Below are 56,664 nucleotides of genomic sequence, written 5' to 3'. Positions count from 1 at the left end.
CCAGACGGGACACACACACCACCACCGGCCGGGACCCGAGCCCGTGGCGTTCGCGGATCCCGTGGCCGCCCGCGCCGGGGCGGAACCTGTCGGTGTCCACACCCGGAGGCAGGTGGCGCATGCGGTGCACGGCCCGGGGCGACAGGGCGCGCGCGAGCCGTTCGCGGGTGTGGTCGCCCAGGTAGGTGACGGTGTCGACCGTTTCACCGATCCGGCGCAGGCTCTCCCGTGCCGCGGGGACCGAGGCCCACCACGCCTCGTGCCCGTGCGTGAGGGCCACCTGCCGCCGGACCGGCATGCCCGGGGCCAACAGTCCCAGGGGCGCGGCGGCCCCGTAGAGGACGGAGTCGCAGTCCTCCATGCGGGCGATGGCCCGCGCCCGTGCGGCCACACGCGGCGTGGGCAGCAGGGTCCGGGCGGCGTCGCGCACGATCGGGAACGGCTGGCGCAGGTCGAAATGCGGGTCGCGTGCCGCGTCCCGCGGGTCCGGAGCGGAGGTGTAGACCACCACCGATCCCGGGGGCCGGCGCAGCGCCAGTTCGTGGACGAAGGCCTCGATGCCCCCGGTTCGGGGCGGGAAGTCGTTGGTGATGATCAGCGTTCGCGACACCTGAGCGAGTCTAGGGGCCGGAGCCCGTGTGTTGTGGGCCCCGCCCCCACCCGCGGGTGCGTGGCTCAGGGACGGACGGCGCCGACGAACTCCTGCCGGTAGTAGTCGTTGAGGGTCACGGTCCCGATCGGGGTGCCGGAGGTGGAGGCGTGCACCATCTCGCCGTTGCCCGCGTACATACCCACGTGGCTGGGCTGGGCTCCGTAGAAGAAGAGCAGGTCACCGGCCTGCTTGTTCTCCCAGGAGACCCGGGTCCCGGCGTTGATCTGGTCGTAGGTGGTGCGGGGCAGGGAGACCCCGGCGGCGCTCCAGGCGGCCTGGGTCAGGCCGGAGCAGTCGTAGCCGTTCGGGCCGGTGCCGCCCCAGACGTAGGGTTTGCCGATCTGTGCGTAGGCGAAGTCCAGGGCGGTGCGCGCGTTGCCGGAGGCGGGCCCGTTGTAGTCGCCCCCGCCGCCGCCACCGCTGCCGCCGTCCCCGACGGTCTCGGTGGCCTCGGCCCGTTCCTCCTCGGTGAGTTCCTCCAGGAGCGCTTCCTGCTCGGCGATGGACTCCTCGGCCGATTCGGTGGCCTCCTCCGCGTCCTCGAGAGCCGAGGCGGCTTCCTCCTCGGTGTCGGAGGCCTCGGACTCCAGGGCTTCCAGGTGCTCGAGCTCCTCGGTGTAGTGCTCCAGGGTCTCGTCGTTCTGGGAGGCCAGATAGGCCAGGTCCGCCTGGTGGTTCATGGCGGTCTCGGGCCCGTCGGAGCCGATGAGCTGGGTGGGGGAGGTGTAGTCCACCCCGGAGTAGGACAGGTTCGCCAGCCGGCGCACTCCCGATGCGAGGTCCTCGACCTGCTCCTCGGCGGACTCGATGTCGCTCCGGACCTCCTCCAGGCGCTCCTCGGCGGCCTCGTGGGTCTCCTGTGCGTCGTTGTACTCCGCGTTGAGTGAGGAGAACTCCTCCTGGAGCCCTTCGATCTCCTCGCGCACGTCTTCGGCGGTCGGCTCGGCGTGGGCGACGCCGTGGGGGAGCAGGAAGGCTCCGGCGGTGAGGGATGCGATCACCGCGGTGCGGCGGTTTCGGCCGCTGTGGGAAGCAGACACGTCGGGATACCTTTCTCTCCCCGCGCAGCAGGGAAAGCAGGCGCGGGGGACTGCACCGGGCGAGTCGGGGGAACCGCACCGGGCCGACACGGTGGGGCGTGTCCGGAGGCACGGGTGCTGGGGGGTGTGGGCTCCGCCCGGGCGGGGCCGTCGCCGCCGGGCCGGCGGCGAAGAGGAACGACCACGCTCGGCGTCGAAGACTAGTGCATCCTTCAGCCGCCACTCAACCGTTTCGTGACGTCCTTGTGGACGGGCATGAGTGTCCGAAATCTAGTGACAAGCCCGGAAAGCGTAGGCAGCATGCCACGACGGGAGCGCGGGGCCGGGTCCGGCCACTCCGTGGCGGCCATAAAAACCCGCAACCACGGGCAGCGGTGGCCGGGACCCTACAAGTGGCGGGCGCTCTTCCTCTTCGTCGAGGGCACGGTGCACTTCACCCTGGGCTTCGCCTTCGACGTGCTCATCGGGTACGCGCCCGTCGAGCTGCCGGTGGCCTGGCTCCTGGGCCGCTCCGAACGTCTGCGGGCATGGTTCCTGTGGGGCGCGTTGGGCCTGCACCTGACCCTGATGTCCGCATTCACCGTGTTCCCGGTCCTGCTGCCCGCGTCCGAGGGGCCGGACGAGGTGCCGGAGCTGTACACGAACGGTTCCTACACGGACCAGGTCCTCTTCCACCTGGAGAACTTCCTGCTCCTGACCGCCGGCTCCGTTCTCCGGCTGCGCCGTTTCCGCCAGGGACCGCTGGAGGCCCTCCAGGAACGGGTACTGTCCCGCGCCCGCTGAGACCGGACGCGGGACAGCCGTCCCGCGGTACTTACAGGCGCACCGCGAACTCGAACTGCCCGCCCCAGTAGGCGGCCAGCCCTACGACCTCGATGTTGCGGCCCGTGCGGGGGGCGTGCACCATCTGGTTGTCACCGGCGTAGAGGCCGTTGTGGCCCATGCCGGAGAAGAACATGATGTCGCCGGGCTGCAGCGCGCCCATGTCGGTGATGCGCTGTCCGACCTCGGCCTGTGCGTAGGTGGTGCGGGGCAGGTCCACGCCGGCCGAACGCCAGGAGGCCTGCACCAAGCCGGAGCAGTCGTAGCCGTTGGGTCCCGTGCCGCCGTACACGTAGGGCAGGCCGACCTGCGCGTAGGCGAAGTCCAGGGCCGATCCCGCGTTGCCGCCGGCACCCCCCGTGTACGACCCGCCGGAGTCGTCGGCGCCCTCGGAGGAGGGGTCGGAGCCGGGGAACTCGGCGAGCAGCTCCTGCTGCTCCTCGATCTTGCTCTCGACCTCCTCCTTGGCCTCCTCGGCCTCCTCGAGCTGGTCCTCGGCGTCCTGGAGGGCCTGCTCGGACTCGTCCTTGAGCGAGAACAGCCGCTCGGCCGAGTCACTGAAGTCGTCGAGCTCCTGGATCTGGTTCTCGGACAGGTAGTTGAGGTCCGCGTTCTGCTCGAGCAGGGCCTCGGGGCCCTCGGAGGTCAGCACGTTGGTCGCGGAGTCCAGGTCCCCCGACTGGTAGGTCGCGTTGGCGAACTGCTGGACCTGCTCCTGCAGCTCGTCGTAGCGCTCCTGTTCGTCGCCGACCTGGCTCTCGATCTCCTCGTACTGGGCCTCGGCGGCCTCGTGGTCCTCCTGGGCCTGGTTGTACTCCTCGACGAGGGTGGAGGCCTCCTGGTTGAGCTCTTCGATACGGTCCTCGACCTCGTCCTGGGTGGGGTCCGCGTACGCGGACCCGGGGACGAGGATGGCGCCGGCGGCCACCATTCCGATGCCTGTCGATGCGATTCGGCGCGACTGACGCCGACCACCGGGGTTCTTCATGGCGGTCCACGCTCCTTGGGGTTGATGAGTCCGCATGCTTGTACGGGGGGCGAGACGGAAGGGGTCCCTCACCGGCCGTCCTGGCGGGGACACGCGAGCGCAGCGGGGACCCCACCGGTTTCGGGGCGGACACAGCTGTGGTCCACTACCCGGTGGAGCACTCACGTTCGGGAAGAACCTAGCGGACCGTCCGTCGGGGCTCAACCACACGAGCCGGTCCGATCGGCGGACCCGCCGGCCATCAGCGGGCCCGTCCGGGCGGTCCTTCCAGGCCAGGACCCCCTCCGCCCGCTCCCGTGCCCGCGGCGGTGGTGCGTGTTACACCGAGGATTCCCGGAAGCGAAGGTTCAACTGGTGGCGTCCAGCCCGCGCAGGAACACCGCCGAGGGAACCGCACGCGCCCCGGCCCGCCGTACCGCCGACACGATCTCCCGGTCGGAGGTGACCACCACGATCGGACGCCCCGGGGGTTCGGCGCTCACCAGCCGCACGATGAGCTCGTCGGCGGTCTCACCCGCTTCACTGAACAGGAGCCGCACACGCCGCGGTCCCGCGGTCGCCGGAGGGGTGTCCACGTCCGCGCCGTCGAACACACACGTGATCTCGGCCTTGGTCCGGCTCGCCAGACCCTCCAGGGAGGACAACAGCCGTGTGCGCTGGTCGACCAGCGGCAGCGTCCCGTACCCGGTCTTGGTCACGTTGTAGCCGTCCAGCAGCAGATGCACGCGCGGCACCGTCAACAGGTGCCCCAACAACCCGGGATCGTCGTCGGGCAACCCCGCCAGTGACGCGCGCCGGTCCTGACCCTCGACCACCATGTCGGCGGGGCTGTCCAGGGACGCGGGCAGAGCCAGCTCCCGCCGCAGCCCGTGCGAGGCCTCGACGAGCACGTCCAGCAGCACCCGCAGGCGGGCCTCGTCGGCGTTGCGGCCCGTACGTGCCGCACGCCGGGCGTTCCCCACCTGTGTCTCCGCCGAGGCCACACGTGCACGCAGACGCCGGTTCTCCGCCTCCAGAGCACTGATCCGGGTGGCCGACTCGTGCTCGCGGCCCGCGGTCTCCTCCAACGCACGATCGGCCTGCTCGGCGGCCTCCTTGGCGCGCCCGCGCTCGTGGTGGACCCGGCGCCGCAGATCAGCGATCTCCGAACGCTGCTCCTTCAACTGCGAACGCAACCGTTCGTTCTCGGCCCGGTTCTCACGTTTGACCTGTTCCAGCTGGGTGCGCGCGGCCTCGGCGTCCTCGGCGGCGGCGTCGGCCTCCTGAGCACCGACCTGCCGCTCCAACTCCCCGTGGATGTCCTCGACGATCCCGGCCCACCCCTCGGGGCGCACCAGATAGGCGCAGGCCGCGACCGCGACCGGGTCGGCTGCCGGCGGCACCACACCGGACCGGAGCCCCTCGACGAGCTCCGGCCAGACCTGTTCCACCCGGGAGGCGACCCGGGAGCGGAAACCGGGATCGGTCTCCAACTGGGCAGCGATCTGCGGGCCGGCCAGACGCGCGCGGCGCCGCGGCTCGAACCGGGCGATCCGGCGCAGCACCGGCGGCACCTCGGAGGCGCGCATCCCGCCCAGGACATCGGAACCGTATTCCACGACCCGGGAGCGCACCTGTTCGGGGAGGGGACGCGCCGACCACCCGTCGGCACCGTCGGACCCGGCTGCCTCCTCCGGATCCGTGCTCATGCTTGTCCCGGGACGCTCTCGGCGACCCGGCCCGAGCGCGCGGCACCGGGCCGGGACACGGCCCGGACCGCGTCCGCTGGGCAGCACCGGCGGCAGCGCACCCCCGCCACCGTCTCCGACAGGACCCTGTGCTCCGCCACGACGCCGGCACCGGACAGCTCCCGGTGCACGAAGTCCTCGGAACGCACCGTCCGGGTCACGCCGAACCACGTGGGGTCTGCACACCCGACGCAGCGCCGACGTTCGTCACCGCCCGGCTTCACGATGGCCACGATCGTCTCCTTCTCCTGTGGGGTCGTTTCCACATCCTTCCATGTCGGTCAGGGGTGGATGCATACCGGAAGGTTCGGTCACAGGTGCCGACTACCCTGTCCGGGTGTCACAGCCCCAGGCCGATGAAGGCATCCAGACCAGCATCGACGAGCTCGGTCTCCCTCTGTCCGAGACCACGTTCGTCGTACTGGACCTCGAGACGACGGGCACCAGCGCCACCGACGCGCGGATCACCGAGATCGGGGCCGTGCGGGTCCGCGGAGGCGAGACCGTCGACGAGTTCACCACCCTGGTGAACCCCGGCATCGCCATCCCCGCGACCGTCACCCTCCTGACCGGCATCACCCAGTCCATGGTGGCCACCGCCCCGCCCGTGGAAGAGGTCCTGCCCGACCTCCTGGAGTACCTGCGCCGCGACCCCGGCACCGCCCTGGTCGCCCACAACGCCTCCTTCGACACCGGGTTCCTCAAGGCCGCCTGCGAACGCCACGGGCACCCCTGGCCCGCCCCGCCCGTGGTCGACACCCTGCGCCTGGCCCGTGCGGTCCTGGGCCGGGGCGAGACCCGCAACCACAAGCTCGGCACCCTCGCCGCCTTCTTCGGCACACCGGTCACCCCCAACCACCGGGCCCTGGACGACGCCCGCGCCACCGTCGACGTCCTGCACGGACTCGTCGAACGCCTCGGCCCCATGGGCGTGCACAGCCTCGAGGAACTGCGGTCGGTCACCAAACCCCCGACCAAACAGCAGATCGCCAAACGCCACCTCGCCGAAGGGGTGCCCGAAGCCCCGGGTGTGTACGTGTTCACCGACGCCAACGGCGCCGACCTCTACGTGGGCAAGAGCAAGAACCTGCGCCACCGCGTGCGCACCTATTTCACGGCTGCGGAGAACCGGCAGCGCATCCGCGAGATGGCCCGCGTCGTCGAAGGGGTGACCCCCATCGTGTGCGCCACCGAGCTGGAGGCCTCGGTCCGTGAACTGCGCCTCATCGCCGAACGCAAACCGCCCTACAACCGCCGCTCGCGCCACCCCGAACGCGTCCACTGGGTCAAACTCACCACCGAGGCCTTCCCGCGCCTGTCCGTGGTGCGGTCCGTCAAGGACGACGGCGCCCCGTACCTGGGGCCCTACACCGGCCTGAAGGAGGCCGACCGCGCCCGTGAGGCGCTCCTGGCCGCCTTCCCGCTGCGCCAGTGCACGCACACCTTCGATCCGCCCCGGCGCACCGTCGAACCCTGTGTGCTCGCCCAGCTCGGCCGTTGCGGTGCCCCTTGCGACGGCACCGAGAGCCGTGCCGACTACACCGCCCACGCCGATGCCGCCCGTGAAGCCATGACCGGCGATCCCGCGGCGGTCGTGGACCTCCACACCGCCCGCATCAGGAAGATGTCCGCGCAACTGCGCTACGAGGAGGCCGCGGCTCTGCGCGACCGGCTCGCCGCCTTCCTGCGCGGGGCCGGGCGCTCCCAACGCCTGACTGCCCTGGCGGTCCTGCCCCAGGTGATCGCCACCCGGCCCGGAGCCCTGGGGTGGGAGACCGGTGTCGTGCGCCACGGTCGCCTGGCCGCCAGCGCCGTCCTGCGTCCGGGTACCGACCCCGCGGCCTTCCTCGCCTCCCTGGAAGCCACCGCAGAACACGTCGAACCCGGCCCGGGCCCCGTCCCCAGAGCCACCGCCGCCGAGGGCGAGCTCGTCCTGGACTGGCTCACCGACCCCGCCACCCGCCTGGTACGCATCGAGGGCGAGTGGACATGCCCGTTGCGGAGCGCGGAGGCCCACGCCGAAATGACACACTGGGCCCATGGCCGCGCTCCCGCTCAATGACGACTACCCGGTCCGTCGGGCCCCCGTGGTCGCCTATGCCCTGATCGCGGCCAACGTCCTCGTCTACCTGGCCTCACCCCAGGCCGCCACGGCCGTCTGGTACCCGCCGGAAGCCGTCGAGCGCTTCTGCGCGATCCAGGACTACTTCATGCGTTGGGGTGCGGTACCCGCCGAACTCACCGGAACCACCGGCCTGGCCGCCCCCATAGTCCCCGAGTGCGGTCGGATCGGGGGCAAAGCGGTCTGGTTCTCGCTGCTGAGCTCCATGTTCGTGCACGGGGGCGCCGCCCACCTGCTCGGCAACATGGTCTACCTGTTCGTTTTCGGGCCGGTGGTGGAGGACCGCATCGGCCGCCTGCGCTTCCTGGCGCTCTACCTGGCCACCGGTCTGGCGGCCGCCCTGGGCCAGACCCTGAGCGACCTGGACGGGGAAGTGCCCATGGTGGGGGCCTCAGGGGCGATCTCCGGGGTCCTCGGGGCCTACCTCGTCGTGCAGTTCCGCAGCCGGGTCACGACCCTGGTGTTCGTGGTCGTCCCCATGCGGTTGCCCGGATGGGCACTGGTGGGAAGCTACTTCGTCCTCCAGTATCTTCTCTACGTCACCGGTTCCGAAGCGCCCGGCGAGGGGTCCGGCGTGGCCTACGCCGCGCACGTGTACGGGTTCATCGCCGGGGTCGTCCTGGGACTGGTGGTCTACCGACTGCGCTGGCGTTCCGGCACACGCCTGTCCGACGTCTACTGAACTGTGCTCCTCGGCCCCGCTCCGCTCCGACGGGCCCACCCGCGTCCCGCCACGGAAACCCCCGCCGGGGATCACCCTCGGGGCCCCAGAACCCCGCCGGGGCGCACCGAACCAGGTCCCGGGGGCTGAGACAGTGTTGACGGACAGGTCCTGGACGCTGAGCGGCGGCCGGGACCCGGACCCGCCCACGCCCTAGCAACCCAGGAGACACAGTGATCACCGCGATCGTCATGATCAAGGCCGACGTCAACCGCATCCCCGAGGTCGCCGAGGCGATCGCGGAGATCGAGGGGGTCAGCGAGGTCTACTCCGTCACCGGCGGCGTCGACCTCATCGCCATGGTGCGCGTGCGCCGCCACGAGGACCTCGCCGACGTCATCCCCGGCCACGTCAACAAGGTCCCGGGGGTGCTCTCCTCGGACACCCACATCTCGTTCCAGGCCTACTCCAAGCACGACCTGGAATCGGCCTTCGCGTTGGGCTGGTGACGGCCTGCCGCGGGGCTCGCACACAGAACCTCCGCACGGCCCGCACGAAGCGGGGCGGATCCGCCGAACGGCGGATCCGCCCCCTGCCGTGCCCCGGGGCCGGCGGTGTTCTCAGACGTGCTTGGCGTGTGCCTGGCTGGTTTCCACCCACGTCTCCAGAGCGTGCCGGGCCGCCCCGCTGTCGATGGCCTGCGCGGCCCGCTCACAACCGGAGCGCACCGCCTCGGTCAGGGACCCCTCGACGCCGTCCACCGCCGCCAGCGCCGCACCCGCGTTGAGCAGGACTGCGTCGCGTACCGGTCCCTTGCGGCCCTCGACCGTCTCGCGCACGGCCCGGGCGTTGAACTCCACGTCCCCGCCGCGCAGAGCGTCCTGCGCGGAGCGGGGGATCCCCAGTTCCACGGGGTCGAGGACCTCGCGCCGGGCCCTGCCCCCACGCACCACCCAGACCGTGGACGTGGTGGAGATCGTCAGCTCGTCGATACCGTCGTCACCGCGGAAGACCAGGGCGTCCGAGCCACGCCGGGCGAAGACCCCGGCGATGGTCTCGCACATGGCCTCGTCGAAGACCCCGATCGCCGAGGTGGTGGGCCGGGCCGGATTGGTCAGCGGCCCCAGGAAGTTGAACACCGTCGGCACCGCCAGCTCACGGCGCGGCTTGGCGGCGAACTTCAACGACGGGTGGAACATCGGCGCGAACGCGAAGGTGATGCCGGCCTCCTCGGCCACCCGCGCCGTCATGTGAGGGGGCAGGTCCAGCACCACACCCAGGCGCTCGAGCACGTCGGCGGTCCCGCAGGAGGAGGAAGCCGCCCGGTTCCCGTGCTTGACCACACGCGCGCCCGCCGCGGCCGAGACGATCGCGGCCATGGTCGAGACGTTCACCGTGTGTGCGCGGTCGCCGCCGGTACCCACGATGTCCAGACTCGGCCCCGGGACCTGTAGGCCCACGGCGTTGCCGAGCATGCCCTCGGCCAGCCCGGTGACCTCCGAGACGCTCTCGCCCTTGGCACGCAGGGCGATCGCGAAACCTGCGACCTGGGCGTCGGTGGCCGAGCCCGACATGATCTCGTTCATCGCCCACTCGGTGTCGGCGGCGCTCAGGTCGGTCCCGCCGAGCAGCACGGTGATGAGGTTGGACCAGTTCCGCTCGGTCACGGCGGAGGGTTCGTCGGCAGGGCTTGCTGAGGTCGGGGCGTTCATGGTGTGACTCCACGGGCTGTGCACGGCAAAGGGGCTTTTCGGCGGTGCCGGACGGGCTGCATGGCAGGCCGGTCCGCGCTTGCAGGTTCTAAAGAGGCGCAGGGCCGCGCCATCGCCCGATGTCGGCACCGTGGTTGAGAGCCCCGCCCAGGACGAGACGGCGCAGCAGATGCTCCTGGCCGTCCTCCTGCGCGGTCGGACCGTGCGGGTGAGCCACGTGCCTCACCCGTCGACGAGCATCGTGCGTGAGCGCATGAGCTCGGCCAGGGACTCCGCCAGGGCGACGGGGTCGAGCGGATGGCTGACGACGGCCTCGGCGCGCGACCACGTACCGAGCCAGCCGTCGTCGCGCCGTCCCACCAGCAGCAGGACCGGCGGGCAGCGGAAGATCTCGTTCTTGACCTGGCGGCACAGGCCCATGCCACCCACGGGGGAAGCGGCCTCGCCGTCGAAGACCGCCACGTCGATGCGGTCGTCCGGGTCCTGGGAGTCCAGCTTGTTGATGACCGCGGGGGCGGTCGCGCACTCGAAGAACTCCACCTTGGGCACGTCCGCGGCGGGCCGGCGGCCCACGGCCAGGCGCACCTGCTCACGGGTCTCAGCGTTGTCGCTGTAGATCAGCACGCGCATCCTGGTGCCGGAGTCGGTACCACTGCCCACCATCGCGCAACCGTCCCATCACGTCGGTCCGCGGCCGTCGCCCGAGGCGCGGCCGCAGGGGGTTCCTTGGCTGTTCCCCTCCGACTGTATTCCCTCGCGCTCGTGGTGCACAGAGAAGGCCCGGGGACGTCCCGCACGTTGAGATGTTGGACACCAGCCCACCTGGGGTGCCCGGGTGGCCTGAATCACCACCCCCAGCGGTCATGTTATGCAACGGTGATGCTTTTGTTGCTCTCGCGATGATCGGGAGCGGTTCGCGGGCGCCTCCCAGGGGTACGGAAAAGCCCGGGACGCCCAGGATCAGGCCGGTGTGGCGCCTACAGCGTGTCGTAGAAGCGCCTCGGCCGAGCCGATCGTTACAGTAACGCCCGAGTCACGGGCAGGTGGGCCTCCGGGCGCTTGTGAGCGGTCGATGCCGGTGCTGATCCGTCGCCTTACGGGGGGTCGAGTACGGCGCTGCGCGAGATGCCGTAATAATGCTCCCGTGGCGACAGCAACCGCGAACCCAAAAACAGCACCGACACCAGCGCATGGTGCGGCAAAGCGTCCTGACCTGGTGAGCGTTGGCACCATCGTTTGGCTTGCCAACGAGCTCATGTTCTTCGCTGCGCTGTTCGCGATGTACTTCACCATCCGATCGGTGATCACCGGAGACCCCGACCTCGGGGCCTGGCCGGACGCCCACCTGAACGTTCCGTGGGCGTCGACCATCACCGTGGTCCTGGTGGCTTCCAGCTTCACTGCGCAGTTCGGCGTCTGGGCCGCGGAGCGCGGGGATGTCCGGAAGCTGCGTATGTGGTTCTTCATCACGTTCTTCATGGGCCTGTTCTTCATCTGTGGACAGGCTTATGAGTACTACGAGCTCATCGTTCACGAGGGACTGACTCTGCAGTCGAGTTCCTACGGATCGATGTTCTTCTTGACCACGGGCTTCCACGGACTCCACGTCATCGGTGGGTTGATCGCGTTCCTCATCATGTTGGGACGTACGTACGCCGCGAAGCGCTTCACTCACCAGCAGGCGACCAGTGCGATCGTCGTGTCCTACTACTGGCACTTCGTCGACGTCGTCTGGGTCGCTTTGTTCTTCACCATCTACTTCATCCAGTGACCCGAAACGGGGAAACCGTGAAATGGATTACCGCGCGGCGGCGGCATCCCCTGGCGGGGTATGTCGTCGTCATCCTCGCGCTAGCCCTGTTCGGCGTGGGGTACGCCGCGATGGCCCCCACCGCCGAGGAAGCCAGGGCACAGACCCTCTCCGCTGAGGCACCGGACCCGGACGACGTCGACATCGCCGAAGGCCGGGCCATCTTCGACCAGACGTGTGCGAGCTGCCACGGTCAGGACGGCTCCGGCGGCCCGAACGGGCCCGACCTGCGTGAGGCCGGTTCCGCTTCGGTCGACTTCCAGGTCAGCACCGGACGTATGCCGTCCATGGACCCGGACAGCCAGATGCCCCGCAGGGACATGGTCATGTCCGAGGAGGAACTCACCAACCTGATCGCGTACTACGACGCGGAGATCAGGGACGGCGAAGCCGGGCCCGACGTGCCTTACGAGGTGCCGGGCAAGGAGCCGCAGCGCGAGGACTTCGAGGACGAGGGCTCCTACGAGGAGGCCCTCGAGACCTACGAGGCCGAGTACGACTCCTACATCGAAGGTGCCAGCGACACCGACGAGGGCATGAAGCTCTACCTGACCAACTGTGCGCACTGCCACAGCTGGTCCGGCGGGGGCGGAGCCCTGACCGACGGCCGTTGGGCCCCCGAGATCCACGACGCGACCCCGCGCGAGATCTACGAGGCCATGGTCAGCGGTCCCGGCGCCATGCCGATGTTCAGTGACGGCGTCATCGTTCCGGAGGAGAAGCAGGAACTCATCTCCTATGTGAAGACCCTCCAGGCCGAACCCGATGCGGGCGGGATCTTCGCCCTGGACCGCGTCGGTCAGGTTGCCGAGGGCTTCATCGGGTGGACCGTGGGTCTCTCCCTGATCGTGGCCTGCGCGATCTGGATCACCGCGAAGCAGCGTGCCCATGACTGAGAACAACAACAACGACAAGAACGAGGCCGGGGACGACAAGCCCGAGCGCGTGGTCGGCACCCCGTCGTCCTCCGCCGAGGAGCGTGTGGTCTCCGAACAGCCGGCAGAGAACGAGAGCGCCCACGCCGGGCCCTTCGAGCCCTTCGAGACGCACCTTCGCTCCGAGGAGCAGATGCGGCGCGGGGACAAGATGGCGTCGGCGTGGTTCATCATCGCCACTCTGGCCGGTATCGCCTTCATCGCGTCCTACTTCGTCTTCCCGCCGAACTCGTCCGGCGAGCCGATGATCGCGGACCCGCAGATCGCGCAGTACTCGAACATGCTGCTGGGTGGCACGCTCACCCTGGCGATGTTCGGTATCGGCGCGGGTATGACCGTGTGGGCCCGCAACGTGATGCCCCACTACGAGGTGCACTCGCCCTACGACGAGCTGCCCTCCAACGAGGAGGAGAAGGGCTCCTTCAGCGAGTTCTTCATGAAGGGCGCCGACGAGAGCGGCTTCACCAAGCGTCCGCTCATGCGCCGTACTCTCCTCGCGTCGATGATCCCGCTGGGCATCGCGCCCGTCGTGCTGCTGCGCGACCTGGGTCCGCTGCCCCGGGAGAAGATGCACCACACCCCGTGGGAGAACGGGCGGCGCATGTACGTCGAGGGCACCCACCGTGCCCTGCGGGCCGAGGACCTGGAGAACGACCCCAACGGGATGATCTCCGCCCTGCCCGCCATCGACGACGAGCGGTACCCGCACGGCATCAGCATGAACGACCAGGCGAAATCCGTGATCCTTCTGATCAAGGTCCCGGAGGGCGACTGGAAGGAAGGCATGAACCAGCCGGTCTCGGAGGACTCCGACGAGACCCACATGAACTGGACGTACAACGGGATCGTCGCCTACTCGAAGATCTGCACGCACGTCGGCTGCCCGGCGGCGCTGTACGAGCGCACGACGCACCGCATCCTGTGTCCGTGCCACCAGTCGACGTTCGATGCCGCGGACGCGGCCAAGGTCGTCTTCGGTCCGGCCCACCGCGGTCTGCCGCAGCTCCCGATCGGTGTGGACGATGAGGGCTACCTCATCTCGACCGGCGACTTCAACGAGCCGCCCGGTCCGACGTTCTGGGAATACCAGGGGGGTAGCGGCAGCTGATGAGCAAGACGACTCAGGCACCCAAGGCACTGCGCGGCGTCGGTAACTACATCGACGACCGATTCCACCTGGCCAAGACCGGTGAGAAGAACCTCCGCAAGGTCTTCCCCAACCACTGGTCGTTCATGCTGGGCGAGATCGCGCTCTACTCGTTCATCATTCTGCTGGTCACCGGCGTCTTCCTGACGCTCTGGTTCAAGCCCAGCATGATGGAGATCGTCTACGACGGCTCCTACGAACGCCTGCAGGGCGTCCCGATGTCGGAGGCGTTCGCCTCCACGCTGTACATCGACTTCGATGTGCGCGGTGGTTTCCTGATGCGGCAGATCCACCACTGGGCGGCGCTGATCTTCGTCGCCGCCCTGGTGATCCACATGCTCCGTGTGTTCTTCACCGGTGCGTTCCGCAAGCCGCGCGAGATCAACTGGCTCATCGGTGTGGCGATCTTCGCTCTGGCGATGGTGGAGGGCCTCTTCGGCTACTCCTTGCCGGACGACCTGCCCTCGGGTATGGGCGTGCGGATCCTGCAAGGCGTGATGCTGGCGATCCCGCTCGTCGGTACCTACATCTCGATGTTCCTCTTCGGCGGGGAGTTCCCCGGCGAGGACATCATCACCAGGTTGTACGTGCTGCACGTTCTGCTGATCCCGGCGTTGTTGCTGGGATTGATCGTCGCGCACTTCATGATCCTGTGGCACCAGAAACACACCCAGTACCCAGGGGTGGGGAAAACCGACAGAACAGTGGTCGGGACACCCATGTTCCCGGCCTTCGCGGTCAAGGCGGGTGGGTTCTTCTTCTTCACCTTCGCCGTGATCGCGGGTCTGAGCGCGTTCGTCCAGATCAACCCCGTCCACCTGTTCGGGCCGTTCACGCCGACGTCCATCACCTCCGGTCTCCAGCCGGACTGGTACATGGGCTTCATGGAGGGTTCACTGCGAATCTTCCCGAACTGGCTCGACTTCACGATCCCGATCGGTCCCGGATACCCGATCATGGTCGCGGTCCTCGTGCCCGGTCTGGTCATCCCGGGCCTGATCTTCGGTGGTCTGGCCCTGTGGCCGTTCATCGAGCAGTGGATCACCGGTGACAAGCGCGCCCGCAACGTCGCCGACCGCCCCCGCAACGCTCCGGTCCGTACCGGTGTGGGTGTGGCAGGTGTCGTCTTCTACGGCGTGCTGTGGCTGGCGGGCTCCAACGACATCCTGTCGGAGACCTTCTCGATCGACCTGTACCTGACGACCTACATCTTCAGGGTCCTGGCGATCGCGGGTCCGATCCTCGGGTTCGTCATCGCCAAGCGCATCTGCCTCGGGCTGCAGCGCCGTGACCGGGAGACCCTGGAGCACGGTTACGAGAGCGGCACCATCCAGCAGCTGCCCAGCGGTGAGTTCATCGAGGTGCACAAGGAGAGCTCCAGCGAGACCGTGGAGGTCCTGAGCAGCAAGAAGGACCCCTCCTCCACCGTCCTGCAGGAAGAGGACGTGGACTCGAGCGGTGTGGAGAACCCCGATGCCCGCAAGGGCATGGGCAAGCTCCGCAGGGCGCTCGCGCACTGGTACACGAAGGACAACGTGACGGTGCGCGACGTGGAACCGCACAGCGGCCACCACCTGCACCACACCCACGACCACACCTCCCAGGAGGGCCCCGAGGAGGACGAGGACGGGCATTAACGAGTGACCCGCGGATCCGCTCCCCGAGGCGGATCGTCCTACCGACGACGGACCCGGCCGTGCCACGGCCGGGTCCGTCGTGTGTCCGGGGCCTGTTCGTCCTCAGGGGCTTCCTGTGGGCCGTGTGCTGCTCGGGGTAGGCAGGCAGGCCCGGCGCCCCGGACGTCTCTCCGGTGCGCTTCGTGTGCCATGGGAGCTCGCAGGCGGGGGTGCGTGCGCTACCCGTGCCCGTCGTCCGGAAGCGGATCCGGAGGAGAGGAGGCCACCGGTCGCGGACACGAAGGAGCCGCCCGCCCCGACGGGGCCGGCGGCTCCTTCGTGTCCGTCCCCACGGGACCCGGCCCGGGGTGTGCGTCGGAACGGCTTCAGCCGTTGTAGATCTCCTCGATCTCCTTGCTCCAGGCCTTGTTCACCACGTGGCGCTTGACCTTGAGCGAGGCGGTCATCTCACCGCTCTCCTCGGAGAAGTCGGTGGGCAGGATCCTGAACTTGCGGATGCTCTCGGCCTTGGACACGGCCTGGTTGGCGTTGTCCACGGCCTCCTGGATCGCGGCGTTCAGGTCGGGGTCGGCGGTCATCTCCGCGAGCTCGCCGGTCTTGCCCTTCTGCTGCTTCCACTGCTCGAAGGAGTCGGGGTCGATCGTGACGAGCGCGGCGATGAACTTGCGGTTGTCGCCGACCACCATGCACTGGGAGACCAGCGCGCTGGCGCGGATGCGGTCCTCCAGGACGGAGGGGGCGACGTTCTTGCCGCCGGCGGTCACGATGATCTCCTTCTTGCGGCCGGTGACCGAGAGGAAGCCGTCGTCGTCCAGGGCGCCGAGGTCACCGGTGTGGTAGTACCCATCCTTGGTGAAGGCCTCCTCGGTCGCCTTCTCGTTCTCCCAGTAACCGGGCATGATGTGGTCGCCCTTGAGGAGGATCTCCCCGTCCTCGGCGATCCTGATCGAGGTGCCCGGCAGGGGCCGGCCCACGGTCCCGATCTTGTTGAACTCGGGGCTGTTGACCGAGGTCGGGGCGGTGGTCTCGGTGAGGCCGTAACCCTCGATGATGGTGAAGCCGATGCCTCGGAAGAAGTGGCCCAGGCGCGCTCCGAGGGCGGAACCGCCGGAGACGGCGTACTCGGCCTCGCCGCCGAGGCGGGAAGTGATCTTGCCGTAGACCAGCTTGCTGAAGAGCTTGTGCTTCAGGCGCAGCGACAGCGGGACCTGGCCGGTGTCGAGCGCCTTGCTGTAAGCGATCGCCGTCTCGGCCGCGGTGCTGAAGATCTTGCCCTTGCCCTCGGAGACCGCCTTCTGCTCGGCCTTGGTGTAGACCTTCTCGAACACGCGGGGCACGGCCAGCAGGAAGGTCGGTTTGAAGACCGAGAACTGGTCGATGAGCTCGGGGCCGGTCGAGGGGAAGTGGCCCAGGGTCGCATTGGCCTCGATCACCATGACCTGCACGAAACGGGCGAAGACGTGCGCCAGCGGCAGGAACAGCAGGGTGGAGGGGTCCTGGTGGCCCTTGAGGACCTGCTTGGCGGGGCCCTCCAGGGCGCCGCGGGCGATGAAGAGGAAGTTGCGGTGGGTGAGGCGGCAACCCTTGGGCCTGCCGGTGGTACCGGAGGTGTAGATGAGGGTGGCCAGATCGTCGGCCTTGACGGCGGTACGGCGCTCCTCGAGGGTCTCGTCGGAGATCTCGGAGCCGCTCGAGCGCAGTTCGGCGAACTCCGCCTCGTCGATGCGCCAGAGTTGCTGGAGCCCGGGGGTGTTGGAACGGACCGACTCCACGCGCTGGGCGTGCTCCTCGTTCTCGACGAAGGCGGCCTTGGTGCCGGAGTTGGAGAGGATCCACTCGATCTGCTCGGGGGAGGAGGTCTCGTAGATCGGTACGGTGACGCCGCCGATCGACCAGATGGCGTAGTCGATGACCGTCCACTCGTAGCGGGTGCGGGACAGCAGGGCGACGCGGTCACCGTGGGCCACACCGGCATTGATCAGTGCTTTGGCGTAGGCGGTGACGTCGCCGTGCATCTCCTCGGTGCTGATGGCACGCCACTGGCTTTCGGACTCCTGCTTGCGGGCGGCCGTGGCCTTGGGCTCGGCGGCCGCATGGGCGTAGAGCGTGTCGGTCAGCCGTGCGTCGTCGGAGATCTCGACGACCGCTGGAGAGCTGTATTCGCGCACGTGGTGCTCCTGGACGTGAACGGATTCTGATGTGTGTGGGGACGTGATGACCGTAACAATGAATGCTACTCGTGAGTAGAACAGGTTGCCGTTCGGTATCCAACAGTGACCGGACACCCTGCGGTGACGTGCTGTCGAGGACGTCTCACCTGCATGTGACGATATCCCTTGGTGTGCCCCATGCGCACATTCGGTGTTCCTGTTGAGGAATAGGGCTTTCGAGGTGGTCGTGCCAGCGGTCTCCTCCAGTGGCCGAGCGCGCCCGCCACGATGCCCGGCGCTCTCAGGTGTGTCCCTGAAACCTCCCGGATGCGGGCCCGGAACCCTGTCCGCGGTCCGTGTCCCCGGTTAACGTGAAGCCGAGGACGTGTCACGACAGGAGAAGGACATGACGGACAACGACGCCCGCGAGACCGGGCAACGGGGCAATCAGGGCCAGGACCGTCCCCCGGGACCCGACCCCGTCGACAGCGTCCTGGGCCTCGTCGGCGACGTCCAGCGCAGGATCTTCGCCGCCGGGGTCAGGCGCGGGGTCGCTTCGGTGGGCTCCCGTCCCAAGGAGGAGGACGTGTGGGGCCGGGCGATCCGGTTGGAGGCGCCCGAGCCCAGGCCGGCCGCCGAGGAAGTCTTCGACATCGTGCGCAGGGCCGCCCCCGAGGTGGCCGGTCACCTCGGTCGGGCAGGCCTGAGCCTGGCCGACGCGGTGGGCCGCACCTGGGGTGTCCTCGAGCGTTCCTTGGAGCAGGCCCGTGAGGAGGGGCGTGCTGCCCGCGAGGCGGAGGAGGCCGGGGGCCGGGCCCAGGAGCCCGGGGCCGGGCGCGTGTGAGGGAGCGGGGGAGTCCGGTGCTCGGCCGATGGTGACGGGTGGGATGCCAGGGGCGGCTCGGCCTGGTTTAATCGAATGGTTTACACCATTTGCAAGGACTCTGATCTGAAGGCGCCTACTTGTGTCAGAGTTTGTGCGTAAGTGCGAAGGAGCTGCCCCCATGCTGACCATCGGCGTAGACATCGGCGGAACCAAGGTTGCCGCCGGTGTCGTCGACCCCCACGGGCAGATCCTCGACCGCGTCAAGCACCCCACCCCCGCCGAGGACCCCCGCGCTCTGGCCGACGTCGTGGCCCGCGCCGTCGATGAACTGCGCGGACGCCGTGACGGGGACGAGGTCGGGGCCGTCGGTGTGGGGGTGGCCGGTTTTGTCGACGAGGACCGTGCCACCGTCCAGGTCGCGGTCAACATCGGGCTTCGCGACCATCCCCTGCGCGACCGTGTCCAGGAACGTGCCGGCCTTCCCGTGGTCATCGAGAACGACGCCAACGCGGCCGCTTGGGCCGAGGCCCGCTTCGGTGCCGGCCGGGACAGCGGCCATATCGTGTGCGTCACCCTCGGTACCGGCATCGGGGGTGGTCTCGTCCTGGACGGCAAGCTCCACCGCGGCCGGTACGGGGTCGCGGCCGAGATCGGCCATTACCGGATGGTCCCGCACGGCCGCAGGTGTGCCTGCGGCAACCACGGCTGCTGGGAGCAGTACGCCAGTGGCAGTGCCCTGGTCGCCGAAGGGCGCGACCTCGCCCGCACCGACCCTGTCGCCGCCGAGCGCATGCTCAAGCTCGCCGACGGCAGCGTGGAGGGCATCGAGGGCCAGGCCATCACCCAGGCGGCCCTGGAGGGTGATCCCGCTGCCCTGGAGTGCTTCGAGGCCGTCGCCGACTGGACCGGGCGCGGCCTGGCCGACCTGGCCGCGATCCTGGATCCGGAGTGCTTCATCGTGGGCGGCGGGGTCTCCGACGCCGGGGAGATGCTCCTCGACCCCGTCCGGGTCTCCTTCGCCCGCAACGTCTCCGGCGGTCCGGGGCGCAGGCTCGCCGACATCCGTGTTGCCGAGCTCGGAGGAGAAGCAGGCATCGTCGGAGCAGGGGACCTGGCCCGTCTCTGACACCGCTCTCGACGCCGTACGGCCGCCGTCCTCCCCATGAGGGGAACGGCGGCCGTACGGGCGGGTGAGGACGCACTGCCGGGGACCGGGAAGCGGCACCCTGCCGGGGTCTAGGCCTTCTCCCCGGACCCGGAGGCCTTGAGCGCCTTGCGCTCCTTCCGACGGGCGCGGCGTTCGTCCTTGCGGGCACGGCGCTCGGCCTTGCGGCGCTCCTTGTCGTCGGCGTGCTGCTCCCGCTTGGCCTCCTTGGCCTCGGCCTCCTGCTCCTTCTTCACCGCCTGGGCGTAGCGGTCGACGTACTCCTGACCCGAAAGTTCCATGAGCGCATACATGATCTCGTCGGTGACCGCGCGAAGGACCCGCTGGTCCTCCTCCATGCCGTAGTACCGGGAGAAGTCGAGGGGCTCACCGAACTTCATGTGCGGGCGCACGCCCAGTTTGGGGACGGTACGGCCGGGAGGCATGATCTTCTCGAGGTTGATCATCGCCATCGGGACCACCGGGGAACGCGATTCCAGAGCCAGGCGTGCAACGCCGGTACGGCCGCGGTAGAGCTTGCCGTCGGGGGAGCGGGTGCCCTCGGGGTAGATGCCCAGCAGGTCGCCGCGTCTGAGGACCCGTAGCCCGGTGCGCAGCGCCGCCTCGCTGGCCTTGCCGCCCGAGCGGTCGATCGGGATCTGCCCCACGCCGCTGAAGAACGCCCGGCTGGCCAGACCCTTGACCCCGGTTCCGGTGAAGTACTCCGCCTTGGCCAGGAACGTGATCTTGCGCGGCAACGGCAACGGGCCGAAGAAGTGGTCGGAGAAGGAGAGATGGTTGCTGACCATGATGGCCGGACCGCGGCGGGGCACGTTCTCCACACCCTCGGCCCTGGGCTGCCACAACACGGCCAGCACCGGCCCCAGGATCGCTTTGACCACCCAGTAGAACATTCGGATCACCCCTGCGTTCGCGGGGAGCTCTGGGCAGGGTCCACCGCTGTCCAATTCCCGCTCGGTCAACTACGGCCAGGACACCCCCGCCCGGGGTGGCGGGTGCTCGTCGTCCGACGTGGGCCATCTTCCCATCGGGCCAGGCCCTCTGCCAAAGCGTGCCTGAAGGTACGGCCGTGTCCGGTTCCCCACGAGGATACTGGTCCACCGCACCCGACCGACCGCCACCCCTGAGGTCACGGGCGGCCGGGTGGACCGGCGGCCCCGTCCCGGGCCCGCACCCGGGACGGGGCGGGCCGGAAGAGGCCGCACGGCGTTAGTGTGCAGACATGGCGTGCGTCCGTCCGAACGGCTAGCCTCGCAAGCCGGACACGCCTCATGGCCACGGCCGGCGCCGCCCGGAAGCGCCGAACGATCCCCCGGGAGACACCTCCGTGACATCGACCATCCCGACCGCGCCGGACACCGCACTGCTCCCAGGGGCCGAGCCCTTCAGCCACCGGGGTTCGCGGGTCGGTGCGCTGCTGTGCCACGGATTCACCGGCTCACCGCACTCGATGCGCCCCTGGGCCGAGTATCTGGCCGAGGCCGGGCTCAGCGTGGAACTGCCCCTGCTGCCCGGCCACGGCACCGTCTGGCAGGACATGAACCTCACCACCAGCGACCACTGGTTCGCCGCGGTCGAGAGCGCCCTGTTCGACCTGGCCGAGCGCTGCGACGAGATCCACGTGATGGGACTGTCCATGGGCGGTGCGCTGAGCCTGCGCCTGGCCCGGGAACACCCCGACCTCGTCTCCTCCGTGGTCCTGGTCAACCCTTCCTTGACCCTGGAGGACGTCCGGCTCCCCTGCATCGCGCCCTTCCCCCGTCTGGCTGCGCGCCTGCTGCCCTCCACACCCGGCATCGGTAGCGACGTGTCCCGTCCCGGTACCGGGGAAGGGGGATATGACCGGGTGCCGACCGCGGCCGCGGCGACACTCCCGAAACTGTGGCGCACCGTCCAGAACGGGATGTCCGGTTTGCGAGCGCCGGTCCTGGCCTACCGGAGCACCCAGGACCACGTGGTGGGGCCACGGAGTCTGCGTATCCTCGCCAGGAGAGCGGTCAACACCAGGGTGACGATCCATCTGCTCCGGGACAGTTACCACGTGGCGACACTCGACCATGACGCGCCCACGATCTTCGCCGGAAGCCTCGCGTTCGTGCGAGAGCAGAAGAGGAGCGGGGAAGGAGTCGACCGATGACACACCGTCGGGAGAACGGCCTGCTCGCCGATGCCTACGTTCCGCTGATCCTGCTCTCCCCGTCGCTCGCCGACCACATGCTCGAGGTCCTGCGCCGCAGCGGTATCGCCGCCTACGCCCTACCGCTCGACGAGGACGTCCTCGAACCGGACGGCGGCGGGGAGGACCCGCCCACCGACCACCTCTACGTCGACGCCGAGGAACGCGCGGCCGCCGAGCAGGTCCTGGACGCCGAACTGCCCGGGCTGGAGGAGAACGGGCACCACGAGGACGCCTCCGACCTGCTGGCCCCGCGCACCGAACCCTTCCCCGACCCGGAGGAGGGCGCCGACGAGCGCGCCCCGGGCGGGGCCGACAACGCCGTCGGTGGAGACCTGCTGGACGGCCCGCTCCACGAGGCGGCCGGGAACGGTGCCGGGTCCGGCACCGACGACGAGATCTGGAAGGACCTGGTCGCCCGTTTCTACGACACCGCGGCCGGACCGGACCGGGGCAGCGCTTCCTGGCCCGACGCCGAGAACCTCGGGACCGAGAGCCGCGAGGACGACTCCGCCTCCGACCGGATCGGAGACCTGCTCGCCTCCCGTGCCCGCCGCCGCGACGACAGTGACGACGACGCACGCGAGGAGGACGAGGAGGCCGCCGCCCGCCGTGCTGAGGAGGAGTTGGAGGGCCACTACGAGCCGCCTCCCCCGCCGCCCCTGCTGCAGGGGGACAAGGTCGGGATCGCCGCGTGGTCCGGACTGCTGGCGGCGCCCGTGGTGCTCTTCGGGGCGGCCTTCCTGGGCATCTCGCTGCCGAACTGGCTCATGCTCGCCGCGGTCGTGGCGTTCCTGGGCGGCTTCGTCGTGCTGATCCTGCGCATGACCGACAGCCGTCCGCCCGGCGACAACGGGCCGGACGACGGGGCGGTGGTCTGAACCTGGGCTTCGACGTCCCCCTCTGGCGCACGTTCGCGCTCTACCGCGCCGTCGCACTGGTCCACGCCGTGGTCCTCGTCGTCCAGCACCACGAGCACCTGACACGCCCTTGGACGGCAGGGGGCGTGTTGGCGGTGATGGCCCTGTGGACCCTCGTGAGCGCCCGCCTCTATGCCCGTCCGCACCTGCGTGGCCGGCGTGTGCTCACCGCCGACCTCCTGGTGGCCTTCGGGTGCCTGTTCGCCACCGCCCTCGCCGCCGGGCCCCACTACCTGACTCAGGCCGCTCCCCTGAGCGCGTACTGGTTCGCCGGTGCGGTCCTGGCCACCGGAGCGGTCGCGGGCGTACGCGCAGCGGTCCTGGTCGCGTTCCTGTACGGTCTCGGCGACCTGGCGCTGCGCGAGTTCATGGGCGCAGCCGTCACCGGCGCCACTCTGCGCGGGGTGGTGCTGCTCCTGCTGGCCGGTACCGCTGTGGGGTACATGGCCGGAGTGGCCCACCGGGCCGAGACGCGTTTCGCCCGCGCCGTGGAGCTGGAGGCGCGCATGCGCGAGCGTGAGCAGATCGCCCGTTCGGTGCACGACTCGGTGCTCCAGGTACTCGCCCTCGTGCACCGCCGCGGGGAAGAAGCCGGGGGAGAGGCGGCCGAACTCGGGCGGATGGCCGGTGAGCAGGAGGCACTCCTGCGTGCTCTGGTCAGCGGGACGGTGGCCCCGGCCCAGGACGTCCCCGGGACCGCGGACCTGTGCGAACTCCTGCGCGGGCAGGGGTCTGCTCTGGTCTCGGTGTCCGGCCCGGCCGATCCCGTCGAGCTGCCCGAGCACATCGCTCGGGAGCTGGCCGCCGCCGTGCGCGCGGCGCTGGACAACGTGGCCGTGCACTGCCCGGAGGGCACCCGTTCCTGGGTCCTGCTGGAGCACGAGGAGACCGGGGTGACCGTCAGCGTGCGCGACGAGGGCCCCGGTATCGCCGAGGGGCGCCTGGAGGAGGCGCGCCGTGAGGGCCGTCTGGGTTTCACGCAGTCGCTCCTGGGCCGTGTGCACGACCTCGGCGGGACCGTCGAGGTCGTCTCCGGCCCCGGGGAGGGGACCGAGGTCGAGATCCGTCTGCCACGCCCCCGCTCCGCCGGGGTGCGGGCGTGACCGGAGCGGACGGCTCAGCGGGCGGGGCCGTCGCCGGGTTCCTCCTGGGCCGAGAAACGCTGCTCCAGCCAGGGATCGGCCCGGTTGTGGTACCCGCGTTCCTCCCAGAAACCCCGGCGGTCGGCGGTCATGTACTCCACCATCCGCAGCCACTTGACGCTCTTCCAGCCGTACAGGTGGGGCACCACCATCCGCAGCGGATGGCCGTGCTCGGGGGTGAGGGGACGACCGTCGCAATGGGTGGCCAGCAGCACCGACGGGGCCAGGAAGTCCGACATGCGCAGGTTGGCGCTGTAGCCGTACTCGCCCCACACCATCACGTGGGTGGCCTCGGGGGAGGGCGGCGCCAGCGCGACCAGGTCCAGCGCGCTCACCCCGGACCAGCGCACCTGGGGGACGCTGAAGCGCATCACGCAGTGGAAATCACTGACCGCCTCGGTGCGGGGCAGCTCCTGGAGCTCCTCGTGGGTCCAGTGGTAGGCGCCCAGGTCCTCGGTGGCCCCCACCACGCGTAGGTTCCAGCGCTCGGGCCGGAAGGTCGGTACCGGCCCGTAGTGCAGGGCCTTGTGCTGGTACCGGACCGCTTGTCCGGGTGGGAAGCCGGTCGACCGGTCCCCGCCCTGTCTGCCGGGCTCCGTTCCAGCGGACAATCGGTTCCCCCCCGTTCGCGTGTCGGTGCCAGGTCCCCTCCATTCTCCCAGTGGCCGAGGAGAGCTAGGTCACTCCCCCCGTTCTTGTGCGGGGAGGGAGAGTGTGGGTTATAGTCACTGCCATGCAGCGGAACTTTTGGCGCTTTTATGGCTACCGGCCCGTACCCCGGACGGTCGCCTGTAAAGCGCTGCGCTGACACAGACGACTTCTCCAGGAGCCCCGGGCCGGACAGGCCCGGGGCTCTCTGCGTTCCGGGCGACGGTCCCCGGCGGCTCGACCGCACTCGACACACAGGGACAACCCACATGGTCATCGTCATGGCACCGGACGCCACACCCGCCAACATCGACGCGCTCGTCGAACTGGTCTCCTCCGTCGGAGGTGAGGCCTACGTCACCCGCGGGGTCAGCCGCACCATCATCGGTCTGGTCGGTGAGGTCGACCGGTTCCAGGACCTGGGGCTGGCCGCCAGGCCCGGCGTGGCCGAGGTACTGCGTATCTCCGCCCCCTACAAGCTCGTGAGCAGGGAGAACCACGACAGCCGTTCCGTTGTCAGCGTGCGCGGCGTCCCGGTCGGCGGCGAGAACATGTCCGTCATCGCGGGCCCCTGCGCCGTGGAGACCCCCGAACAGACCCTGGAGGCCGCCCGTATGGCCCGGACCGCGGGGGCGTCCCTGCTCCGCGGCGGTGCCTACAAGCCCCGTACCTCCCCCTACGCCTTCCAGGGCCTGGGCGAGGAAGGTCTGAAGATCCTCTCCGACGTGCGCGAGGAGACCGGGCTGCCGATCGTCACCGAGGTCGTGGACGCCGCCGACGTCGACCTGGTCGCCTCCCACGCCGACATGCTCCAGATCGGCACCCGCAACATGCAGAACTTCGCCCTGCTCCAGGCGGTCGGGGACGCGGGCAAGCCGGTCCTGCTCAAGCGCGGCATGAACGCCACCATCGAGGAGTGGTTGATGGCCGCCGAGTACGTCGCCCAGCGCGGCAACCTCGACATCGTGCTGTGCGAGCGCGGCATCCGCACCTTCGAGAAGGCCACCCGCAACACCCTCGACATCAGTGCCGTGCCGGTCGCGCAGAAGCTCTCGCACCTGCCGGTCATCGTCGACCCCTCGCACTCGGGCGGCAAGCGCGACCTGGTCCTTCCGCTCTCCCGCGCGGCCGTGGCCATCGGTGCCGACGGGGTCATCGTGGACGTGCACCCGCACCCCGAGACCGCCCTGTGCGACGGCCCCCAGGCGCTGTTGGAGGAGGACCTGGCCGAGCTGCGCGACCTGGCGGGCACCCTCGCCGCGCTCACCGGCCGGACTCTGACCCCGGCCCCGGAGCGGCAGCCGGTCGGCCTGTAGGTCCGGCTGCGCCGGCCCCTCCCTGAGCGGGACCGGGGCCGGCGCCGGTGGGGCCGCCCGCGCCGGTTCACCGGCCGGGACGGTTCACCGCAGCCGCACGTCGAGGCGGGTGTGCGAGTTGACCAGCATCGTGGGGGAACGCGGCACGTCCCCGACCACGGTCAGCCCCGGCCACCGGCCGAAGACACGGGACAGCACGACACGGGCCTCCAACCGGGCCAACGGCGCCCCGATACAGAAGTGTGCGCCGTAACCGAAACTGGAGTTGGTCTCGGTACGGCGCACGTCGAACTCGCCGGCGGTCGGTCCGTAACGGTCCGGGTCACGGCCCATCGCGATGTAGGAGACCAGGACCGGGTCGCCCTCGGCGATGTGCACGCCGTCGGCATCGGGGTGGACGTCGGCACCGTCGACGTCCTCGGTCGCGAAACGGGTGAGGAAATTCGCGGTCGGGGAGTCCCACCGCATGGTCTCCTCCACGGCGCGCTCCCACGGCACCTGCCCGGAGCGGAGCAGCTCCACCTGTTCGGGCCGGGAGCTGAGGGCGCGGGTGGCGTTCAACAGCAGATGGGCGGTGGTCTCGTGGCCGGCAGCCAGCACCACGTAGAGGGTGACGACGAGGTCGTCGCGTTCCAGCCGTTCCCCGGGGGGCAGGGCCAACAGGGCGCTGGTCAGGTCGTTGCCCGGGTCGCGTTCGCGCTGGGCCACGAGTGAGTCGAGCCAGGCGTGCAAGCGCCCTTCGGCGTCGCGGCTGTCCTTGCGGGTGTCGTCGAACAGGTCACTGTAGAGCCGCCCGAGTTCGGGGTGGTCGGCCTCCTCCACCCCGAGCAGGGAGCCGATGACGCCCATCGGCAGTGGCCAGGCCACCAGGGAGCGGAAGTCGACGACCCCGTCCGGGGCCTTCTGCGCGGCTTGTTCCAGCTCACCGAGGAGCCGGTCGGCCAGGGCGCTGATGACGGGTTCCAGGGCCTGGACCCGGCGGGCGGTGAGTGCCTGGGCCAGGGGGCGGCGCAGGAGGCGGTGTTCGGGGCCGTCGACGATGTTGAGGGAACGGCCCGCGGGGGCGGCCAGGCTCAGGAGCGGCCAGTCCTGGGGGATCTCACCGCGGTTCAGGGCGGCCCAGTGGCGGGGGTTCTTCGTGAAGCGTTCGGCGTCCTTGAGGAGGTTGCGGCCGGGTTCGTCGCGGGTGACGGCCCACATGGCCACGCCGCCGGGGAGTTCGACGGGGACGATGGGGCCGTGCTCTCGCATGCGCGAGGCGTCCTCGTGCAGATCGGGGCTGAGGGGATCGAGTCGGTGCACCGGTCTGGAAAGGCTCAGAGCCACAGAGAATCTCCTAGGGGATCGGATGGTTGTGTGGGTGGGGTGAAATCGACCGGCAGTTCCTCCAGGGCACGGATGAGGACCTGGGGCTGCCAGCGCAACTGGTCCGCGGGGACGGCCAGATGCAGATCGGGGAGTCGGGTGAGCAGGGTCTCGATGGCGCTGACCGTGATGCTCTCGGCCAACGGACGGGCCATGTGGGGGCAGCCGTGCGGCCCGTGGGAGAAGGAGAGGTAGGCACGGCTGTGGTGCTGGTCCTTGGACCGGCCCGGGGGCCGGAACAGCGGGTCCTCGTGCGCGGCCGCCAGCCCGAGCAGGACCAGATCGCCCGCGGGGATGGCCGTACCCGCCAACTGGGTGGAGCGGGTGGTCCACCGCCCCGCGTAGATCTGGGTCGGGGTGTCGTCCTTGAGGACCTCACGCGCGGCCTCGGTGACCGAACGGCGGCCCCGCGTGAGCGAATCGGTGTGTGACTGGTCGGTGAGCATGAGCCTGATGGTGCTGCCGATCCAGTTGGCACAGGTCTGGTGACCGCCGATGATGGCGATGAAGATGTCCGCTGTGAGCTGGCGGTGCGTGAGACCCAGCCCGCTGTAGGCCAGGTACGAGGCGACATCGTTTCCGGGGGTGGCCATGACCCGTGTCGCGTGCTCGCCGCAGATACGTTCCACGTCGGCCATACCCTGGGCGGGGTCGCCCCCGGCACCCATCAACTGGAGGAAACCGGTGACCAGGGCGTCGTGGTCCTTCTCGGGCACACCCACGGCCCAACCGAGGGCCAGTACGGGCAGCAGTTGCGCGTAGGAGGAGATCAACTCCGTCTGCCCCTTCTGGGCGAAATCGTCGATCAGGCGCAGCGCGGACCTGTGGCAGTGCTCCTCGAACTCCCACTGGTCGATGCGTGCGAGGGCCTGATTGAGCACGGCCGACCGGCGCCGGTGCTCCTCGCCCTCGCTGTAGATCAGGGCGTCGGTGGCCAACCCGCCCCCGATCAGCGGCCACAGCGGCCAGTCCGGGGGCAGCAGGTCCAGTAGCCTCCACCGGTGGAAGGACCGTCCGAAGAGTTCCGGAGCACAGGTCACCTGGAGCAACTCCGAGTAGCCCAGGACCAGCCACGCGGGGACGTCCCAGGCCAGGAGCACCGGCGCCACCGCGCCGTGGCGCCGGCGCAGGTCCCGGAAGAGCCCGGCCGGATCACCCTGGTACATGTCTCCCCCCAACCGCAGCGCTCCCTCGTGGGAGGAGGGCAGGGAGAACGGCAGCTCCGGGTGGTCCATGGTGGTCTTCTTCCGATCGGTCGAGCTCTGCGGACGGCCGGCCGGACCGTCCTGGTGGCCTGTGTTCGCGGTGTCCTTCATCGCACGGTCGTTCCTTCCAACATGTGCTGGCGGTGCAGGACCAGTTCCGCCAGGGCCGTGCCCACCTGGGCGGGATCGCGGGCGTCGCAGCGCAACAGGGGGGTGCCCGGGTCGAGGTCGAGGCTGGTGCGGATCTCCTCCAGGCTCCACCGCCTGTCCTCGTCACCGAAGGGGTTGTGGGCGACCAGGTGCGGCAGACCGGCACGCTCCACACGGTCGAGAGCGGCGAAGGAACTCTCCACATCGCGGGTGTCCACCAGCACGACCGCGCCCACGGCCCCCTGGCAGAGGCGTTCCCAGAGGGCGTGGAAACGCTCCTGGCCGGGAGCCCCGAACAGGTAGAGCACGATCTCCTCGTCGATGCTGATCCGGCCGAAGTCGAAGGCGACCGTGGTGGTGGTCTTGTCCGGCCGCAGCTCGAGACCCTCGTCCACGCCGGCGCCGGCCTGGGTCATCTCGGCCTCGGTGGTCAGCGGGGTGATCTCGCTGATCGAACTCACCAGGGTCGTCTTGCCCACCCCGAAGCCACCGGTGACCAGGATCTTCAGGGAGACAGTGGTGGAGGGGGCCAGGGGTTCATACAGAGAGGTTGATGAGACCGACACGTAGTTTCTCCAAGAGTCGACGGTCGTCGGCCGGGGGCACGGATGTCTCCAGAGGTCCGAGTGCGCCCGCAGCGCGCAGGGTGATGTGTCCCCGGTCGAGGAGATCGGCCAGCAGGATGGTGACCGCGCCCAACGGGATGTTCAGACGGGCCCCCAGCTCGGCCGGGGAGATCGGTCGGCCGCAGATCCGCACGATGTCGGCCTCTTCCAGGGACAGTTCCGAGGTGTCGGCCCGCTCGGTGATCACGAGTGAGAAGGGATCCGGACGCAGGGTGGTGCCGCTCCGGCCGCCGACGACCATGTAGAGGCCGTCGGGGACGTCCGGGTCCATCATGCTGAGGCCGTCCCGCTGCCGTGGCGGCTGGGTGTGGCCAGCTGTTCCGGCAGGCGTTCGACCAGCCGGCCCATCTCCGTGGCGACCACACCGAGGTCGGCCGCCGGACGTGACAGGTCCGCGAGCACGGCCAGGGCGGATCCCGCACCGGCCCCCATCACCAGGAGATGGTGGGGGTCGAGATCCACGGCCACGGTCCTGACCGGGTCCCGGACACCGAACACGGTGTTGACCTGGCCCCCCGTGGCCAGGAGCCCGCATGCGGAGGCCGCCAGCCCGTCGGCCTCGTCGCGCCCCAAGGTGCTGTCGGCCGAACGCACCAGACCGTCGGTGGACAACAGGAGCACGTGGCGTACCCCGGGGACCTCACCAAGTTTGTCCATGAGCCAGGTCAGGTCGGTCAACATCAGGTGTCCTCACGTTTCTCTGCAGGAGGGGTCGGCCGGGTGTGCGCGTGCCATTGGGCGATGCGGTGACTGGTGGCGGCATGGTCACGAGGCACCTCGATGCCCCGGGGCGAGGCCGGGTCCGGGGAGATGGTGGCGCCCCGGCGGCGGCGCGGCAGGTGTGCGGGGCGTTCAGCCCCGGTGGGTTCGGCCGCGTCTTCCTTCGCGGTGGCGGGTGCCGGATCCGGGGCCGCTGCCTCCGGAACGGGGACCGGTGCCGGGGTCCCGGCGGCGCTCCCGGGAACGGAACGGCCGACAGCGGTGGAACTGTGGAACGTGCTCTCCCCGCCTGTGCTCCCGGAGCCGGCCGGGGTGGGCAGGGCGGCGCTCACGGCGGCCTCGTCGGTGCGCAGCAGGCCGTTGCGGGGGATCCAGATGGTGGCCCGGGTCCCTCCCCGAGGCGAGGGACCGATGTCTACGTGGGCCCCCAAGGGGTCGGCGGAACGCCGGACCACGAGCAGCCCCAGTTGGTTGGCGGAGAGTTCGGCGATGTCGGGCCGACGGGTCGGGTCCAGGCGGCGGCGCACCTCGGCGAGCTGTTCCTCGGTCATGGCCAGGCCGCTGTCGTCGATGTGCACACCCAGGCGCATCGCGGTGCTCTCGAAGTGCACGACGACGGCCTCCGAGGGGGCCGAGAAGGAGGTGGCGTTGTCGACGAGCTCAGCGGTCACCTGCATGATCGCGTTGACGGCGCGCCCGTCGACCACCACGGGGGAGGAGGGGGAGTGCATCCGGACCCGGGAGAAGTCGGGGACACTGCCGATCGCTGCGCGCACCACCCGTTCGATGCGTAGGGGCCGGGTCCAGTTGCGGCCGATCCGGTCGGCCTCGGCGACGGTGAGCAGGCGTTGGATGAGCATTTCCAGGCGGGACAGGCCGGCTTCCACGGCCATGAGGTCCTCACGGACCCGTTCACCGGTCTGGGTGGTCTCCAGGCTGCTCCAGTAGGGCAGGCTGCGTTCTTGCACCTCGGCCCGCAGGTGGGCGACGCCGGCCCGGGCACGCGCGGAGCAGCCCCTGACGATGCTGAGCAGCCTACGGCGCTGCTGGTGGCCGCGCCACAGTGAGCGGGTCATCGCCTCGATCAGCTGCTGTGTGGCCGGATCGGGCCTGCCCCGGCGGTCGAGTTCGGCGAGCACGGTCTCGGCGGAAGCACCTTCCCGCACCCGCTGGGTGACTCGGGGGAAGGTGTCCGTGGCGACCGAACGGGTGGCGCGTTCCCGGTCGTCGAGGGCGGCCCGCAGGCTGTCGGTCTCGGCCTGCAGACGGGCGTTCTCGGCGCGGGCTCCGTCGAGGAGCGTGGCGTCGTGCTCGGTCCGAGCGCGGGCCCGGCGCAGCTGGAGCGCCGTGTAGGCGGACACGGCCAGGAGGGCGACGACACTCACCACGAGTGCCCACACCCAGATCTGCCCGGCCGGTTGTTCTGGGGCCAAGGTGTCTGTCAACAGCATTCGTCGGTCGATTCACGTCGGAGGAGGGGTTCGGGAAAGGGCACCGAAGGGCGGGTCCGGATATCGGTCCGATTTTTTCTCACGGGCCGGTGGCTGGTTTCCGGTTCGGGTGTCGATGCCGGGCACGGAGGTCATCCGTTCGATGTCTCGGCCGGGTGTGTTGTTGTGCTCGATCGGGGGCCGACCACGGCGGTCCCCCATGGTGGTGGCGAGGCGGGAACGGCGCGAAGTACCGGGCAGGACGCAGGCCAGGCCGGTGAAGTGTACGGTCAGTCATTTTGCCATCACTTCAGGGGTGTTCAAAGCAGAATGGAAGCACCGGGGTGGCCCTGTCCGCCGTGGGTCCACGCTTCCGGTGGTGTCATCACTGTTCACGGGGGTGCTGTCTTTCCACGGTCCGGGTGGAATCGGTGGAAAAACCTGACCTGGTGTTGGTGCTATTCCTGGAAAGTCCGATTTGAGGGTATAAGGGTGTTTTCTGCGTCGAGTCCGAAAAGTGGAGGGGCCCCGTGGCCAGAACAAAGGGCCCCGGCGCCCGGAACGGTTTCGGTCCGTTCCGGGCACCGGGGCCCCTGATCCGTGGAGCGCGGGACGCCACCGCCCCGCACAGGGCTCACGCCTGCACTGTGGCCACCGGGGAGCGGTCGACCTGCGAGGGCGCCTCGTCACCGAGGAAACTCGGCTTGTGCCGCTGAGCACTGGAGACCAGGTGCTCGGCCAGCTCCTCGGCGTCCAGGCGGCGCTCGATCACACGCAGGTCCGGGATCTTGGCGGCCGTCTCCACCTGACGCGGGGTCAGCATGGTGCAGCAGTCCTCGTCCGGCAGCTCCGAGATCGCCAAGGTACCGATGCGGCGCGCCTCACTCATGATCTCGCTCTTGTCCATGCCGATGAGCGGACGCAGGATCGGCAGGTCCACCGCATCGTCCAGAGCCGTGATGTTGGACATCGTCTGGCTGGAGACCTGGCCGAGCGCGTCCCCGGTGATCAGGCACTCCGCCTTGAGGTCGTCGGCCATCGCCTCGGCGGTCTTGAGCATCAGACGCCGCTGGGCCACGATCTGCAGGCGCTCGTTCCCGGAACTCTTCAGCTGCTGCTGGGCCTTGCCGAAGGGGATCACGAACAGTCGCGACCCCACCTGGTACCGGTCGATCTCGCGCACCAGGCTGTAGGCCTTGTAGATGGACTCCGGACCGGTGAAAGGCATCCCGGAGAAGTGCAGGAAGTCGACCTTGAGGCCGCGCCGGATCATCCGGTGGGCGGCCACCGGCGAGTCGATGCCTCCCGACATCAGCACCAGGCCGCGGCCGCTCATCCCCGCGGGCAACCCGCCCTGTCCGGGGATGCCCTCGGTGAACACGAACGCTTCGTCCTTGTCCACCTCCACGTGCAGGGTGTTGTCCGGGCACTTGAGGTCCACCCGGTAGCCGTGGGCCTCGATGATCCTCGCGCCCAGGTGGCCGGCCAGTTCCGAGGAGGTCATTTCGAAACGCTTGTCGCGGCGGCGGGCACGCACCGCGAAGGTGCCCTCGCGGTCGGCCATGGAACGCACACCGATGTCTGTGATGGCGTCCAGGTCCTTGCGCACGCGGCGCACCAGGTGCACCCACACCACACCCGTGACGTTGGCCATGCGGTCGGCGATCTCGGCGACCTCGAGGTCCGAGGCCTCGGGCTTGCGCACGATGATCACACCCGCGCCCCGCTGCGACAGGCGGATGTGGCCGAAGTCGCGCACGGAGTTACGGATGTTGTTGTGCAGCCGACGTTCGAAGAGCTTGCGGTTCGAGCCCTTGAGAACGATCTCGCCGAGCTTCATGAGCACGCAGAGCTCGCCGAGCCCGCTGTCGGCTCCGACCTCGGTTGCGGGGAGCGGCGCGGCCTCCAGCGACGCTGACATGGTGCTACCTCCGGAAAAGACGACGCCTTCACGGCCCGGTTCGGGCGGAAGAGGGAAAACGGGAGCGGGGCCGGGCGACCCGCTGCCTTCCAGTATCGGGCAATTCCCGGAGCGCTCGGTACATTCCCGCCCGGTCCGTCGGGCGCCTGTGAGGACCGCGATGACACGCGGGCCCCTCCCGGGAGACGGGAAGGGCCCGCGGTCGGAGCAGAGGTCCTCGGCACGGCACGGTCAGCCGAAGAAGACCTCGGCCTCCTCGTAGCGCTCGGGCGGGACGGTCTTGAGGGTGTCGGTGGCCTCGGACAGGTCCACCCGGACGATCTCTGTCCCCTGCAGGGCCACCATGCGCCCGAAGGACTTCTCGTGCACGGCAGCGATGGCGTCGACGCCCAGGCGGGTGGCCAGGACACGGTCGAAGGCGCTGGGGGTACCGCCGCGCTGCACGTGGCCCAGGACCACCGAGCGGGCCTCCTTGCCGGTGCGCTGCTCGATCTCCTCGGCGAGGGACTGGCCGATACCGCCCAGGCGCACGTGGCCGAAGGAGTCCTTCTCGCCGGTGGCCAGCTCCATCTGCCCCTCCTGGGGGTGGGCGCCCTCGGCGACGACGATGATCGGTGCGTACTGGGTCTCGAACCGGCTCTCGACGTACTTGACGACCTGGTCGATGTCGAAGGGGCGCTCCGGGATGAGGATGACGTTGGCGCCGGCGGCCATCCCCGAGTGCAGGGCGATCCAGCCCGCGTGGCGGCCCATGACCTCCACCACGAGCGCGCGGTGGTGCGACTCGGCGGTGGTGTGCAGGCGGTCGATCGCCTCGGTGGCGATGTTGACCGCCGTGTCGAACCCGAACGTGTAGTCGGTGGCGTTGAGGTCGTTGTCGATCGTCTTGGGGACACCGATGACGTTGACGCCGTTGTCGTGGAGCTGGCGGGCCACTCCGAGAGTGTCCTCACCGCCGATCGCGATGAGTGCGTCCAGGCCCAGGCCGGCCATGTTGTCCTTGACGCGCTCGACCCCGCCCTCGATCTTCATCAGGTTGGTGCGCGAGGAACCCAGGATCGTTCCTCCACGCGGGAGGATGCCGCGCACGGCCGACATGTCCAGGGGTTTGGTCGCGCCCTCGAGGGGGCCGCGCCAACCGTCCCGGAAGCCGACGAACTCGTATCCGTAGTCCTTGATCCCCTTGCGGACCACTGCACGAATGACCGCGTTCAGACCAGGGCAGTCCCCGCCACCGGTCAGCACCCCGACTCGCATGCGACTCTCCTCCACGTTGTGGGTTTCCCGGCGCAGGACGCCGTATGGTCTAGACCATACGGCGATCGGGGAGTGCAGACCAAACCCGTACGGGAGAGCCGAAGCAGTGGGGCCGCACCGTTCGGAGCGGACTCGTCCGGGCTCTCACCCTTCGTCGCCGTCGATGCCCTGGTCGATGGCGTAGCGCACCAGTTGCGCCCGATTGTGCAGCTGCAGTTTGGTCAGGGTGTTCTGGACATGGTTCTGGACGGTCCGGTGCGAGATGGACAGGCGCCCCGCGATCTGTTTGTAGGCCAGCCCCTTGGCGACCAGACGCAGCACCTCGGTCTCCCTCGGGGTCAGGCTCGGCGCCCTACCGGCCTCCTCCTCCCGTGGTCCGGAGCGTGCGGACAGGCGCCGGTACTCGCCCAGGACCAGCCCGGCCAGACCGGGCGTGTAGACCGCCTCGCCCGCGTCCACGCGCCGCACGGCGTCCAAGAGCTGCTCGCGGTCGGCGGACTTGACCAGGTACCCGGTCGCGCCCGCCTTGACGGCTGCGAGCACGTCCTCGCCGGCACCACTGGCCGAGAGCACCAGGATGTTCGGTGGGTCGGACAGCTCGGCCAGACCGGAGATGAGCTCCACCCCGCCCATGTCGGGCAGGTGGAGGTCGACCACGGCCAGGGTCGGGCGGGCGGCGGGGGCGATGCGCAGGGCCTTGGCGCCGTCCCCGGCGGTGCCCACCACGGTCGTGCCGGCCTCGTCGAGGTCACGGGCGACGGCCTCGCACCACATCGGATGGTCGTCGACGACCAGGACCCTGATCCGCTCGAGCGCGCTGTCCATGGTCGGAACCCTATCGGCTCCCCGCGCCCGTCCTCCTGCCCCGGGCCGCCCCTGAACCGGCAGCGGGGCCGAACACCCGCCGAGCGTGTGCCCGGCCCCGCTGGACCACACTGCCTAGTCGTCCTCGTCGAGGTCGCCGAGGTCGAGCCCGCCCGGGGTCGCGAGCAGCTCGATCGTGGTGCCCTCGGGGGCGCTGTCGTTCACCGACTGACGGGCGATGGTGTCACCGCGCAGGATGCGCTCCACCTCGGCCTCGAAACCGGCGTCCTCCAGTTCCTCCACGGCCTCGTCGATGTCCATGCCGACCACATCGGGCACGTCGACCTCCGGCGGTCCGGTCGAGACGGTGAGCGTCACCGTGCCGCCCGGGCCCAGGCTGGTGCCCGTGTCGGGGGACTGGCTGATCACGGTGTCCTCGGGGACGTCCTCGCTCTCCTCCTCCTCGAGCTCGACCTCCAGGTCGAGGTCCTCGAGGGCGGAGACGGCCTCGTCGACACCGCGCCCGGCCACCGCGGGCACGTCGATACCGCGGCTGATGGTGAGTGTGACGGTCTCCTCGCGGTCGGCCGTGCCACCCGCCTCCGGGTCGGTGGAGATCACCTCGCCGGGCGGGGCGTCGTCGGCGTCGACCTCCTCCTGGGTGATGGCGTCGGAGGCGAACCCGCGGTCCTCCAGCTCCTTGGTGGCGTCGGCGACGTCCGTGCCGGTCAGGTCCGGCATGTCGAAGGTCTGCGGCCCCTTGGACAGGAACACCGTGACCTGATCGCCCCCGGACAAGCGGTCCCCGATCTCCGGTTCGGTCCGGGCGACGGTGCCCGGGTCGGCGTCCTGGCTGTAGACCTCCTCCTCGGACAGGTCGAACTCGAGCCCGGAGGCCTGGATCTCGGAGCGGGCGGTGTCGGTGTCGGACCCGACCACGTCCGGGACCGGTTCGAAGCGCCCGATCAGGAACCACCAGCCGGCCACGAGGACCACCAGCGCCATCACGGCCCCGCTGAACGCGAGCACGCGGTTGCGGCGCAACCACGAAGCCTCCTCGTTGCCGTCCTCGTTCCCGGGGCCGTCGTCGAACCCGGCCGAGTCCATGTCCACGACCATCGTCGCGTTCTCGGTACCCGGGCCCGAACCGCCCGAGATGAGCTGCGGCGCGGTCACTGTCGGGACCGACCCCGGCTGCTGGGCCACCGGCGGCAACGGGCCCGCCTGGTGCGGGTCCTCGGGCAGCCGCTTGAGCGCCTCCAGCACCTTGGCCAGGTACTGTCCGGCATTGCTGGGCCGGTACCGGGGCTCGCGCTCGGTGGCCTTGGTCACCAGGGCATCGACCTCGGGCGGCATGTTCGGGATGAAGTGCGAGGGCCGCGGTACGTCCTCGTTCACGTGTTGGTAGGCGATCGCGATGGGCGTCTCGCCGGTGTGCGGCTGGCTTCCGGTGAGCAGCTCGTACAGCATGATCCCGGCTGCGTACACGTCGCTGCGCGCGTCGGCCAGCCCCTTCTCGATCTGCTCCGGGGCCAGGTATGCGGCCGTGCCCATGAGGGTGCCCGTGCGTGTCAGGCCCTGGTTGGACTGCTCCACCGCGCGGGCCAGGCCGAAGTCTGCGACCTTGACCCGGCCGTCCTCGGTGATGAGTACGTTCTCGGGCTTGACGTCGCGGTGCACCATGCCGGCCTGGTGGGCGGCTCCCAGCGCGGCCAGCACCGACGCCATGATGTTGAGCGCGGCCCGCGGGGCCAGGCGTCCCTTGGCCTTGAGCAGGTCGCGCAGGGTCCGGCCCGGTACGTACTCCATCGCCAGGAACACGTGTCCGGTGTCCTCGCCCTGGTCGAAGACCTGCACCACGTTCGGGTGCGAGAGCTTGGCGACCGAGTGCGCCTCGTTGATGAAGCGCTGGACGAAGGCGGGGTCCTGCGCGAGGGAGGGGTGCATCACCTTCAACGCCTGCCGCCGGTCCAGACGGAGGTCGTGGGCGACGTAGACGGTCGCCATCCCACCCCCGGCGATACGGGACTCGATGAAGTAGCGCCGGTCGAGTGTCGCGCCTACGAGTGGGTCGGAAGTCGTCATGTCCACGGCGGAGTCATGTCCTTGCTGCGGGGAGCGCGGGCAGTCACGGTCGGCGTGGGCGATGCGGCCCGGCCAGGCCGGGACGACCCGGAGGTGCGCTCTGGGCGACGGCGCTCACCCGACACCGTGTGTCGAACCGACACGATAGCGGAATCTGGCGCACACGCCCGCCCCGCGGTCGGCGGTCCTCCCCTCCCGTGCAGGGGGCACGGGGGTGGAGGCTCGTTCTGTTGTACGTCGGAGCGCACCCCACCACGGTAGGCGACGCAGGGGAACACGTGGTGTTAGAGCGCTCACGCAACACACCGGGCCGCCCGCCCCCGTGGCCGCAGGGAGGTCGGGCGGCCCCGTGCTGTAGCTCGTACGGCGCTTCTAAGGCGTGGGGGAGGAGGCCTGCGCGTACCGGCGGACCGGGATGCGTCCGGCCAGGCGTGCGGCGCGGCCGGCCCGCACCGCGTCACGCATGGCCCCGGCCATGAGCCCCGGTTCCTGGGCACGTGTGACGGCGGTGGCCAACAGGACCGCGTCACAACCCAGCTCCATCGCCAGGGCCGCGTCACTGGCGGTACCGATTCCGGCGTCCACGATGACCGGGACCTGTGCCTGCTCGACGATGAGCTCCAGGTTGTGCGGGTTGCGGATGCCCAGCCCCGACCCGATCGGTGCGGCCAGAGGCATCACGGCCGCACAGCCGATCTGCTCCAGGCGCCGGGCCAGGACCGGGTCGTCGTTGGTGTAGGGAAGGACGGTGAAACCCTCGTCGACGAGGGCCTCGGCCGCCTCCAGCAACTCCACCGGGTCGGGGAGCAGGGTGCGTTCGTCGGCGATCACCTCCAGCTTCACCCAGTCGGTCTCCACCGCCTCGCGCCCCAACCTGGCGGTACGCACCGCGTCGGCCGCGGTGAAGCACCCGGCAGTGTTGGGCAGCGCCCGGATCTTGTTGCGCCGCAGCACCTCCCACACGGAACCTTCCTGTGCGGGGGAGACGTGGCGCAGGGCGACAGTGGTCAGTTCCGTGCCGGAGACGGTCAGGGCCTCCTCCAGCACGTCCATGGAGGGCGCCCCTCCCGTTCCGGTGATGAGGCGGGAGGAGAAAGCGGTGCCGGCGATGGTGAACGGGTCGTCCACGCGCGGGTCGAACATGGTCAGCCCCCCTGTACCGCGGTCAGGACGTCCACACGGTCGCCCGTTCCGAGCCGGGTCGAGGCCCAGGCAGTGCGACGTACCACTTCGTCGTTGACGGCCACGGCGATCCCGCCGGGGACCTCGCCCCCGCCGGAGGCGGTGAGTTCGCGGACGACCGCTTCGACGGTGGTGTCGGGTTCGTAGGTGTGTTCTTCGTTGTTGACAGTGAGCCTCATGTGTCCTCCCGGTCAGCAGAGAACCGGCGTGCGGGGGAAGGCAGGGTGCCCTCTGTGAGGGCCTGTGCCATGGCCTCGCCCGTGGCCGGGGTGAGCAGGACGCCGTGGCGGAAGTGCCCGGCGGCCAGGTGGAGCCCGGGGACCCGGGTGGGGCCGAGCAGGGGTTCGTTGTCGGGGGACCCGGGACGCAGCCCCACACAGGTTTCGGTGACCTCGAGTTCGGTGACCCCAGGTACGAGCTCGCGGGCATCGCGCAGGACCTGCCAGAGACCGCCCACGGTCAAGGACTCGTCCTGGCCCCGCTCCTCCTGGGTGGCGCCCACGACGATCTCTCCGTCCTCGCGCGGGACCAGGTAGACCGGAGAGCCCTTGACCAGGCCGCGCACGGTGCGGTGCACCAGGGGCTCGGACCCCTCCGGCAGACGGGTGCGCAGGAGCTGGCCCTTGACCGGACGCACGGTGGGTACGACCGGCTCCGGCAGGGTGACGGCGTTGCTCCAGCACCCGGCGGCCAGGACCACCTGGTCGGCGGCCAGGGCGTCACCGCCGTCCAGGCGCACCCGGAGATCGTCGGTGACCTCCACGGCCCGGTCCTCGACCTCGTGCACGCCCGCGCGCGCCCCGGCGACGGCCAGAGCTCGCAGGAGGCGGCGGGGGTCCACCGAGTGGTCCGCGGAGGCGAGGACCCCGCCGCGTGCCGTCGGGGCCAGCATCGGTTCGAGCCTGCGGCACTCGCGGCCGGTCAGGCGCTCGGTGGGGATCCCCAGGCGTTGCTGGAGCTCGTGAAGGTCGGCCAGGACCGCGAGGTCGTCGCGGTCGAAGGCCACCATGAGCGTGCCTGTGGTGCGGTGTCCGACCGGGACACCGCTCGCGGCCTCCAGTTCGGCGACGAAGTCCGTGTACAGACCCGCCGAGTGCACCCCGAACTCCATGAGGGGCTCCTCGCCGAAGACCGCCTCGGTGGCGGGTGTGAGCATGCCCGCAGCGACCCTGGAGGCCGATCGGGCGTCGGAGGGCTCCACCAGGGTGACGTCGAACCCCCGTTGGGCGGCGCGCCAGGCGGTCACCCGCCCGGCCAGGCCGCCGCCGACCACGACGACGCGGCCGTCCCCGCGGTCGGTGGTGGGATGACTGGTACGCATGGCGCCGTGTTCCACTCCCTTCGCCGGCATGATCCGGATCAGGTTCGTGCGGTCGGCGGATCGGTCACTCCGCCCTCTCAGCCGGGACCACCCGGCTCCCGCGGTCACTTCCCATCCTAGAACCCGCATCAAATACCGGCGCCGCCGCACGGGCCGGCGGCAATCACGCACCTGTGGGCACGGCCGGTGCGCATGTGGCGCCGGGGGCCGTGCGCATGTGGCAGATTGGGGCTGTGACACACAACGACATCGACACCCTGATCGGCGACTGGCTCACGCTCAAGGAGGCCGCGGAGCCCCTCGGGGTCAGCCCCAACCGCATCAAGCAGCTCATCCGCGAGAACCGCATGATGGGGGTGAAGCGCGGGGGCGAACTCGTGATCCCCGCCGCTTTCCTGGACGGCGACGACCTCGTCAAGGGGCTGCCCGGGACACTGATGCTGCTCAGCGACGCCGGTTTCTCCCACGAGGAGGCCCTGCGCTGGCTCTTCACCCCGGACGAGAGCCTGCCGGGCACACCCATCCAGGCCATGCACGAGAACCGCGGTACCGAGGTGCGCCGCCGCGCCCAGAGCCTGGCGTTCTGACGCGGCCCGTGGGCGTTCTTCGGTTCGGGGCGCCCACACCCTAGGGTGGGGCGCGTGAGGACCAGCCACGGAACCAGCCTGCGCAAGCGCCTGGACACATCCCTTCTGTACCTGTGCACCGACGCCCGCGCCGAGAGCGGCGATCTGGCCGAATTCACCGACGCGGCGCTGGCCGGCGGGGTGGACATCGTCCAGCTGCGCGACAAGGGCCTGGAGGCCCGTGAGGAGCTCGCCGCCCTCGAGATGATGCGGGACGCGTGCGAACGCCACGGGGCCCTGCTCGCCGTCAACGACCGGGCCGACATCGCCCGCGCCGTACGCGCGGACGTGCTCCATCTGGGGCAGCGCGACCTGCCCGTGCCCATGGCCCGCGACATCGTCGGCGCCGATCCGGTCGTCGGGCGTTCCAACAACGACATCGGAGCGGCCACGGACTCGTCCGAGGAACCCGGGACCGACTACTTCTGTGTCGGGCCCACGTGGTCGACCCCCACCAAGCCGGGCCGTCCGGCCGCCGGGCTCGACCTGGTACGCGAGGCCGCCGCGCTCGGCAGCGACCGCCCCTGGTTCGCCATCGGCGGCATCGACGCCGGGAACATCGACGAGGTCCTCGACGCGGGGGCCCGCCGCGTCGTCGTGGTCCGCGCGATCACCGGGGCCGAGGACCCCCGTGCCGCCGCCGAGTACCTGCGTTCCCGGATCACCGCCCGCACGGGATGAGTCGGCGTCCCCGAAGACGTGGGTGCACGCCGCGGGCCCGCGGGGTCCTCCGGGGTCAGACCGCCACGTGCGCCAGCGCGCTGGGGTGGCGGCGCAGGAACCCCTCGATCGACTGTGCCGGGTGGCCGGTCAGTTTCGGCACGGTGCCGGAGACCACGTCCATCTCCCCGGCGGCGATCGCGGCGTAGGAGGAGGCCCACCCCTCCACCTGCCACTCGGGGGCGCCGGTGGCCCTGCGGGAGGCCAGAGCTTCTTCCCAGGTCTCGGGCACGTACCGGATCGAACGGGATGTCAGGGCGGCCAACTTGTCCACGGTCGCGGCCAGCCCGAGGGCCTCGGGGCCGGTCACGTCCAGGGTCGTGTTCGTGGTGCGGGCGGCCGTGTCGGGGTCGGTGAGAACCCCGGCCGCCACGTCGGCCACGTCGTCGCGCGACACCCACGCGATGCGCCCGTCCCCGGCGGGGCCGCGCACCACGCCCTCGTCGTCCACCCAGTGCGGCAACAGGTCCAGGTACAAGCTGGGTCTGAGGAAGGTGTGCCGTACCCCGGTGGACCGGATGTGGGCCTCGGTGAAGAAGTGCGTGCGCGCGAAGGTGAAGGTCGAAGCGGGGCCGGCCCCCAGGAACGACAGGTACACGATGTGCGAGACCCCGGCCCCGACCGCCGCGTCCACGGCGTTCAGGTGCGTCAGCACACGGTCCTCGGACTCGGACGCCGACACCAGGAACAGGGTGTCCACGCCCCGGCAGGCGCGTTCGAAGGCGCTGGTGTCCTCGTACGTGGCCATCGCCGCACTGCTGCCCGGGTACTCCGGGGCGCGGTTGAGGTCGCGCACGATGAACCTCTGCGGTAGTCCCAGCCGCGCGATGCGAGCGGCCACACGTCCGCCCAGCGCGCCCGTAGCTCCGGTCACACCAATGGTGCGGTTTGTCATGTGATCGTCGCCCATGGACCCATCCTCGGACACGTGAGGGTGTGCCGCACTCAGCGGCACACCCCCTTTTCCCGTGCCGGGTCCCGTCGGAACCGGGATCGCGCGGCCGGGAGCTCAGTGCGTGCGCGAAGTGGCGATCGCGACCAGCTCACGCAGCGGCCCGCGGGCCTGCGCGTCGATGCCGGGGTGGTCGAGGACAGCGGCGGCGTGGTCGGCGTACTCGGCCACCAGCTGCTCGCACACGGCCAGTGCGCCGGAGTCCTCGATGAGCCCGCACATCCACTCCACCGACTCCGCGGTCAGGTCAGGGCTGCCCAGCAACGACCGGAACCGTTCGGCGTCGGCGGTGGCGGCCCGCTCCAGGGTCTCGGCGACCACCAGGGTGCGCTTGCCCTCGCGCAGATCGTCACCGGCGGGCTTGCCGGTCGTGGACGGGTCCCCGAACACACCGAGCACGTCATCGCGCAGCTGGAAGGCGATCCCGAGGGTCACGCCGTAGTCGGTGTAGACCGGGCCCAGCTCCTCCAGCCGCCCGGCCAGCGCCGCGCCCAGGTGCAGGGGACGCTCCACCGTGTACTTGGCGGCCTTGTAGTGCATGACCCGCAGCGCGGCCTCGCGGGTGGAGGACCCCCGCACCTGCTCCAGGGTGTCGAGGTACTGTCCGGCCATCACCTCGGTGCGCATCGCGTCGAAGGGCACCCGGCCGGCCAGCAGAGTCTCGGGGGAGAACCCGCTGGCCTGGTACATCTCGTCGGACCACACCAAGCACAGGTCACCGATGAGGATCGCTGCACCCTGGCCGAAGTCCTGGCTGTCCCCGCTCCACCCGTGGTCGGCGTGCAGCTTCGCCATCCGCTTGTGGGTGGCCGGCCGCCCACGCCGGGTGTCGCTGTTGTCGATGACGTCGTCGTGCACCAGCGCACAGGCCTGCAGGTACTCCAGGGACGCGGCCGCCTGCACGATGCGTTCGTCCTCGGCGGCCCCGCCGGCGCCGCGCCAGCCCCAGTAGGCGAAGGTCGGGCGCAGTCGCTTACCGCCGGTGAGTACGGTCTCCAACGCGTCGACGGCCGGAGCGAGCTCGGCCCCGATTTCCAGCAGGCGCGTCCGGTTGCGGGCACCGAAGTCCGCGAGGGCGCGGTCCACGGAGGGTCGGACGACGGAGACGGGTGAGTCGGAAGAAGATGAGGATGGGGCCATACCTCGCACATTATCGGCTGTTCACGCCCATCCCGCCCTGCCCCGGAAGAGTTTCGGGGAGCCTGGCAGCGCGGGCAGTTCGGGGCGTGATGGACCCTGGCCCCCGGTCGGCGGAGGGGCTTGTTCTAGGCTGGAGAGCATGCAGGCCGCATCTACACGTTCCGTGGCACCTCGTGCCACCAGCCCTCGGCACATCAGCGACATGCTTGACTCCGGGGAACCGATGTTCTCCTTCGAGTTCTTCCCGCCGCGTACGCCCAAGGCGCAGGAACGCCTCTGGCGCGCCATTCGCGAACTGGAGGCGCTCAACCCTTCGTTCGTCTCGGTCACCTACGGGGCCGGCGGTAGTACGCGGGGAAGGACTGTAGAGACCACCGAACACATCGCCACCGACACGACGTTGCTCCCGGTGGCGCACATGACCCTCGTGGACCACTCCGTCGCGGAGCTGCGCCACCTCATCGGACGCTTCTCCGCTGCGGGGGTCTCCAATCTGCTCGCCGTGCGCGGGGACCCGCCCGGCGACCCCGACGGTGAGTGGATCTCCCACCCCGAAGGACTGACCTACTCCGAAGAACTGGTCCGGTTGATCAAGGAGAGCGGCGACTTCTGCGTGGGGGTGGCAGCCTTCCCCTACAAGCACCCGCGCTCGGCCGACGTGGAGACCGACACCGACCACTTCGTCCGCAAGTGCCGCGCCGGAGCCGACTACGCCATCACGCAGATGTTCTTCGACCCGGAGGACTACCTGCGTATGCGTGACCGCGTGGCAGCCAGGGGCTGCGACATCCCCATCATCCCCGAGGTGTTCCCGGTGGTGCGCACGTCCTTCATCCCGCGCTCCGAGAAGCTCTCCGGAGCCCCGTTCCCGCGTGATCTCGCCGAGAAGTTCGAGAGCTTCGGCGACGACGAGGAGGCGGTGCGCCAGTTCGGGATCGAGCACGCCCAGCGCATGTGCGAACGGCTGTTGGCCGAGGGCGCTCCCGGGATCCACTTCATCACTTCGAACCAGTCCATGGCCACCAGGGAGATCTACCGGGAGATCGCCGGGACCCGGACCCCCTGAGCGGGAGCCGTGCAGCCAGGATGTCGAAGGGCTGATCCGGGCTGCCGGGGAAGGTGAGACCCTCCAGCAGCGCGGTGAAGCCGCAGGAGACATAGAGGTGGCGGGCCGGGGTCGGACCCGTCCGGGTGGACAGCAGAGCAGTCCGCTCCGGCCGCCCCTCGCACAGAGCATGCAACATGCACCGTCCGATGCCCCGGTTCTGTGCGCCGGGATGGACGTGCACCTCGGCGATCTCCACGGCCGAGTCCAGGTACCGGCGTACCTGCCGGTCGTTCCAACGGGCGCGCATCCCCGCTTCGACGACATCGTGCCACCACTGGCCGGGCCGTCCGCGGAAGGCGTAGGCGAACCCGACGGGTTCCTCATCGCGCACGGCCACCACCGAGCGGAAACCCGGGTGCTCGGCGTGGGCGCTCATCACCGCTGCACGCCCGGGGAGCTGTTCGGCCGGGGGCGCCATGGCGGCCTCGTAGATCCGGATCAGGGCTGGAACCGCGTGCGTGAAGGGATCCGGCGCCAGTTCACGAAGTTCGGTCTCGGCGTCCACGGGCCAACCCTAGAGCACGGTCACCGGAGGAGTCCCGGACACGGACCGGCGCCAAGTCCTTGACGCTCTTCCGGGGCTGCGATTTACTGAATCCGTCGAACTCGTGTTCGACCAATTGTCCGCCGGGTACCCTGGTGGGCGGCGGCGCGGTCGGGCTGGGGAGGGGAAGCCCCACGTCCGGCCGCGCCGCCCTTCGTTCCCCGCTCCCGGCAGAGCGCCGTCCGCCCCCACACGAGTCGGACCCCGCCCACCGTGGGGTGTGACGGGGTCCGCGGACAGGAAGAGCCGGCGACCTCGGGGGGAGGGGCCGGCTCTCGTACCTCGAAGGTCCCGACGCGGCTAGAAGGCGTCGACGGCCCGGCGAGCCTCGGGGTCCAGAACGCCCCAGTTGATGAGCTCCTCGGTCAGGTCCGAGGGAGACTTGTCGTAGATGACTGCGAGTGAACGCAGGTCCTCCTGGCGGATGCTGAGCACACGGCCGTTGTAGTCGCCGCGCTGGCTCTGGATGGTGGCGACGTAGCGCGAGAGCGGCCCGGCCTTCTCCTGCGGCAGCTGCTGCATGCGCTCCAGGTCGATCACCAGCTTGGGTGTGGGGCCCAGCGGGGTGGGTGCGGCGCCGCCCGGAAGCAGCTCCGACATCGGTACACCGTAGAAGTCGGCGAGCTCGGCCAGCTTCTGCACGGTGACGGCGCGGTCACCGCGCTCGTAGGAACCCACCACGACGGCCTTCCAGCGCCCGTGGGACTTCTCCTCGACGCCGTGCAGGGACAGGCCCTGCTGGGTGCGGATGGCACGCAGCCGCGCGCCGAGGGACTTTGCGTATTCCGATGGCATCTTCTTGTCGCTCCCGGCCGTGACGGTGGCTGGTGGTGGGGGAGACGTTCCGCTCGTACTCGGCGGGCCGACTGGGCGGTCCAGCGGATGGTCACGGGGTGCAACCCCACCCGGTAGTGATTACAGACAGTGACGGTAGGGGGGTCTGGCTCCCAGGTCAAGCCGTTGGTGTGAAATGCGACTAATCAGTGTCCGAACCGCGCGTAGGTGAAACTCCTCTCATGTCACCCGAGAACGGGAGGATAGGGGTGGGCCTTGGGGCGTGAAAGCCCGTGTTCGCGGGGCCTTCCGGCTTCGGAGGGTGGTGAGGGGGTGGAGTCGGGGCGCGGTCCACGCGTTGCCGGCGGTGGCAACGCGTGGATTTTATGTGTGACCTAATTCACAGTGGCGGGGTGAGCGGGGTGAACTCCCGGGGAAGGCGTGACCCCTGCGCTGGTAGCGTGGGCCCGATCGACATCCTTTAACGGCCTGTCCAGTGAGGCAGGGAAGGGGGTCACTATTTTGCGTGCGCAAAAACCCACCGCAGGTGATGCGGCGAGGGGCTCGGGCGCACAGGCGGAGATGCCCGCAGGCACCCGCGCCGTCCTCGACGGCCCCGAGATCGACCGGGCTCTGACCCGGATCGCCCACGAGGTGCTCGAACGCACCAAGGGCGGTCACGAGGTCACACTCCTCGGTGTTCCCTCGCGCGGCGTCCCGCTCGCACAGCGCCTGGCCCGGCGCATCGAACGGGTGGAGGACATCGCGGTCCCCGCCGGTTCCCTCGACATCACCATGTACCGCGACGACCTGCGGCTCGCACCCGCACGGGCGCTCGGCCGGACCGAGGTCCCCGAGAGCGGGCTCGACGACCGCGTGGTCGTCCTCGTCGACGACGTGCTCTTCTCCGGCCGGACCGTACGCGCCGCCCTCGACGCACTCGGCGACCTCGGCCGTCCCCGAGCGGTCCAGCTCGCCGTCCTCGTCGACCGCGGCCACCGCGAACTGCCCATCCGCGCCGACTACGTGGGCAAGAACCTGCCCACCTCCCTGCGGGAGAACGTCGACGTACGCCTGAGCGAGACCGACGACCAGGACGCCGTCCTGCTCGGCCCCTCCCGGTCCCGGACCGGCACCACAGGAACGGGGGAGGAGCACTGATGCGGCACCTGCTCTCCACCGGAGACCTCGACCGGGACCAGGCCACCCTGATCCTGGACACCGCCTCCGAACTCGCCCAGGTCGCAGACCGGTCGGTCAAGAAACTGCCGACCCTGCGCGGACGGACCGTGGTCAACCTCTTCTACGAGGACTCCACCCGTACCCGCACCTCCTTCGAACTCGCGGCCAAGCGCCTCTCCGCCGACGTCATCAACTTCTCCGCCAAGGGCTCCAGCGTCTCCAAGGGCGAGAGCCTCAAGGACACCGCCCTGACGCTGCAGGCCATGGGCGCCGACGGCGTGGTCGTCCGCCACAGCGCCTCGGGTGCGGCACACCGCCTCGCCCGCTGGGTCGACGGGTCGGTCCTCAACGCCGGTGACGGCACCCACGAGCACCCCACCCAGGCCCTGCTCGACGCCTTCACCATGAGGAACCGCCTCGGCCGCCTCGAAGGCCTGCGCGTGGCCGTGGTCGGCGACGTCCTGCACAGCCGTGTGGCACGTTCCAGCGTGCTGCTGCTGACCACACTGGGCGCCGAGGTCACCCTCGTGGCGCCGCCCACGCTGCTACCGGTGTCCGTGCACACCTGGCCGTGCGAGGTCTCCTACGACCTGGACGCCGTCCTGCCCAAGAGCGACGTGGTCGTGCTGCTGCGTGTCCAGGCCGAGCGCATGCGGGAGTCCTTCTTCCCCTCCGTGCGCGAGTACACCCGCAACTACGGCCTCGACGGCGAACGCCTCGGCCGCATGCCCGAGCACGCCCTCGTCATGCACCCCGGACCCATGGTCCGCGGCATGGAGATCTCCGCGGAGGTCGCGGACTCGCCCCGGTGCACCGTCACCGAGCAGGTTGCCAACGGTGTCAGCCTGCGCATGGCCGTGCTCTACCTGCTCCTCGGCGGCTCCTGATGCCCTCGCGCGCCCGGCCCCGTCGGCGCGCGCCCGGTGCCCCACGGCACCCCCAGCCTTTCTCCACCCGAACAGAAAGCCGTACACCGCGATGCCCGAGAACCACGGCCCCTACCTCGTCCGCGGGGCGCGACCGCTCGGCGGCGACCCGGTCGACCTGCTCCTGAGCGATGGCACCATCACCCGGATCGGTGCCGGCCTCGAAGGCCCCCAGGACGCGCAGGTCGTCGACGCCGACGGTCTGATCGCCCTCCCCGGCCTGGTCGACCTGCACACCCACCTGCGCGAACCCGGACGTGAGGACGCCGAGACCGTCGAGACCGGCTCCCGGTCGGCCGCCACGGGCGGCTACACCTCCGTGCACGCCATGGCCAACACCGACCCCGTCGCCGACACCGCAGGCGTCGTCGAACAGGTCTGGCACCTGGGCCGCGAAGCCGGCCTGTGCGACGTGCGTCCCGTCGGCGCCGTCACCGTCGGCCTCGCCGGCGAACAACTCGCCGAGATCGGTGCCATGGCCGCCTCCTCCGCCGCGGTCCGCGTCTTCTCCGACGACGGCATCTGCGTCTCCGACGCGCTGCTCATGCGACGCGCCCTGGAGTACGTCAAGGCCTTCGACGGCGTCGTCGCCCAGCACGCCCAGGAACCCCGGCTCACCGAGGGTGCCCAGATGAACGAGGGCTGCGTCTCCGACCGCCTCGGCCTGTCCGGCTGGCCCGCGGTCGCCGAGGAGGCGATCATCGCCCGCGACTGCCTGCTCGCCCAGCACGTGGGATCGCGCCTGCACGTGTGCCACGTCTCCACCAAGGGCTCGGTCGACATCATCCGCTGGGCCAAGGAACGCGGCTGCGACGTCACCGCCGAGGTCACCCCCCACCACCTGCTGCTCACCGAAGACCTCGTGGAGGGCTACGACCCCGTCTACAAGGTCAATCCGCCGCTGCGCACCGAGGATGACGTCCTCGCCCTGCGCGAGGGCCTGGCCGACGGAACGATCGACGTCGTGGCCACCGACCACGCTCCCCACCCCGTGGAGGCCAAGGAGACCGAGTGGTCCGACGCCGCCATGGGGATGGTCGGTCTGGAGACGGCGTTGGCCGTCGTCCAGCGCACCATGGTCGACACCGGCCTGCTGACCTGGAAACAGGTCGCCGACCGTATGTCCGTCACCCCCGCACGCATCGGACGGGTGGAGGGCCACGGCCGCGCCCTGGCGGAGGGCGAACCCGCCAACGTCGTCCTGTACGACCCCGCCGACCCCGTCGGTGTCGACGGCACCACCATGGCCAGCAAGAGCAGCAACACCCCCTTCCGGGGCATGAGCCTGCCCGGCCGGGTCCGCGCCACGTTCCTGCGCGGGGTCCCCACCGTCCTGGAAGGCAAGACCGCATGAACACCACACAGAACGGCCGGGGCCTTCCCGGCAGGCAAGAGGGGGCAGAGGTGTCCGAGGAAAAGGGCGGACCGGCGATTCTGGTGCTCGAGGACGGCCGGGTCTTCCACGGCCACTCGTACGGCGCCACCGGCGAGACCTTCGGCGAGGCCGTCTTCAACACCGGCATGACCGGTTACCAGGAGACCTTCACCGATCCCTCCTACCACCGCCAGATCGTGGTGATGACCGCACCGCACATCGGCAACACCGGCGTCAACGACGAGGACACCGAGTCCGAGCGCATCTGGGCCGCTGGCTGCGTCGTGCGAGAGCCCGCCCGCGCCTTCTCCAACTGGAGGGCCGAGCGCTCCCTGGAGGAGGAGATGCGCAGCCAGGGCGTTGTCGGAATCGCTCTCAAGGGCACCCGCGCCCTCACCCGTCACCTGCGCGACCGCGGTGCCATGCGCGCGGCCGTCAGCACGGTGGAGACCGACCCGCAGAAGCTGCTCGCCCGCATCCTCGAGCAGCCCACCATGGCCGGCTCCGACCTGACCTCCGAGGTCAGCACCGACCGCGCCTACGAGGTCGCACCGCCCGAGGGTGTGCAGGCCCGGTTCCACGTGGTCGCACTCGACCTCGGGATCAAGGCCATGACCCCCCACCGCCTGGCCGAACGCGGTTGCAGGGTCACCGTGTTGCCCGCGAGCTCCACCGCCGAGGACGTCCTCGCCCTGGACCCGGACGGGGTCTTCTTCAGCAACGGCCCCGGCGACCCCGCCACGGCGGACGGCCCCGTCGCCACCATGCGCGGTGTCCTCGAGGCCGGCAAGCCGCTGTTCGGGATCTGCTTCGGCAACCAGATCCTGGGCCGTGCCCTGGGGCTGGACACCTACAAGCTCACCTTCGGACACCACGGCATCAACCAGCCGGTGCGCGACACCCGCAGCGGCCGCGTCGCCATCACCGGCCAGAACCACGGGTTCGCCGTCGACGCGCCGATCGACCGGCCCTTCGACACCGACCACGGCCGGGCCGAGGTCAGCTACATCGGCCTCAACGACCAGGTCGTCGAGGGCCTGCGGTTGCTGGACCGACCCGTGATCAGCGTCCAGTTCCACCCGGAGGCCGCCGCGGGCCCCCACGACGCGGCCGCACTCTTCGACGAGTTCGTCGACCTGATGTCCGCCCAGCCCGCTCCGGCTGCCCGATAGCGACCAAGAGGAATCAAGAGCATGCCGCGCCGTAGTGACCTTTCATCCGTCCTCGTGATCGGCTCCGGTCCGATCGTGATCGGGCAGGCGGCCGAGTTCGACTACTCGGGAACCCAGGCCTGCCGTGTCCTCAGGTCCGAGGGCCTCCGTGTCGTGCTGGTCAACTCCAACCCGGCCACGATCATGACCGACCCGGAGATCGCCGACGCCACCTACGTCGAGCCGATCACCTCGGAGATGATCGAGAAGATCATCGCCAAGGAGCGCCCCGACGCCCTCCTGCCGACCCTGGGCGGGCAGACCGCCCTCAACGCCGCAGTCGACCTGCACGAGTCCGGGATCCTCGACAAGTACGGCGTCGAGCTCATCGGCGCCAACATCGAGGCGATCCAGTCCGGTGAGGACCGGGAGAGCTTCAAGGGCATCGTCGAGAGTGTCGGCGGCAACTCCGCCCGTTCGCGCATCTGCCACAGCCTCCAGGAATGCCTGGACGCCGCCGAGGAGCTCGATTACCCGGTGGTCGTGCGCCCCTCCTTCACCATGGGCGGGGCCGGCTCCGGCTTCGCGCACGACGAGGGCGACCTGCGCCGCATCGCCGGCCAGGGGCTGGCCCTGTCGCCGACCAACGAGGTGCTCCTGGAGGAGTCCATCCTCGGGTGGAAGGAGTACGAGCTGGAGCTGATGCGCGACGCCAACGACAACGTCGTCGTCGTGTGCTCCATCGAGAACCTCGATCCCATGGGTGTGCACACCGGTGACTCCATCACCGTCGCACCCTCCATGACTCTCACCGACCGCGAGTACCAGGAACTGCGCGACATCGGTATCGCCGTCATCCGCGAGGTCGGCGTCGACACCGGCGGTTGCAACATCCAGTTCGCGGTGCACCCCACCACCGGGCGCATCATCGTCATCGAGATGAACCCCCGGGTCTCGCGTTCCTCCGCTCTGGCCTCCAAGGCCACCGGTTTCCCGATCGCCAAGATCGCCGCCAAGCTCGCGGTCGGTTACACCCTGGACGAGATCCCCAACGACATCACGAAGGAGACCCCGGCCAGCTTCGAGCCCACGCTCGACTACGTGGTCGTCAAGGTGCCCCGCTTCGCCTTCGAGAAGTTCCCCGGTGCCGATCCCCAGCTCACCACCACCATGAAGTCGGTCGGGGAGGCCATGGCCATCGGCCGTTCCTTCCCCGAGGCGCTCCAGAAGGCCATGCGCTCCCTGGAGAAGAAGGGTGTGGGCCTGACCTGGAGCGGCGCCCCCGGCGACAAGGACGAGCTGGTGGAGAGGGCCAAGGTCCCCACCGAGACCCGCCTGCGCCAGGTCCAGCAGGCCCTGCGGGCCGGGGCCACGGTCGAGGAGCTGCACGAGGCGACCCGTATCGATCCCTGGTACCTCGACCAGATGCTGCGTCTGGAGGAAGCCGCCCGGGCGCTCGCCAGGGCACCCAAGCTCGACGTGTCCGTGCTGCGCGAGGCCAAGGAACTGGGCTTCTCCGACCTCCAGATCGGCGAGATCACCGGCAAGAGCGAGGCCGTGGTCCGCGAACTGCGCCATGCGCTGGGCCTGCACCCCGTCTACCTGACCGTGGACACCTGTGCCGGCGAGTTCCCCGCCCGGACCCCCTACCTCTACTCCAGCTACGACGAGGAGACCGAGGTCCCGGCCGGCGACAAGCCCAAGATCATCATCCTGGGCTCGGGCCCCAACCGCATCGGCCAGGGGGTGGAGTTCGACTACTCCTGCGTGCACGCCTCCTTCGCCCTCTCGGACGCCGGATACGAGACCGTCATGGTCAACTGCAACCCCGAGACGGTCTCCACCGACTACGACACCAGCGACCGGCTCTACTTCGAGCCCCTCACCCTGGAGGACGTCCTGGAGGTCGTGCTCGCCGAGCAGGCCGCCGGGCCGGTCGTGGGGGTCATCGTCCAGCTGGGCGGCCAGACCCCGCTCGGTCTGGCCCGCGAACTCGAGGAGGCCGGGGTGCCCGTCATCGGCACCAGCCCGAAGGCCATCGACCTGGCCGAGGACCGCGGTGAGTTCGGCCAGGTCCTGGACGAAGCCGGCCTGCCTGCGCCCAAGTACGGCACCGGCCACTCCTTCGAGCAGGCCAAGGCCGCGGCCGACGAGATCGGCTACCCGGTCATGGTCCGGCCCTCCTACGTGCTCGGCGGGCGCGGTATGGAGATCGTCTACAGCGAGTCCGTGCTCGCCGACTACATCGACCGCAACGCCGAGGTCAGCCCCGAGTACCCGGTCCTGATCGACCGGTTCCTCGACGACGCCATCGAGATCGACGTCGATGCCCTCTACGACGGGCGCGACCTCTACCTCGGCGGTGTCATGGAGCACATCGAGGAGGCCGGGATCCACTCCGGCGACTCCGCCTGCTCCCTGCCCTCGGTCACCCTGGGCAGCGAGGACATCGAGCGGATCCGCAACTCCACGGAGGCCATCGCGCGCGGCACCGGGGTCCGGGGCCTGCTCAACGTCCAGTACGCGCTCTCCTCGGGCGTGCTCTACGTCATCGAGGCCAACCCGCGCGCCTCCCGGACCGTGCCGTTCGTGTCCAAGGCGACCGCGGTGCCGCTGGCCAAGGCGGCGGCGCGCATCATGGCCGGCGCCACCGTCGCCGAGCTGCGCAGCGAGGGCCTGCTCCCGGCGACCGGCGACGGCGGGGACCTGCCCGTGGACGCCCCGGTGTCGGTGAAGGAGGCCGTGCTGCCCTTCAACCGGTTCATCGACAAGAAGGGTGAGGGCGTCGACACGGTCCTCAGCCCCGAGATGCGCTCCACCGGCGAGGTCATGGGCCTGGACGTGGAGTTCGGCGCCGCCTACGCCAAGTCCCAGCTCGCGGTGAACAGCTCCCTGCCCACCCAGGGCAAGGTGTTCGTCTCCGTCGCCAACCGGGACAAGCGTTCGATGATCTTCCCGGTCAAGCGCCTGGCCGACCTGGGGCTGGAGATCCTGGCCACCGAAGGCACGGCGATGGTGCTGCGGCGCAACGGTGTGCACGCCACGGTCGTGCGCAAGCACAGCGCCGGACCCGGCCCCGAGGGTGAGCCCACCATCGTCCAACTGATCCACGACGGCGAGGTCGCTCTCACGGTCAACACCCCCTTCGGCAGCGCCGGGCAGGCCGGGCCGCGTCTGGACGGGTACGAGATCCGCACTGCCGCGGTGGTACGCAACGTCCCCAGCGTCACCACGGTGCAGGGGCTGGCCGCCGCCGTGCAGGCCATCGAGGCCCGTGTGCGCGGTGACGTGGGTGTGCGTTCCCTCCAGGAACACGCCGCCGTCCTCGACGCCGGCCGCGAGGCCCTCGAGGTCTGAGGGCTCCACGGCGCAGAGCGTCCCGAGCACGTCCGGGAGTCGGGCGGTCCCGAACAGCGGGGCCGCCCGGCCCTGTGCGCGGGGCGAACGCCGCGCACGAGGGCCGGGCGGGAACGGCGGAACCGCATCGGGCCGCCCGGGGACCCTCTACCCTGTGAGTGGTTGCCCGGACCGGTGCGTGTCGGCCGTGACGACCGTTCGTGACCACCAGGCGCGGGCCGGACCCGCGTACCCGTACCTCCACAGGGAAGGCCCCGACCCGACCATGAGCGACAACGGACCGGTGCAGATCAGGTGCCCCGTGCTGAACGTGCGCAGGGTCGACGCCTACGTCGCCATCACCGTGGTCGCCCCGGGGATCGCCGAACGTTTCCGCTCGGGCCAGTTCGTCTCGGTCGGGGTGGGCGGGGACCATTCCAGCACCCTGCTGCGCCGCCCCTTCGCCGTGCACGACGTCAAACCCGACTACGGCGGCACCGTCGAGTTCCTCTTCTCGGTGAAGGGCACAGGGACGGCCTGGCTGGCCGAACGCCGGGCCCGTGACCTGCTGGACCTCGTCGGACCGCTCGGCCGTCCCTTTCCGCTGCCCCGGGACCCGGTCAACTGCGTGCTCGTGGGCGGCGGTTCCGGTGCAGCTCCGCTGTTCCCGTTGGCGCAGTCGCTGCGTCGGCGCGGGTGCCGGGTCGACTTCGTCCTGGGGGCCGCCTCGGCCGACGGGGTGCTCAACGCCATCACCGCCAGGCGCCTGGCGGAGACCGCGACCTTCGCCACCGACGACGGCTCCTTCGGCACACGGGGGCGTGTCACCGACGTGCTGGACAAGGTGGTGCGGGAGGGCCGTTCCGACGCGGTCTACGCGTGCGGCCCCATGCCGATGCTGCGGTCGGTCACCGCGGTGGCCGAGAGCCACGGCCTGCCGGTGCAGGTGTCGGTGGAGGAGACCATGGCGTGCGGCACCGGCATCTGTATGACGTGTGTGATCCCCGTCGTGGGCGGGGACGGCGTCACCCGTATGGTGCGCTCCTGTGTGGACGGCCCCGTCCTGCGCGGCGAACAGGTGCGTTTCGACGACGTCGGCTCCATTCCCTTCGATGCCTTGGGCGCCCCCGGTTGGAAGGGAGCCGGGCGGCGCGGTGTCGAACAGGACCGCGACATCGCCTGACCTCCACAGCACGACACGACGAGTAGGACTTTGAACGCAACCCTCAGAACCCGCGTGGGCGCCCTGGAGCTGCCCAACCCCGTGGTGACCGCCGCCGGATGCGCGGGGGCGGGCCGTGAACTCGCCCAATTCTTCGACATCGCCTCCCTCGGGGCGGTGACGACCAAGTCGGTGATGCTGGAGCCGCACGCGGGCAGACCCGCGCCGCGGATGGCCGAGACCCCCAGCGGCATGCTCTCGACGACCGGGATGCAGGGCCCCGGGCTGGAGGTGCTGTTGCAGCGCGACCTGCCGTGGCTGCGCTCACGGGGCGGGCGCGCGATCGTCTCCGTGGCGGGGGCCGGGGTGGGCGAGTTCGGCGAACTCGCCCGGCGCCTGTCGGAGGCGGAAGGTGTCAGCGCGGTCGAGGTCAACCTGTCCTGCCCCGACCCGGAGAGCTCTTCGGGCCGCACCTTCGCCGACGACCCGGACCGTGCCGAGCAGGTCGTGGGGACGGTCCGTTCCCAGGCCCGTTCGGAACTGCCCGTGCTCGCCAAACTCGCCGGGGACGTCCCCGACGTCGTGGAGCTGGCCGGTGCCTGTGTCGATGCCGGAGCCGACGGGCTCTCGATGATCAACACACTGCGCGGCATGGCCGTGGACACCCGGACCCTGCGTCCCGCGGTGGCCGGAGGGCTGGGAGGGCTGTCCGGCCCGGCCGTGCGCCCCATCGCGGTCGGCTGTGTCTACCGCGTGCACGAGGCCCTGCCCGAGGTCCCGATCATCGGTATGGGCGGGGTGCGCACGGGGGAGGACGTCCTGGAGTTCATGGCGGCCGGGGCCAGTGCCGCTGCCGTGGGCACCGCCAACTTCTCCGACCCCTCGGCAGGCGCGCGGGTCCTGCGCGAGTTCACCGAGGCCATGGAGGACCGCGGTTTCACACGGGCCGCGGACCTGGTGGGGGCGGCCCACCGGACCGGCCCCAGGGGCTGACACGGCGGCGCACGGCCCGGGACGCCGTTGCAGGTGGCGCGGGGTGCGCAGAACGGGTCCGAACCGGTTCCGGATCCGGGGCATGAAGCCCTCCGCCCAGGGAAGTGCACCCCTCGGTGGTGTGCACATGACAGTGACCGTGCACCGCGCCGGGCCGTCGTGTGGGCCGGAGCGGTGCCGCGCCGGCCGCAGGGCCGGCGGCACACGATTGGAGAATCCGACATGACCGCGTCCTCAGCGCCCATCGCCGTCGCGATCGACGCCCAGGAGATCGGGACGGCGGCCACATGGGCCTCCGCGGTCGCACCGCACGTGAGCACGATCAAGGTGGGGCTGGAACTGTACTTGCGCTACGGCCCGGAGGTCGTCAGCGCGGTGCGAGGGGCCGACCGGGTCGGGGTCTTCCTCGACCTGAAGCTGCACGACATCCCCGCCACCGTGGCGGGGGCGGCGCGCAGCGTGGCGGGCCTGAAGCCCTCGTACCTGACCGTGCACGCCAGTGGCGGGTCCGACATGATCAGGGCCGCGGTCGAGGCGGCGCCGGACACCCGGATCGCCGGGGTGACTGTACTGACGTCGATGGACGAGGCCGGCCTGGAGCAGGTGGGGCTGCTCGGTCCGGCCCGTGACGCGGTCCGCCGCCTGGCGGTGCTCTCGGTGGAGGCGGGCGCCCGAGCCCTGGTGTGCTCGCCACAGGAGGCGGCCATGGTCCGTTCGGAGGTGGGACCCGACATCACCCTCATCACGCCGGGCGTACGCCCGGCGGGGGCGGACAGGGGTGATCAGTCGCGGGTGGCCACCCCCGAAGAGGCCATCGAAGCGGGCGCGGACCTTCTGGTCATCGGACGGCCCATCACCGGGGCACCGGACCCCGGCGCGGCAGCCGCTTCCATCGCGGCAACGATCCAGCGCGCCGGTGTCCGTGTCCAGGGTTCGGCACCGGGCTCGGCGGTGGAATCGTCGGGTCCGGTAGCCGGACTGTAGCAGTGGACTCTTCACACACAGTTGTGGCT

The 56,664-nt window shown here is 70.1% G+C and carries 53 protein-coding genes and 1 riboswitch (1 of these 54 cut by a window edge); of the genes, 25 read left to right on the top strand and 28 right to left on the bottom strand.

Going from position 1 to position 56,664, the window contains the following annotated elements:
- Positions 1–610: the 5' portion of a glycosyltransferase family 4 protein gene (locus tag D456_RS0114110; RefSeq protein WP_017576834.1), read on the bottom strand. 515 nt of this gene lie to the left of the window's left edge; only the first 610 of its 1,125 coding nucleotides appear in the window; it begins with the start codon at positions 608–610; its stop codon lies beyond the left edge, outside the window.
- A gap of 65 nt (positions 611–675) precedes the next feature.
- Positions 676–1,692: a C40 family peptidase gene (locus D456_RS0114105; protein ID WP_026115875.1), complete on the bottom strand. Its 1,017-nt coding sequence runs from the start codon at positions 1,690–1,692 to the stop codon at positions 676–678.
- A gap of 300 nt (positions 1,693–1,992) precedes the next feature.
- Here D456_RS0114105 and D456_RS24190 point away from each other — a divergent pair, with 300 nt between their 5' ends.
- Positions 1,993–2,475 carry a DUF418 domain-containing protein gene (locus tag D456_RS24190; RefSeq protein WP_017576832.1) on the top strand — a complete coding sequence of 161 codons (483 nt, stop codon included), beginning with the start codon at positions 1,993–1,995 and terminating at the stop codon, positions 2,473–2,475.
- A 31-nt stretch (positions 2,476–2,506) separates the two neighbouring features.
- Here the strand turns inward: D456_RS24190 and D456_RS0114095 are convergent, their stop codons facing one another.
- The 3 genes from D456_RS0114095 to D456_RS0114085 form a co-directional block, all read right to left on the bottom strand.
- Positions 2,507–3,445 carry a C40 family peptidase gene (locus D456_RS0114095; RefSeq protein ID WP_017576831.1) on the bottom strand — a complete coding sequence of 313 codons (939 nt, stop codon included), beginning with the start codon at positions 3,443–3,445 and terminating at the stop codon, positions 2,507–2,509.
- A 404-nt stretch (positions 3,446–3,849) separates the two neighbouring features.
- Positions 3,850–5,190, bottom strand: a complete 1,341-nt coding sequence (locus D456_RS0114090) for an NYN domain-containing protein (RefSeq protein WP_017576830.1) — start codon at positions 5,188–5,190, stop codon at positions 3,850–3,852.
- Entirely contained in the window at positions 5,187–5,495 is a 309-nt protein-coding gene (locus D456_RS0114085) for a hypothetical protein (RefSeq protein WP_017576829.1), read from the bottom strand. The genes D456_RS0114090 and D456_RS0114085 overlap by 4 nt, the downstream gene beginning before the upstream one ends.
- A gap of 71 nt (positions 5,496–5,566) precedes the next feature.
- Between D456_RS0114085 and D456_RS0114080 the strand changes: the two genes are divergently transcribed.
- From D456_RS0114080 to D456_RS0114070, 3 genes are all read left to right on the top strand, one after another.
- Positions 5,567–7,291 (top strand): DEDD exonuclease domain-containing protein, encoded by a 1,725-nt coding sequence (locus tag D456_RS0114080; RefSeq protein WP_017576828.1) that lies wholly within the window; start codon positions 5,567–5,569, stop codon positions 7,289–7,291.
- Positions 7,269–8,033, top strand: a complete 765-nt coding sequence (locus D456_RS0114075; protein WP_017576827.1) for a rhomboid family intramembrane serine protease — start codon at positions 7,269–7,271, stop codon at positions 8,031–8,033. The genes D456_RS0114080 and D456_RS0114075 overlap by 23 nt, the downstream gene beginning before the upstream one ends.
- Positions 8,034–8,245: 212 nt before the next feature.
- Positions 8,246–8,521 carry an Lrp/AsnC family transcriptional regulator gene (locus tag D456_RS0114070; RefSeq protein WP_017576826.1) on the top strand — a complete coding sequence of 92 codons (276 nt, stop codon included), beginning with the start codon at positions 8,246–8,248 and terminating at the stop codon, positions 8,519–8,521.
- A 111-nt stretch (positions 8,522–8,632) separates the two neighbouring features.
- On the opposite strand, the gene trpD is transcribed toward D456_RS0114070, so the two are convergent.
- From trpD to D456_RS0114060, 3 genes are all read right to left on the bottom strand, one after another.
- Positions 8,633–9,724, bottom strand: coding sequence for an anthranilate phosphoribosyltransferase (trpD, locus tag D456_RS0114065; RefSeq protein ID WP_026115873.1), 1,092 nt, complete (start codon positions 9,722–9,724; stop codon positions 8,633–8,635).
- A gap of 88 nt (positions 9,725–9,812) precedes the next feature.
- Positions 9,813–9,941, bottom strand: a complete 129-nt coding sequence (locus tag D456_RS27775; RefSeq protein ID WP_272980735.1) for a hypothetical protein — start codon at positions 9,939–9,941, stop codon at positions 9,813–9,815.
- A 5-nt stretch (positions 9,942–9,946) separates the two neighbouring features.
- Positions 9,947–10,387 (bottom strand): chemotaxis protein CheY, encoded by a 441-nt coding sequence (locus D456_RS0114060; protein WP_017576824.1) that lies wholly within the window; start codon positions 10,385–10,387, stop codon positions 9,947–9,949.
- 481 nt (positions 10,388–10,868) lie between these two features.
- Between D456_RS0114060 and ctaE the strand changes: the two genes are divergently transcribed.
- The 4 genes from ctaE to qcrB are packed head-to-tail and all read left to right on the top strand — an operon-like array spanning position 10,869 to position 15,253.
- Entirely contained in the window at positions 10,869–11,495 is a 627-nt protein-coding gene (gene ctaE / locus D456_RS0114055) for an aa3-type cytochrome oxidase subunit III (protein WP_169336001.1), read from the top strand.
- A gap of 17 nt (positions 11,496–11,512) precedes the next feature.
- Positions 11,513–12,430, top strand: coding sequence for a cytochrome bc1 complex diheme cytochrome c subunit (gene qcrC, locus D456_RS0114050; protein WP_230480307.1), 918 nt, complete (start codon positions 11,513–11,515; stop codon positions 12,428–12,430).
- Positions 12,423–13,577 carry a cytochrome bc1 complex Rieske iron-sulfur subunit gene (gene qcrA / locus D456_RS0114045; RefSeq protein ID WP_017576821.1) on the top strand — a complete coding sequence of 385 codons (1,155 nt, stop codon included), beginning with the start codon at positions 12,423–12,425 and terminating at the stop codon, positions 13,575–13,577. The genes qcrC and qcrA overlap by 8 nt, the downstream gene beginning before the upstream one ends.
- Positions 13,577–15,253, top strand: coding sequence for a cytochrome bc1 complex cytochrome b subunit (gene qcrB / locus D456_RS0114040; RefSeq protein WP_017576820.1), 1,677 nt, complete (start codon positions 13,577–13,579; stop codon positions 15,251–15,253). The genes qcrA and qcrB overlap by 1 nt, the downstream gene beginning before the upstream one ends.
- A gap of 365 nt (positions 15,254–15,618) precedes the next feature.
- Here qcrB and D456_RS0114035 read toward each other — a convergent pair whose 3' ends face one another.
- The gene (locus tag D456_RS0114035) at positions 15,619–17,421 is read right to left on the bottom strand and encodes an AMP-dependent synthetase/ligase (protein ID WP_017576819.1); all 1,803 of its coding nucleotides are present in this window, start codon (positions 17,419–17,421) and stop codon (positions 15,619–15,621) included.
- Positions 17,422–17,809: 388 nt separating this feature from the next.
- On the opposite strand from D456_RS0114035, the gene D456_RS0114030 reads away from it, so the two are divergent.
- Together D456_RS0114030 and D456_RS0114025 are read left to right on the top strand one after the other, a co-directional pair.
- On the top strand, positions 17,810–18,247 hold the full coding sequence (locus D456_RS0114030; protein ID WP_017576818.1) for a hypothetical protein: 438 nt from the start codon (positions 17,810–17,812) through the stop codon (positions 18,245–18,247).
- A 160-nt stretch (positions 18,248–18,407) separates the two neighbouring features.
- Positions 18,408–19,355 (top strand): ROK family glucokinase, encoded by a 948-nt coding sequence (locus D456_RS0114025; protein ID WP_017576817.1) that lies wholly within the window; start codon positions 18,408–18,410, stop codon positions 19,353–19,355.
- Positions 19,356–19,465: 110 nt separating this feature from the next.
- Here D456_RS0114025 and D456_RS0114020 read toward each other — a convergent pair whose 3' ends face one another.
- Positions 19,466–20,287, bottom strand: a complete 822-nt coding sequence (locus D456_RS0114020; RefSeq protein ID WP_017576816.1) for a lysophospholipid acyltransferase family protein — start codon at positions 20,285–20,287, stop codon at positions 19,466–19,468.
- A 434-nt stretch (positions 20,288–20,721) separates the two neighbouring features.
- Between D456_RS0114020 and D456_RS0114015 the strand changes: the two genes are divergently transcribed.
- Genes D456_RS0114015 through macS form a run of 3 tightly spaced genes read left to right on the top strand, consistent with a single transcriptional unit; the run spans position 20,722 to position 23,593 of the window.
- Positions 20,722–21,531, top strand: coding sequence for an alpha/beta hydrolase (locus D456_RS0114015; protein WP_017576815.1), 810 nt, complete (start codon positions 20,722–20,724; stop codon positions 21,529–21,531).
- Positions 21,528–22,451, top strand: coding sequence for a hypothetical protein (locus tag D456_RS0114010; RefSeq protein WP_017576814.1), 924 nt, complete (start codon positions 21,528–21,530; stop codon positions 22,449–22,451). Before D456_RS0114015 ends, D456_RS0114010 begins: the two co-directional genes overlap by 4 nt.
- Complete coding sequence (gene macS, locus D456_RS0114005; protein ID WP_373295723.1) at positions 22,448–23,593, top strand: MacS family sensor histidine kinase; 1,146 nt, start codon at positions 22,448–22,450, stop codon at positions 23,591–23,593. The genes D456_RS0114010 and macS overlap by 4 nt, the downstream gene beginning before the upstream one ends.
- 14 nt (positions 23,594–23,607) lie before the next feature.
- Here the strand turns inward: macS and D456_RS0114000 are convergent, their stop codons facing one another.
- Positions 23,608–24,243 carry a molybdopterin-dependent oxidoreductase gene (locus D456_RS0114000; protein WP_026115870.1) on the bottom strand — a complete coding sequence of 212 codons (636 nt, stop codon included), beginning with the start codon at positions 24,241–24,243 and terminating at the stop codon, positions 23,608–23,610.
- A 306-nt stretch (positions 24,244–24,549) separates the two neighbouring features.
- On the opposite strand from D456_RS0114000, the gene aroF reads away from it, so the two are divergent.
- Positions 24,550–25,596 (top strand): 3-deoxy-7-phosphoheptulonate synthase, encoded by a 1,047-nt coding sequence (aroF, locus tag D456_RS0113995; RefSeq protein ID WP_017576811.1) that lies wholly within the window; start codon positions 24,550–24,552, stop codon positions 25,594–25,596.
- Between the two features lie 84 nt (positions 25,597–25,680).
- Here the strand turns inward: aroF and D456_RS0113990 are convergent, their stop codons facing one another.
- From D456_RS0113990 to thiO, 13 genes are all read right to left on the bottom strand, one after another.
- Positions 25,681–26,922, bottom strand: a complete 1,242-nt coding sequence (locus D456_RS0113990) for a cytochrome P450 (RefSeq protein WP_026115869.1) — start codon at positions 26,920–26,922, stop codon at positions 25,681–25,683.
- Positions 26,913–28,277 (bottom strand): cytochrome P450 family protein, encoded by a 1,365-nt coding sequence (locus D456_RS0113985; protein WP_017576809.1) that lies wholly within the window; start codon positions 28,275–28,277, stop codon positions 26,913–26,915. The genes D456_RS0113990 and D456_RS0113985 overlap by 10 nt, the downstream gene beginning before the upstream one ends.
- Positions 28,274–28,882, bottom strand: a complete 609-nt coding sequence (locus D456_RS0113980; protein WP_017576808.1) for a GTP-binding protein — start codon at positions 28,880–28,882, stop codon at positions 28,274–28,276. The genes D456_RS0113985 and D456_RS0113980 overlap by 4 nt, the downstream gene beginning before the upstream one ends.
- On the bottom strand, positions 28,854–29,216 hold the full coding sequence (locus tag D456_RS0113975) for a DUF742 domain-containing protein (protein ID WP_017576807.1): 363 nt from the start codon (positions 29,214–29,216) through the stop codon (positions 28,854–28,856). Before D456_RS0113975 ends, D456_RS0113980 begins: the two co-directional genes overlap by 29 nt.
- Positions 29,213–29,623, bottom strand: a complete 411-nt coding sequence (locus D456_RS0113970) for a roadblock/LC7 domain-containing protein (RefSeq protein ID WP_017576806.1) — start codon at positions 29,621–29,623, stop codon at positions 29,213–29,215. Before D456_RS0113970 ends, D456_RS0113975 begins: the two co-directional genes overlap by 4 nt.
- Positions 29,623–31,113: a sensor histidine kinase gene (locus tag D456_RS0113965; RefSeq protein WP_017576805.1), complete on the bottom strand. Its 1,491-nt coding sequence runs from the start codon at positions 31,111–31,113 to the stop codon at positions 29,623–29,625. The genes D456_RS0113970 and D456_RS0113965 overlap by 1 nt, the downstream gene beginning before the upstream one ends.
- Positions 31,114–31,726: 613 nt before the next feature.
- The gene (gene thiI, locus D456_RS0113960; RefSeq protein ID WP_017576804.1) at positions 31,727–33,013 is read right to left on the bottom strand and encodes a tRNA uracil 4-sulfurtransferase ThiI; all 1,287 of its coding nucleotides are present in this window, start codon (positions 33,011–33,013) and stop codon (positions 31,727–31,729) included.
- A gap of 231 nt (positions 33,014–33,244) precedes the next feature.
- On the bottom strand, positions 33,245–34,270 hold the full coding sequence (locus D456_RS0113955) for a 6-phosphofructokinase (protein WP_017576803.1): 1,026 nt from the start codon (positions 34,268–34,270) through the stop codon (positions 33,245–33,247).
- A gap of 144 nt (positions 34,271–34,414) precedes the next feature.
- Positions 34,415–35,095, bottom strand: a complete 681-nt coding sequence (locus tag D456_RS0113950) for a response regulator (RefSeq protein WP_017576802.1) — start codon at positions 35,093–35,095, stop codon at positions 34,415–34,417.
- Positions 35,096–35,209: 114 nt separating this feature from the next.
- Positions 35,210–37,165 carry a Stk1 family PASTA domain-containing Ser/Thr kinase gene (gene pknB / locus D456_RS0113945; RefSeq protein WP_017576801.1) on the bottom strand — a complete coding sequence of 652 codons (1,956 nt, stop codon included), beginning with the start codon at positions 37,163–37,165 and terminating at the stop codon, positions 35,210–35,212.
- A gap of 366 nt (positions 37,166–37,531) precedes the next feature.
- A complete protein-coding gene (locus tag D456_RS0113940) occupies positions 37,532–38,302 on the bottom strand; it encodes a thiazole synthase (protein ID WP_017576800.1) in 771 nt (256 codons plus the stop codon).
- Between the two features lie 2 nt (positions 38,303–38,304).
- On the bottom strand, positions 38,305–38,520 hold the full coding sequence (gene thiS / locus D456_RS0113935; protein WP_017576799.1) for a sulfur carrier protein ThiS: 216 nt from the start codon (positions 38,518–38,520) through the stop codon (positions 38,305–38,307).
- Positions 38,517–39,662: a glycine oxidase ThiO gene (gene thiO / locus D456_RS0113930; RefSeq protein ID WP_026115867.1), complete on the bottom strand. Its 1,146-nt coding sequence runs from the start codon at positions 39,660–39,662 to the stop codon at positions 38,517–38,519. Before thiO ends, thiS begins: the two co-directional genes overlap by 4 nt.
- Positions 39,661–39,774: riboswitch (TPP riboswitch) on the bottom strand. (Overlaps the previous gene by 2 nt.)
- A gap of 121 nt (positions 39,775–39,895) precedes the next feature.
- On the opposite strand from thiO, the gene D456_RS0113925 reads away from it, so the two are divergent.
- Together D456_RS0113925 and thiE are read left to right on the top strand one after the other, a co-directional pair.
- Positions 39,896–40,249, top strand: coding sequence for an Rv2175c family DNA-binding protein (locus D456_RS0113925; RefSeq protein WP_017576797.1), 354 nt, complete (start codon positions 39,896–39,898; stop codon positions 40,247–40,249).
- A gap of 54 nt (positions 40,250–40,303) precedes the next feature.
- Positions 40,304–40,969, top strand: coding sequence for a thiamine phosphate synthase (gene thiE, locus D456_RS0113920; RefSeq protein ID WP_017576796.1), 666 nt, complete (start codon positions 40,304–40,306; stop codon positions 40,967–40,969).
- A gap of 55 nt (positions 40,970–41,024) precedes the next feature.
- Here the strand turns inward: thiE and D456_RS0113915 are convergent, their stop codons facing one another.
- Positions 41,025–41,918, bottom strand: a complete 894-nt coding sequence (locus D456_RS0113915; RefSeq protein WP_026115866.1) for an SDR family oxidoreductase — start codon at positions 41,916–41,918, stop codon at positions 41,025–41,027.
- A gap of 99 nt (positions 41,919–42,017) precedes the next feature.
- A complete protein-coding gene (locus D456_RS0113910; RefSeq protein ID WP_026115865.1) occupies positions 42,018–43,100 on the bottom strand; it encodes a polyprenyl synthetase family protein in 1,083 nt (360 codons plus the stop codon).
- Between the two features lie 223 nt (positions 43,101–43,323).
- Between D456_RS0113910 and metF the strand changes: the two genes are divergently transcribed.
- The gene (gene metF / locus D456_RS0113905; RefSeq protein ID WP_017576793.1) at positions 43,324–44,166 is read left to right on the top strand and encodes a methylenetetrahydrofolate reductase [NAD(P)H]; all 843 of its coding nucleotides are present in this window, start codon (positions 43,324–43,326) and stop codon (positions 44,164–44,166) included.
- On the opposite strand, the gene D456_RS0113900 is transcribed toward metF, so the two are convergent.
- Together D456_RS0113900 and bldD are read right to left on the bottom strand one after the other, a co-directional pair.
- Positions 44,099–44,713 carry a GNAT family N-acetyltransferase gene (locus tag D456_RS0113900; RefSeq protein WP_017576792.1) on the bottom strand — a complete coding sequence of 205 codons (615 nt, stop codon included), beginning with the start codon at positions 44,711–44,713 and terminating at the stop codon, positions 44,099–44,101. The genes metF and D456_RS0113900 overlap by 68 nt on opposite strands.
- A gap of 339 nt (positions 44,714–45,052) precedes the next feature.
- Positions 45,053–45,547, bottom strand: coding sequence for a transcriptional regulator BldD (gene bldD / locus D456_RS0113895; RefSeq protein WP_017576791.1), 495 nt, complete (start codon positions 45,545–45,547; stop codon positions 45,053–45,055).
- A gap of 561 nt (positions 45,548–46,108) precedes the next feature.
- On the opposite strand from bldD, the gene pyrR reads away from it, so the two are divergent.
- From pyrR to pyrF, 8 genes are all read left to right on the top strand, one after another.
- Positions 46,109–46,687 carry a bifunctional pyr operon transcriptional regulator/uracil phosphoribosyltransferase PyrR gene (pyrR, locus tag D456_RS0113890; RefSeq protein WP_017576790.1) on the top strand — a complete coding sequence of 193 codons (579 nt, stop codon included), beginning with the start codon at positions 46,109–46,111 and terminating at the stop codon, positions 46,685–46,687.
- A complete protein-coding gene (locus tag D456_RS0113885; RefSeq protein ID WP_017576789.1) occupies positions 46,687–47,595 on the top strand; it encodes an aspartate carbamoyltransferase catalytic subunit in 909 nt (302 codons plus the stop codon). Before pyrR ends, D456_RS0113885 begins: the two co-directional genes overlap by 1 nt.
- Before the next feature lie 91 nt (positions 47,596–47,686).
- On the top strand, positions 47,687–48,988 hold the full coding sequence (locus D456_RS0113880; RefSeq protein ID WP_017576788.1) for a dihydroorotase: 1,302 nt from the start codon (positions 47,687–47,689) through the stop codon (positions 48,986–48,988).
- A complete protein-coding gene (gene carA, locus D456_RS0113875) occupies positions 48,985–50,181 on the top strand; it encodes a glutamine-hydrolyzing carbamoyl-phosphate synthase small subunit (RefSeq protein ID WP_017576787.1) in 1,197 nt (398 codons plus the stop codon). The genes D456_RS0113880 and carA overlap by 4 nt, the downstream gene beginning before the upstream one ends.
- Positions 50,182–50,202: 21 nt before the next feature.
- Positions 50,203–53,517 carry a carbamoyl-phosphate synthase large subunit gene (gene carB / locus D456_RS0113870; protein WP_017576786.1) on the top strand — a complete coding sequence of 1,105 codons (3,315 nt, stop codon included), beginning with the start codon at positions 50,203–50,205 and terminating at the stop codon, positions 53,515–53,517.
- A 265-nt stretch (positions 53,518–53,782) separates the two neighbouring features.
- A complete protein-coding gene (locus tag D456_RS0113865) occupies positions 53,783–54,679 on the top strand; it encodes a dihydroorotate dehydrogenase electron transfer subunit (protein WP_026115862.1) in 897 nt (298 codons plus the stop codon).
- Positions 54,680–54,709: 30 nt separating this feature from the next.
- Entirely contained in the window at positions 54,710–55,651 is a 942-nt protein-coding gene (locus D456_RS0113860; protein ID WP_026115861.1) for a dihydroorotate dehydrogenase, read from the top strand.
- Positions 55,652–55,873: 222 nt separating this feature from the next.
- Entirely contained in the window at positions 55,874–56,635 is a 762-nt protein-coding gene (gene pyrF / locus D456_RS0113855; protein ID WP_017576783.1) for an orotidine-5'-phosphate decarboxylase, read from the top strand.
- Positions 56,636–56,664 lie beyond the last annotated feature (29 nt).

Origin of the sequence: Nocardiopsis kunsanensis DSM 44524, from assembly GCF_000340965.1 — a bacterium.
In the GTDB taxonomy this organism is placed as follows: Bacteria; Actinomycetota; Actinomycetes; order Streptosporangiales; family Streptosporangiaceae; genus Nocardiopsis; species Nocardiopsis kunsanensis.
This window is presented reverse-complemented; position numbering and strand designations above follow the sequence as displayed.

Excerpts from the sequence above, each read along its gene's own strand:
- qcrB (WP_017576820.1), top strand. The coding sequence starts at position 13,577 with ATGAGCAAGACGACTCAGGCACCCAAGGCACTGCGCGGCGTCGGTAAC.
- D456_RS0113940 (WP_017576800.1), bottom strand. The coding sequence starts at position 38,302 with ATGTTCGACCCGCGCGTGGACGACCCGTTCACCATCGCCGGCACCGCT.
- D456_RS0113985 (WP_017576809.1), bottom strand. The coding sequence starts at position 28,277 with ATGAAGGACACCGCGAACACAGGCCACCAGGACGGTCCGGCCGGCCGT.
- D456_RS0113885 (WP_017576789.1), top strand. The coding sequence starts at position 46,687 with ATGCGGCACCTGCTCTCCACCGGAGACCTCGACCGGGACCAGGCCACC.
- trpD (WP_026115873.1), bottom strand. The coding sequence starts at position 9,724 with ATGAACGCCCCGACCTCAGCAAGCCCTGCCGACGAACCCTCCGCCGTG.
- D456_RS0114095 (WP_017576831.1), bottom strand. The coding sequence starts at position 3,445 with ATGGTGGCCGCCGGCGCCATCCTCGTCCCCGGGTCCGCGTACGCGGAC.
- D456_RS0114060 (WP_017576824.1), bottom strand. The coding sequence starts at position 10,387 with ATGGTGGGCAGTGGTACCGACTCCGGCACCAGGATGCGCGTGCTGATC.
- D456_RS0113955 (WP_017576803.1), bottom strand. The coding sequence starts at position 34,270 with ATGCGAGTCGGGGTGCTGACCGGTGGCGGGGACTGCCCTGGTCTGAAC.
- D456_RS0114090 (WP_017576830.1), bottom strand. The coding sequence starts at position 5,190 with ATGAGCACGGATCCGGAGGAGGCAGCCGGGTCCGACGGTGCCGACGGG.
- qcrA (WP_017576821.1), top strand. The coding sequence starts at position 12,423 with ATGACTGAGAACAACAACAACGACAAGAACGAGGCCGGGGACGACAAG.
- D456_RS0114025 (WP_017576817.1), top strand. The coding sequence starts at position 18,408 with ATGCTGACCATCGGCGTAGACATCGGCGGAACCAAGGTTGCCGCCGGT.
- D456_RS0114020 (WP_017576816.1), bottom strand. The coding sequence starts at position 20,287 with ATGTTCTACTGGGTGGTCAAAGCGATCCTGGGGCCGGTGCTGGCCGTG.
- D456_RS0114030 (WP_017576818.1), top strand. The coding sequence starts at position 17,810 with ATGACGGACAACGACGCCCGCGAGACCGGGCAACGGGGCAATCAGGGC.
- carB (WP_017576786.1), top strand. The coding sequence starts at position 50,203 with ATGCCGCGCCGTAGTGACCTTTCATCCGTCCTCGTGATCGGCTCCGGT.
- D456_RS0113880 (WP_017576788.1), top strand. The coding sequence starts at position 47,687 with ATGCCCGAGAACCACGGCCCCTACCTCGTCCGCGGGGCGCGACCGCTC.
- D456_RS0113970 (WP_017576806.1), bottom strand. The coding sequence starts at position 29,623 with ATGTTGACCGACCTGACCTGGCTCATGGACAAACTTGGTGAGGTCCCC.
- thiI (WP_017576804.1), bottom strand. The coding sequence starts at position 33,013 with ATGTCAGCGTCGCTGGAGGCCGCGCCGCTCCCCGCAACCGAGGTCGGA.
- D456_RS0113965 (WP_017576805.1), bottom strand. The coding sequence starts at position 31,113 with ATGCTGTTGACAGACACCTTGGCCCCAGAACAACCGGCCGGGCAGATC.
- pyrR (WP_017576790.1), top strand. The coding sequence starts at position 46,109 with ATGCCCGCAGGCACCCGCGCCGTCCTCGACGGCCCCGAGATCGACCGG.
- D456_RS24190 (WP_017576832.1), top strand. The coding sequence starts at position 1,993 with ATGCCACGACGGGAGCGCGGGGCCGGGTCCGGCCACTCCGTGGCGGCC.
- metF (WP_017576793.1), top strand. The coding sequence starts at position 43,324 with ATGTTCTCCTTCGAGTTCTTCCCGCCGCGTACGCCCAAGGCGCAGGAA.
- thiS (WP_017576799.1), bottom strand. The coding sequence starts at position 38,520 with ATGAGGCTCACTGTCAACAACGAAGAACACACCTACGAACCCGACACC.
- bldD (WP_017576791.1), bottom strand. The coding sequence starts at position 45,547 with ATGCCATCGGAATACGCAAAGTCCCTCGGCGCGCGGCTGCGTGCCATC.
- D456_RS0113910 (WP_026115865.1), bottom strand. The coding sequence starts at position 43,100 with ATGGCCCCATCCTCATCTTCTTCCGACTCACCCGTCTCCGTCGTCCGA.
- D456_RS0113950 (WP_017576802.1), bottom strand. The coding sequence starts at position 35,095 with ATGGACAGCGCGCTCGAGCGGATCAGGGTCCTGGTCGTCGACGACCAT.
- D456_RS0114075 (WP_017576827.1), top strand. The coding sequence starts at position 7,269 with ATGGCCGCGCTCCCGCTCAATGACGACTACCCGGTCCGTCGGGCCCCC.
- pyrF (WP_017576783.1), top strand. The coding sequence starts at position 55,874 with ATGACCGCGTCCTCAGCGCCCATCGCCGTCGCGATCGACGCCCAGGAG.
- carA (WP_017576787.1), top strand. The coding sequence starts at position 48,985 with ATGAACACCACACAGAACGGCCGGGGCCTTCCCGGCAGGCAAGAGGGG.
- D456_RS0114010 (WP_017576814.1), top strand. The coding sequence starts at position 21,528 with ATGACACACCGTCGGGAGAACGGCCTGCTCGCCGATGCCTACGTTCCG.
- D456_RS0113915 (WP_026115866.1), bottom strand. The coding sequence starts at position 41,918 with ATGGGCGACGATCACATGACAAACCGCACCATTGGTGTGACCGGAGCT.
- aroF (WP_017576811.1), top strand. The coding sequence starts at position 24,550 with ATGGTCATCGTCATGGCACCGGACGCCACACCCGCCAACATCGACGCG.
- D456_RS0113975 (WP_017576807.1), bottom strand. The coding sequence starts at position 29,216 with ATGATGGACCCGGACGTCCCCGACGGCCTCTACATGGTCGTCGGCGGC.
- thiO (WP_026115867.1), bottom strand. The coding sequence starts at position 39,662 with ATGCGTACCAGTCATCCCACCACCGACCGCGGGGACGGCCGCGTCGTC.
- D456_RS0113865 (WP_026115862.1), top strand. The coding sequence starts at position 53,783 with ATGAGCGACAACGGACCGGTGCAGATCAGGTGCCCCGTGCTGAACGTG.